This is a genomic window from Pseudomonas japonica (genome assembly GCF_900188455.1).
Taxonomy (GTDB): Bacteria; Pseudomonadota; Gammaproteobacteria; order Pseudomonadales; family Pseudomonadaceae; genus Aquipseudomonas; species Aquipseudomonas japonica.
This window is the reverse complement of sequence record NZ_FZOL01000003.1, coordinates 110289-162564: the sequence shown is the minus strand read 5'-3', so window position 1 is coordinate 162564 and position 52276 is coordinate 110289. Positions and strand designations below refer to the sequence as shown.

Below are 52276 nucleotides of genomic sequence, written 5' to 3'. Positions count from 1 at the left end.
TGCTCGTGCCCATGGACTCGTCCACTGGTCAGCCCAGGCGCGTATACCGGGGAAACAGGCGTCTACTGGTGGTTATGCCGTCAGATTCGACGAAGAAGACGCCCATCGAGGTGTGCCCCATGAGACGCATCCAGAAGATCACGCAGCAACGTCGACGGCAGTTGCACGTTCATATTGCACCCAGCGGATTGCAGGAGATGCCGCAGGGCGAGGGATCGAGCAGAACGCGGCCGGCGTCGGTGCGAGAAGTCAGCGAAGCCGCAGGAAGAAGACCTGCGTTTGAAGGTTCGACCTGGGACTGAGGCCTCCCTTCGATCAGGAAGCCTCACCCCGCTTCACTGATGCTTCTACTGGCGGCAACAGGAGCAAGTTGACCACTGAGTCGACAAAAGACTACGTACGTCATGGTTTTATGCAGAAAAATTTGTCTTCATTTCTCATGTCGCAAACATAGTAATCCACTTTCAATCGCGAGCCTTTCGTCTCCGTACCGGCAACGACCAAAGCGGTTCCGCCTGGCTTGATCACATTTGTAGTTCCCCAGCCCACGGATTTGTTTTCTTTGCATTTTTGTGGCGTTCGAATGTCGTAGAAGCAGTGAGTTACCGCCACGGGAATTGTGCATGTGCTTTTGATCTGCTTGACGTCGTGAGCAACACCGGTGCCCCAATTTTCGAAGCTTATACAACCAGGAGAAATCACAGGGGCTCTGGTATCAAATTTTACCCCTTGCTTCTTGGTCACCATCTGTTCGAGCAGCCCATCCCTGTACAGCTGACGTCCCTCGCGGCCTGCGACTTGTAGTTCGCCATAAACAAGTGCATTGCTATCATCCCCCTCAGGCCTGACCGGCTGATCTTTTATTTTCGAGGCACTTTCCGCTGCGATATTTTTCTTTGTCCCAGCGGACTGATTCAGCCAGCACGCAATGACTTTATCCAGCTCTTTCCATGAAAGTCTCTCGCCATCATCATAGCTCTGGTTGCCTGAGAAGACCGCAGTTGCAAGGTACCTCTCTCTGAATTTTTCAATATAATTCTTTATCTTGATCCAATCATGCTCTGTGATATTTTCCAAATCCTTCTCTGAAGCGGGCCCGGCATGAATTGACAAACTCGGAATCGGCACCCCCTCCAATGGCATCTGCCCTGCCTGCAGAGTAAAGGCATCTAAATTATAGATACTCCTGTTTTCCAGCCTGACGACATGACCAGACTCTGACCCATGGTAATAGGGATACTCGACAGGGCATCGCGCAAGAGCAGCACTGGAAAAACCCAACAAACAAGATGTGGCCAATATTAGCTTGTGCATACCTGCCCCAGAATAATGGCAATACGCCATTCTCTGATGATATACGAGTATGTGCTGCTAGTCATAGTGCGGCCGAGCACAGGGTGCTGACACTCATGAATATGGACGGTAGAGAAAACGTCGAAGTGGGCGCCAAAGGAGGCTGCATCGCATCTCGCAGATCAACCACGCGAGGTACTGACTCGAGCCACTGTCACGACCACTCCATGTTTGAGAAGTATGGCAGAGGGCCTTGCAAGCCCCAGAGTGCTCAATTGCAGCCAGATGCAAAAAGCCCAGCGTTGAACTGGGCTTCATCCCATGGCTATCCTAAGTAGCGGAAAATCCACCGCATTTCGCAGTTATCCCCATGGATACTTCCATTACTCGGGTCCTCCAACGAGACCTTGTTCCAGAAAGGGTTGGTATCGTCCCCTGATGGCCAGGAGTGGCGGCAAGAGTTGGAGCCGCCATACGGATTGTCCCAATCAACCCTGAACGATATTTTCAGGTCTTGGGGGCCGGCATTTTCAAAACTGCCACATATGCAATACTCAACCGATCCCTCGGTGCCAGTCGCTATGCCGCTTGATTCGCTACCCCAGGCAACTGTCTGTCCTGGTTCAATGACCTCTGGCGGTTGCATATCATCCATCCAAATCCCATGGCTTAACCCGCTCTTCGCCTTGATCAAATTGAATGGACTGCTATTGACAAACGTTACCTTCACAGACCTGGCAGCCCCGGACCTGAACCCGAGAATGTTTGCAAACTCCTGAGCAACACGAACTGCACCTGCAGCAACAGCACTGCTAACAGAGTTGAATGATTCCAACGCTGACGAAATCATTTTCTCTGATATTAGGTCGTGGGGTGGCTTCGCCTGGTGGCTACCCATCCCTCCGCCAAAAGCTTCGTCAATCCATACCATTACACGAGCAGCACGAACCTCTTCATCTGAATTCGACATAACGCCTCCCTTTCCTTAGCAGGCAAGTACCGAATGGTTTACAGCACAGGAAGACTAGCAGAGGTTTCCATCCTTCAATGCTGCTGTCCCATCCACTCTGGACGGAAAGCCAGTACATGGCCTGGGTCGGAGCGTAGTGGGGTTGCGCCTCCAATCAATCATTGAGGGCCAAAACATGGCGCGGGTAATTGACGAAACCTTGCAGTACTTGAAGAAAACACCGAAGACCGTCCTCGGCGGAGCCTTCCATGACGGCGCTTCAATCTTCCGATTACTTCATCCGTAACGATGTCCAGAGCCGCGAACAACGATGTGGTCCCGTGGCGCTTGTAGTCGTGGGTGCGAGTGACGGGTTTGCCGGGGGCAAGAGGTAGGCCTGGCTGGGTACGGTTCAGTGCCTGAATCCGGGTTGAGATAGAGACCAACAATATCGTGAACCTTGTCGACAAACAGAGGACCAGTCGAAAGCTTGAAGGTCTTCTCCAGATGAGGCTTGAGGCCGAAGACATGCCATATTCGCATGACGCTGACAGGAGAAATTCCAGTTGCCTGACTCATCGAGCGAGTGCTCCAGTGACTGGCATCTTCAGGTTTGGGTGCAGTATTGCAGGAGATGCCGCATGGCGAGGGATCAAGCAGAACGCGGCCGGCGCCGGCGCGAGAAATCAGCGAAGTCGCTTTCGCTCACACCCCGGAGTGCGTGGCGGCATCCTGCGGTCCGGTGGTTTCGCGGAAGAGCCAGTATCTATGTTCTGTCGCCAACCCGGCAGCGACCTGAAAACTCATAGATGTTCTCTCGCTAAAAAATTTCCGCTCAATAACGAAAAAGCTTTAGCGTTCTGGTACGATCCCCAGCGCTCAAGAACAGCACTTGAGTCAATTGAATCTGCGAATACCAATGACCTATTTATCCACGTCGACGCTACCTGCGCTCGATAAGCACCTGAGCCATCCGAAGTACCGCGCAGACATTGATGGGCTACGCGCATTGGCCGTCTTGTCCGTGGTCACCTTCCATGCCTTTCCCTCCTTGATTCAAGGCGGGTTTGTAGGCGTCGACGTATTCTTCGTTATTTCCGGTTATTTAATCTCCAGCATCATCTTCGGCAGTTTGGAAAAGAACCGCTTCAGTTTCCTGGAATTCTACGGCCGACGAGTCAATCGAATCTTCCCGGCACTCTTGCTCATGCTCAGTGCCACTTGGGCTTTCGGCTGGTTCAGCCTTATGGTCGACGAGTACTCGCAACTGGGCAAACACATAGCGGGGGGATCTGCATTCGTATCCAACTTCCTGCTGCTGGGTGAATCCGGCTATTTCGACAACAGTGCCGAGACAAAACCGCTCCTGCACCTGTGGTCACTCGGAATCGAAGAGCAGTTCTACCTTGTTTGGCCACTCCTCGTATGGGCTGCCTGGAAGAGCAGGGTCAACATATTGATCCTGATTGCTCTGATCGGCGGCATCTCCTTCACCCTCAATATCATTGGTGTGAAAACCAACCAGATCGCGACGTTCTATTCGCCGCAAACCCGATTTTGGGAACTGCTGATCGGTTCTCTGCTTGCCTATGCAACACTGAATCAGCAACGACTCTTTCCGCGCTGGCGAGAATCAAGCGGTCCTGCAGTTCGAAACTTATTGTCCGTGCTTGGAATGGCACTTGTCGCAACGGCCCTTGTTCGGACTACAAAAAACAATGAGTTTCCCGGTTGGTGGGCGATCCTTCCAACCGTTGGTGCAGCACTTGTTATCGCCGCCGGGCCATTTGCCTGGCTTAACAAGACAGTTCTGTCCAGTAGGATAATGGTCTTTTTCGGCCTTATCAGTTTCCCGCTTTACCTGTGGCATTGGCCACTCCTGACGTTCGCCAGGATGATGTACAGCGATACGCCGAGTGCATTTGTGAGAATCGCCGCGGTTCTCATCGGCGTGCTACTGGCGTGGCTGACTTACCGTTTCGTCGAAAGGCCAATACGCAGCAAGCTGAATATCCGCGCCTCTGTCGCTCTCCTGTCGTTTGCACTGGTGGGAGTAGGTATCTGCGGTTATGCGACATTCAGATCAGATGGAATTCCGTCTCGCTTCCCAGCGGAAATCCGGGCAATCGCAGATTTCAAGTACGAGTTTGTGACCGATGCCCGGTACCCTCAATGCTGGCTCAGCGCAACCGATCCGTATGATGGCTTCGCCGCTGAATGCCTATCTGGAAACAGCCCGGGTGAAGGCGTACTGCTGTGGGGTGATTCTCATGCTGCACGGCTGTATCCGGGGATCGCGGCCGAGATGGGGCGATCCGAGGCAATTCTTCAGACGACAAGAAGCTCATGCCCGCCGATCCTGGATTTTGGCGACAGCATTTGTCAGGAGAGCAACAGGTACATCCTCGCCAAGCTTCGCAGCGTGAAACCTCGCACCGTTGTCCTGTTCGGGGCGTGGGGCCGCTATGGGGCTGACTGGTCGGCCGGATCCGCCGATCAGGCCAGACTCATGCGTACCATCGATGAGGTATCAGCGGCTGGAATTACCAACATCGTGCTCCTTGGTCCTGCTCCAGTGTGGCTGGATTCGCTCCCCAAACATGTCTACCAGGCATGGAAAAGCGACTTTCCACAGCATCAGATACCGCGCAGGCTTGCCAGCAACCTGAACCCGGACATCCCGAAGATCGAAAGCGAATTCACGAATGCCTACTCAAACTCGAAAGCGGCGTTCGTTTCCCTTCTCGATATTCTCTGCAATACCGAGGGATGCCTTACCCACACCACTGACGATGCGACCACGTTGACTACCTGGGACTATGGCCACCTGACTACCGCTGGAGCCATCTTCGTCGCGGAACGACTCCATCAGGCAATTACGCCAGGCCGCACTGGTCACGCCGCAGACTAAGGGTTCAGGCCGACCAGCTGAGGAGCTTGACGTACGCAGGCTATCTGCCGCTCGTACTGGTTGGGCGGCAGATAGCCCAGGGTCGAGCGCAGTCGGTCCTGGTTGTAGAACGTCACGATGCGTCAGCTGTGATCCGCCTCGACAATGAAGTAAAGACAGTGGTGTGCAACCATCATTTCTTCTCCTGAGAAACAGTAGGCACAGCAATCTCATAGATGATGCAAGCGGTCCTGGCATCCATCAATGCGTCACGACGCTGATCAAATGATTTACGACCATCAGTCGCCACTGCAATTGCGCTCTCAACCTTCCGAATCATTTTATTTCGCGTCTCGGCGATGGTAGTTCCGCTGAGGCCGGATGTCTTGAGTGATTCTCCGGCGAAATTGGTAGCCCCTGCCCAGCCTCCAAGTCCGGCGATTGCAGCTGCGTTGCTAGTCGGACTTGCAGCAGCAAGTACAGGCACAAAAACGGAGCCCGCGACCAGCCCGCTCATAGACAACCAATACGCTTGCCTGGCTTGCGCTGCCGATTGCTTTTCAAACCCCGAAAGACGTGGAAGACAGAACTCCAGTACTTCATTGAGCTTGTCTTCAAGGAGCTTTCGATTGTCGTCAGCGAGCTTAGCGGGTGTGCCTCCGGTCTTGATTTCACTGAGGAAAAATGTATCCGATGAAGACCTATCTACGCGGTGCACCTGCTGATCACCTGAGCAGGCAACAAGACCTGAGATCAGCAGACTGCCGGTCACTGCCATGCCCAGCCTCTTCATGGGACCAGCCCGGAGCACCTGGAGCAGAGAATAACTTGAAATGAACATACTCAACATCCGTGTCATTTAGGTTGAGCAAATATATAGATATTCTGCCAAGTATTATCAAGCCGTATTCTTTGACGTCAATGTTTTATTGTTAGGCCTACCCCCTCACAACCCAAACCCGCTGACATGCAGAGCTATTGCCTCGAAGACTTCACAAACACAACCGCATCAGCAAACCGTTTCGCTCTTTCAAGACTAGTTGTTCTGATCGAACCGAGCTCTTGACCATCTTGGCCACGAATGATCACAGCATATCGGCTACTTCTGGTACGGCTTTTGAAAATGGGAATGGAGCCAATCGAGTTCAGATATATACGTCGAGCGGCGTCCCGAGTGACGGTTTTGCTGCTTCCTACAGCAAGTGCACCAGCGCCGATAGGAACAGCAGAACCGAATGCGGCTCCCTCAGAAATGATGCCATCGGACAAGATAATTACCTTATCTGTGACTAGAACAGACTGCGGCCTTGCCTTTTTACTGTAGTCCTCAAAAAAACCCTGCTCAATTACTTCAATCGCCTGAGCGCGGTCGTTGAAGCTCAAGCCACTCGGTTCGTAACCAACCTGCTGGCTTTTGCAGCCTACTGCAATCAGGCCCAGCACCACGACTACAAGCACCCTGAACATCCCAAGCATTTTTCGCATTTCCCTAGCCTGATAGCAAAAGGCATCAGGTTACTCATCTGAAAGACAGTTATCCATAACAGCCACCACCAGCGGCGTAGATATCCCCCATGGAAACCGACCAGCACACAGTGACGTCGACAAGGTTACCGAACAACGAATGGCTGACCTGCTCGACTGCACCAGGCGCACCCTGGAATGCCGACGCATTAGACCGACAAAGTGAAAGCGTGGTTGGCAGCGCATCCGCGCTACCAGGTGCATTTCACACCTACTTCGGCATCCTGGTTGAATCTGGTGGAGCGCTTCTTCTCGACACGGAGCGAGAAGTGGATCAAGCGTCAGGCACATACCAGCGTGAAGGATCTGGAGGAGTCTATTGAGTACTACCTGTCCACTCACATCGCCAACCCTCGCCCCTTTCACTGGAACCGAAAGGCCGATGACATCTTGGCGAGCGTCGGTCGTGCAGCTGAGGCGCTAGGCTGAAAAATATGAGTGTTACTTGCGAAACACCACACTAGCACCTAATAGTCGTCTTCCACCGTCCCCGCCCCGGCCAAGGAATCCGCATGCCTGCAAAACAGCGCCCGACCGACGTGCAGAGCGTTGGTGAAGACACCTACTCGTCATGAGCAAGGGGCATCATGAGCTGGAAACGTTCGTGGCTGTCGCAGTCCAGCGGTATCCAGGCTGGGCACTCCAACCGGGCAAAGGTGGGCTGTGGATCAACGAGCCAAGTGTTACAATCCGCCCCTTAAAATCGGCGCCCAAGGCGCTGAACATCCGTGAACGCCGGCAGTACGACACCCGCCACACCTACGCAACCATGTGCCTCATGGCTGGGATGAACCCCACGTTCATCGCGAATCAGCCTGGCCACAGCGTGGAGATGTTGCTCTCTACCTACGCGAAATGGATCAGCTCCTCCTCGGATTGGAGGGAGCTGGAGAAGCTGCCGCCCCGAGTCGAATTGGCCCAAAATTGGCCCAAAACGGACGAGAGGGCCTAAATACACCTCTGGAACCCCCGCAGGACAAGCACTTTGATTTCTACCGCTAACATCACCATGCGCTTTGTCATGGGGTTTAGCGGGTGGGGATGTGTTGATTTTGCTGGGCATAATCCCTTCTGACTACCCACTGATACGCACTACTTGGTTCGGGAAATGGTCCGGCCACTCCCTATGAAGACTCATGCCGATTATGCATAGGCGCCGCGCTATCTCCTTAATCGCCTCCCTCCCCCGGCGTTCTGCCGACCAGGATACCCCCCCCTCCACAACTACACCTCGTCGCTTGGAGCTGGCCGTCTTCTGTGCATAGAAATACTGTATACACATACAGATAATGAGCAGAACCATGAGCGACAACCGCGACATCGACACCACCGGCTTCGAACTCGGAATGCCAACACGCATTGAAATGCTCGAGCAGCAGAACCTGCTCATGCAGGCCGAATATGAGCAGACCGCTGATGCTCTCACCAAGGCGCGCGCAGACATCGAACGTCTTGTGCACATGCTGGACAACGCAGAGAGGCGGCGCGATGCAGCGATCAGAGCCAACGCCAAAGCCGAGAACCTTCTCATCGACTTCCGCGAGGAAAACGAGCGCCTTGAAAAGCGATTGCTGGAACAGAACGCAAGGGTCAGAAGCCTGGAAAGGCAGCTTGATGCCATGAGCAGGCGCTAAGCTGACAATTCTGTCGGAGGTATTTCACATGTGCGGAAGACTGGCGCAGTACCGTGGGATACACGACTTCGTCGCTGCACTCAGTATGCCCGGCGCCCTGCAGAATAACGTCGGCGACCAGCAACTGGAGGGCTACAACGTTGCACCGAGCACGCCGGTTGCACTGCTTCGTGTCGATGATGGCGGGCTACTGGTCGATATGGTGAAGTGGGGTTGGCGCCCGCACTGGGCAACTGATCGAGCCGCGCCAATTAATGCGCGCGTCGAGAAGGTGGCACACGGGGCATTCTTCCGCGCGATCTGGCCTCATCGAGCGATTGTTCCGGTCGATGGGTGGTATGAGTGGGTGGCCGATGGCGGACAGAAGAAGCAGCCCTACTACATCCGGCGCCGGGACGGCCAACCCTCACTGTGCGCCGCCATCGGCCAATACGCGGGCAGCGAGCACGACGGGTTCGTGATCATCACCGCCGATGCCAAAGGCGGCATGGTTGATGTGCACGACCGGCGCCCAGTTGTTCTCTCGTCCGGGCTGGCACGGCAGTGGCTTGATTCTGCTCTTCCAAAAGAACAGGCCGAGCAACTGGCGCTCAACCTCGGCGAAGGTCCCGATGCCTTCGAGTGGTATCGCGTCAGCACGGCTGTCGGAAACGTGCGCAATCAAGGCGCTGAGCTGATCTCCCCGCTACCCAGCGAGTCGTAGCTGGCTTCGCACGCAAGTCCCGCTATTCGGGCCGCGTCATACGCTTTCGCCAGCTCTCGATTTGTTGCGACAGACCGGTCGAGCAGGTCGGAGAGCACCATGGCGGCGCGGGTGGCTGATGCGCCTCGGGCGACAGCGGCGGTATCCGGGCCGGGGCAGCTGACGGAGGCGGCGAGCTGGGCGGCGTCGTGCTGCAGCCGCTGGCCAGCAGCGTCAGCTGCAGCAGCGCCAGCAGCAGCCACCTGTTGTTGTTCGTGTGCATGGGCTCTCGCCTCCTCCTGCGCCTTCGCGCGTCGTTGTTCTTCCTGCCTGGCGCTGCGTTCGCCAATCACCTCCGACAGTCGATCACCACTGTCTCGCTTGGCCGATGCCGCCAGGGCGTCGGCGCGCTCGACCCGGCGGCCGTGTTCGTAGACGCCCCAGTACGAGGCCAACACGGCTAGCAGCGTGACCGCAGCTGCAGCGGTTCGTCCGGTGATCATGCTGCCTCCAGGAACAACTCGCGCTCGGCAGCACGGCGCCGCACTAGGCCCGGCAGAACCTTGCCGGAGGCCTTGTTCCAGCGCGGGAACTGCTCGGCGGCACCGGTATAGTCACCATCGTTGAGCAGTCGACGGAGCGTCGAAGACTCCAGATTCGCGGAGCCCAGGTTGTAGGTAAAGCAGATCAGGGCGTCCCACTGGTTGCTGCTCAGCGGCACCGTGACCAGGCGCTGCACTTCCGGCTCGAAGCGCTGCACGTCGTTCAGCAGCATGCGCTCAGCCTGCTCTCTGGTGATCGACATGCCGGCCTTCACGCCACGGGTCGCCCCGTAGCCGATCGTCCAGACGCCAGCGGAATCTTGGTACGCCTGCAGGCGCAGGCCTTCGAACGACTTGATCAGGCTCAAGCCGCGTTGCGATGTACGCATCGGGTTTTCTCCAGGCAAAAAAATACCGCCAGGCGGCGGTCGGTGGGTTCGGTGCGGATCAGGTCGGAGGCACGGGCCAGTCGATCGTCGCGGGATAGCCAGGCTGTTCAGGCAAGCGGTTGAGTGCAACGCGGTAGCGTTTCCACTCTTTCAGCAGCGCGAGCTCGGCTTCGGTCGCTTCGTCGAGGTCGATAGCATCCTGCAGCGGCACGATCGCCGCGTCTGCAATCCCACGCCGCTGCGTGATCTCGGCGGCGGCAATGGAGAGCAACTGCTCGGCAGCGGCCTGGGTCTTCTGCTCGGCCGTGACGACTTGCGACCAGTCGATCACGCCCGCCACTGACGGCTGCGCGCCGCTGAGCTCAATTCCCGGCAGTCGCACCTGACCGTCCATGGGGTCGATGATGTCGGCCGGGAAGCGAGACGATCGATCGGCGTCAGCAGCGTGTGGCAGTCGGATCGTGACCACGATTTTTCCGCTCACCCGCTCGATCGGGTCGAGAACCTCAGTGCTTCCCACGGCGGCGGCCGGCAGCGTTGCGCCGTCAGGGAGCCGGGAGAAGTCGAATACGATGCCGTTGATTTCGAGTGTGTCGCCCGCTCGGACGACAGAAAGCGATGCGTCGGAGCGCACCGGAGAAAGCTTGATGATCATGCTGCCCACCTCCCGACCGCGACTGCGGAAATCTGTACTGGGGTCCCTGCGGCACGCGCAACAGCATCGAACCCACGCAACAAAACGGAGACCGTGCTCGGTACTGAAGCAAGCCCCGACCAGTTCGCTGCGCCAGCCCACGTAAACGCTCCGGGGGTCACCGTCGGGGGCACCGCAAACGACACTGGGTAGAACCACGCCCGAGTCCCCTGATACACGCCTGCCGTGTACTGCGAGTTGATCGCTTGATCTGTCACACTGATGTTCAGAAAACAGATCATCGAGCCGTCGGCGAATTTGACATAGTCGCCGTTCGCATTGCTGCCGCGCTCGAAGACTGCCCCTGCCGGGACCCCACTATTCATGCTCACAGTGCCGACGATGTCAGCCGTCGCGGCAGTCTTCAAGCCGAGTCCAGTGCGAGCTGAAGCCTGGCTCGTGCCACCGGTCCCGCCTTTGGCGATCGGCACAACGTTCTCTGTCGAAACGGAGCCGAGTCCGGCAAGGGTCGAGCCCCACTGATTTGCAATGTCGCTGAATTTGTCTGCGAGCGTCTTCGTATACCCTTGCACCGGCGCGATTGCATAGGAGCCGCCCGAAGTAGTGGCACCAAGATATGCGGGGAGAATCGAAAGCACTGTTGCGCTTGCAATGTTGGTTACTTCATACCAGCGCCCATCGGGACCAAGAAAGGCATCACCGACCCGCGCGTTTGCAGAAAAATTCGTATTGGCGCCCGTGATTGTCACAGACCCGTTTGTTGCTGAGACGCTATTTGCTCGATACCAAGCCATAGCATGGTCCTTTAGTTGAATGGGAATGGTAGATTATCGACTCTGATAACTAGAGCTTCTGGATACTTATCAGTCGGGATATTGAAGTAGCTATTAGACATGTAAGGTGCTTGCGTTCCCCAGAACATCGTTGTTCGCGCTGCGTCGCACGACATGAAATAAATTCCACCGCTGGCACCGTATGCGCCGTCCATATGCGCCTGCTGCATGGCTCCCGCCGGAAACACCCCGGGGCCAGGCACACTCATGGAGCCCATGAAGCCTTGTCCGAAACTTCTCGAAAATGTTGTTGAGGTTGCGAACTCGCCCATTCCGACAGGGATGAATACTCGCGAAACGCAATAGTAGAGGCCAGAATCAATGAAGCGTGTAGCTAACCTCGTAGCCCCTGCAAAAGGAACCACGTAGCTCGCATACCCACCGATGATGTTCGGCGGTGGCGGCGGCGGTGCAGCGACCCTCGCAACAATATTCAAAGGGCACTGCAGGGAGTTGAATGTAAGACTCCCCGACTCGCTGTAACACTTCAGTCCGGCACCGCTTAGAACATTTCGCATCGTATCGAAATAGAAGTACTTTGTTGATGGGCTTGCACCAATAAAATAGAAGGTCGTTATATCGCCTTCTTTTGATGAGCCGCAGGAAATGCCAGAACCTGAAATGAAGACAATCGGCGCAACCGCACCGGCAACGCTGAAACCGTGAATCGCATCTACTGTTGATGATTCTGCATAACTGCCTGGATCATTCGGCGGAAGTTGTGCTGAACGATAGCTGAGCCTCGGCCAACTTAATTGATAAATCAGGTAACCGCTTTTTAATAAGCCGTATGTGATTTTTTCCGTATCAAATAAGAGAGAGCCGTCTTCCTTATATACCTTGAGAGCAGCCGACATCAGTAGTATCCATAGTGGATTCGACAGTTGAGCGAGTAGAAGCCCCAGCCGCCGGCGTAGGAGTACTGCCAGGACAGGGTCGCAACTGAAGCTCCGACGGTGAGGGTCACCCCCGGGCGTTTGCCCAGGTACTTGTTTTGTGCCGATAGCTCGGTGATGGCGTAGAACAGCGTCTTGCCAGCCGGCGCCAGGGGGATCGAGAGCGACCCGTTGCCAGCTCCAGTGTCCACGTACCCGATCATTTGACTGACACTGCTGGTCATGTCCAGTAGCGTCAGGCCGTTCGGGTCGTAGACCTTGAGGCCTGTGCTCATACGCTGATTCCCAAGTCGATCGCCAGATTGCCATTCGCATGAAAGATGCGCAGACGCTGATTGTTGATCAGCAAGCGCCCCTGCCCTGCGATGGCACCATTGATTTCGAATGTCCCATCCTTCGAAAGAATCCAGCCAAGCTGGCCAGCGACGTAATTCGTCGAGCTGATGTAGCTGCCGATCTTGGCGTTTGTGATCGTGCCGTCGGCGATGAATGCCTGGTTCATGAACACTTGACCGCCTTGAACCGCGAAGGGAGAGGCAAGCACGCCATCAATGCCATTCACCACAGCGAACCGATCTGCCTGCACAAGGAACTGACTCTGCAATCCGGCAGGCCCGTTCTCGATGCCGAGGCCAATGCCGGCGGCAACGAACTGGCCCTGAGCATTGATCTGCATCTTGACCGCCCACATAGTGCTGGCTTTGTTATCAAGTGCGGCCACGGCCTGACTCGTAACCTGCACCGACGCATTGGTCTTCAGCACCTCACCGTTGGTTTTGTCCAATGCGGAGTTGAAGGACACTTCGAGCGTCTCTGAGCGTCGCGCCTGAACATCGATTGCCGATGCGCGAACCCTCGACTCGTCCGCAATCTTCGCAGTGTTTTCCCAGCCCTTCAGCGCCCCTGCCAGCTCTCCCTCACCATCGTCATCACGCTCGCCCTGCGGCACTGTGAACGACGCTTCCATGTGCCCGATACGTGTGCCGAGCGCCTGGTCAGCATCCGCACGAGTCGCGGCCTCGTCACTGATCGATGCCTCGCGCGCAGCACGCTCCCCGGCGACAGCATCAGCACGGTCGGCCCTCTCGCTGTCGAGTGCCAAATTCGTCGTGTCTACTCGGGAGTTGACGGTCTGCAATCGCGATGCAGTGGATGACTCGTTGTCAGTGACAGCCTTCTCAAGGGTTGCGATGCTTGACGTGTTGCTACCGACCTTCGTGCTCACGTCAATCAGGCGCCACGCTGCCGCCTGCTCGTTCGTGACGACAGTTTGTTCCAGTGCGCGTACACGCCCCGAGTTGTCAGCAACGCTCGCTTCGACGGTAGTAACCCGAAGAGCCATAGCATCGTTCTGTGTCGTGCGCGTGCGCGACTCTTGCGAGACCTTCGCCAGGGTATCCCAGCCGCGCCAGGCATCGCTCAGCGCCCCCTCACCATCGTCATCACGGTAGGCAGACTGCACCGCCTGCAGCATTTCCGCGGTCGCAGTAACGACGCCGTCGATACTCTCGATGTCCGTGGTGTTCTTTGCCACGGCCTGAGCCAGCCCGTTCGCCGTTTCTGCGATGCTGCCGATGTCGACCCAGTAACCAGGGTTGGGCGGCGCATTGCTGCCGTCAGCCGCTGCCGGTACATCCGTGATTGCCATGTACAAACGCCGGCCGCTGCGCACCGCATCGTTCATGACATAGGCGTCGGTGGCAACATACTCAAGCGGGTCGGTCAGTTCGGTGATCAAATCCTCCAGCTCTTGCTTCGCATCGTTGATCCGATCCGTGACAGACCCGGGGAAGTCGCCGGAGATTTTCTCGATCTCCGTGAGCAGCTCCTGACCCAATTCACTTTCGGTGATCTGGCCGCTGATCAACTCAAGAATCGGTCCGGCATTAGATCCGGACTGGCCGAGCACGCCGCTCTCCAGCGGGTACCACGGACCAATGTTGCCAGTCCTATCCACCAGGCGTGCCCAGAAGAAAAATGCCACTCCGGCGCCAAGGCCCTGCATCACATGCTCGGATTGCGGATAGGCCAGATCGGTGAGTTTCGTTGCCGACTCAAGGCTGTTGCTCTGGCTGTACCAGATTTCCGTCCGCTGGGTGTCTTCAGCACCAGGCGGAATACCCCACTTCAGTGAAATCCCGAAGATGAGCGGCGTGGCCGTCAGGGAAGTGACTGCCGGCGGAAGCCCCTCCTTACCCTTCAACTCCGTCAGCATTGAGCTGCGCCAGATCGAAGTGATGTCGAAAGCGCTCACGGCGCGCACGCGGACGAGGTAGGCGCCGGCGTATATCCCCGCGACATCGACGCTGGTACCGCCGGTGCGCTGCAGTCGAATCCAGTTGCCGCTGCCCTTGCGCCACTCGACGTCGTAGGCGACCGCTCCATCCACCGCGGGCCAGCTGACGGTCATCGTGCTGACCGCTATGCCCTGATCCACTGCGTAGTCCGAAGTCAGCGAGACGCTCGCGGGCGGCGGCACGGTAGTGATGGGAATGACACTAATCGGGCGCTCGTCGAGTTTGGCACCGGTGTCGATTGCCGCGAACTTGCTCGGGTTGAATTCCAATGCAGTGAACTCGAACTGGCCTTCGGTCGTGCGTGTGCGCTTCAGTACTCGGAACAGTTGAACCGCCAGGTCCTCGTAGTCGATTGCCCATTGCAACTGAGGCTCTGGCTGTAGTGCATAGGCGGTGGTCACAGTCACGGCCCTGCCTACCACCGATTCGACGGTGCGACCTTGGGCTGTGCCGTTCGGCAGGTTCACAATCAACCGGTCGCCGGCCTTGATCGGCGTATCGCGGTCGAGTGTGACCACGCGCCCCGCGGCAGCCGAGATCCGCCCGCCGTTCGGTCTGCCGGCAACGAGTTCGTCAGCGACCGGGATGACGTAGCCTGGCAAGACGTTGGCGCCCTCGAGGCCTGTCTTGAAGGTGACGGTGCGGTCTTGGTTGTTGCTGATCAGCGCCCACTTCCCGCGGCGCTGGGCCTCGCTCGCACGAGTGCACCCGATGGCCGAGATCTCGATCGGCCGGTCACGGTACCGGCGCTGCAGGACCAGGTCGGTGACAGGGATGACGTCGGTATCGTAGTTGTTCGCCGGGTTGTCGTAGCTGACCAAGGCGCGGCTGTAGTGCGTTGTGCGCTCGGCGCCGCCATAGACGAAGTCGCCGTCGATGACGTTCGCGCGAGTGAACACGTAGTCGATGTCCTGCGCGCGCGGCATGTCGGCCTGCATGAACAGTTGGCCCTGGGCCCAGTAGGTCATGCCGCGGTAGATGGCGGACAAGTCGCGCAGCAACGTCCAAGCCTCAGTCCGGCCCTGCAGGTTGATGTCGCACAGGTACCGCGGCTCCATCCCGCCGACGCCGTTGGGTACGAGTTGGTCGCAATACTGGGCGATGCGGTACATCTCCCACTTGTCGACCATCCACGGCTGGATACGCTTGCCCAGGCCGAATCGGTCCTCGACGCACAGGCCGTAGGTCGCCCACACAGGGTTGTTGGTCCAGGCCTGCTTGAAGGTGCCATCCCAGATCCCGGTGTAGGTCCTGGTCTCTGGATCGTAGTTCGCGGGCACTGGCCAGCGCCGCGCGCGACAGTCCACAGTAACCGCCGGAATGTTCTGGAACTGCTGTGCATCGAACTCGATGTAGAGCAACGCAGTGTTCGGGTAGCGGAGTTTCTGGTCGATGATCTCCGTGTAGCCGGCGACAGTCATCGTGTCGGCGATCGTGCCGCTGTTCGCGTTGGGCGTGAGCCGGCGGACGCGGAACATCCAGCCCGACGTCGCTGCCGGCAGATCCACGCGCACGGACCGCTGGTAGCCACTGGTGGTCTTACCGTCGACGGCGCCACGGTGAGCTTCGGCGTATGAGCCACCGTCGGTGGCCACATCGATCGCGTACTCGATGCGGTAGCCGTTGGTGTTGCCGCTGCTGTCCTGCTGGGCAAGGCGCGACCAAGAGAACCGCACGCGCACCGCGGACAGCTGGGTATTACTCAACGAGCGCACGAAGGGGTTGTCGCTGCGAAGCTCGACGTTTGTGGTCGTCTCGCTCTCGATCGCCGGGATGCCCTGGATGTAGTCCTGCTCAACCGAACCGCGGCGCCACTCCCACTTCACCCCGGGAAAATTGACGTTGCCGCTTGAGTCGACGATGGGAGTGTTGTCCAGGTAGATGTCCCGGTCGGTCGGGGTGCCTTCGAACTCACCCTCGCCGACCGCGATCAACATCTTGGCGATGTTCGTGGACTGAAGGCTATCCGGTGCTTCGACCGGGGATTTCGGCTTGCTCTCGCCACCCTTTGCGCCGGCAATTTCGAGTTGAAGTGCTGCGCCCATGCTTTTCTCCAGGCAACAAAAAACCCGCCGTGGCGGGTTCTTCTAAGGGTAATCAGTCCCTCCATTTGGAGGTCGACAACGGCAGATTCGCTTCAGCGCTGCGCTCCATCCCCGGAGCACACCGTGCTTTTCAATAGCCAGCAAAGCGTAGTTGGAGCAGGTGGGCTCATACCGGCAGGCGGATCGAAGGCTAAGGGGAGCAACCCGCTGGTAGAGGCGGATTAGCTCCAACGACACGGCCTTCATCATGCCGGTCGGCGGAACGAAATCACGTAGTAGTCTGACACTGTCGCCTTCTTGCCAAACATCGCGTCAAAGCAACCAGGCTGCACAGACACACCAATTGTGTCCACACGATAGAACTCCCAGCCGTCCTCGGCGTGAGAATTCACCACCTGCTGAAGATAGGCGGCGGCCTCATTCCCTTTATGATTCTTGGCCTGAACTTCAACGTTCGGCGGAACTTGGACCATTTTGTATACGTACACTGCAGCATCCTTTCGAGAGTGTGATAAGGCAAAATGCTATCAGCGTTCCGCGTGACTAAGCTAGCTAAACCTTGTCTTGGGCATAGATAGAGGCCGAGATAATCGCCCCACCCCAACGGCGCTTGCCGATGCAGATCGGGACAGGGTTGCCGCTTGCGGTTGTGTTCTTGGCGCTGCCGAAGGCGTAACTCGGCAGGTTCTCGGGGGCAGCGCTTTGTGAGAGGCCTTTGGCCTGAGGACTGAGCATTTGAATGACGCCGCCGGCGACCAGTGCAATACCTACCTGAAGCGTTGGGGCTCCATAGAAACTGGCTACGATCAACACAGCCCCTACGATGGTCTGCAAGATCCCGCCTCGCTTGCTGCCTGATAAAACTGGCACGATCCGAATTTCGCTGGTGCCACCGCGACCCAGGTCATCCAAGCCAACGTTTTTACGGTTGCGGAAGATCGCGAACCGCATTCCCAGATTGTCGAGCCGCCTCACCTCATCCTCAAATCCAGTGAGGGTAGCCCGGAGCGCCTTGAAGACCTCCCAGCTTTGCCCGCTATCGATCTGCCGACGATGAGTGCGGCCGAACTTCTGGGCCAACGACCCAGAGAGCTTGATCGTGGTCATCGGTGCGTAGTGCGCTGCGGTTGTCACTATGTTTCCTCCAGGCAATAAAAAACCGCCCGAAGGCGGTCGTTTAAAAAGTGGTCGGCAATATGCCGACGTCTCCGTCGGTGGGTGTATAGACTCTATATTTCTTGGTCTGCCCCGACTTGACCAATGCTTCCGCTTCAAGTCGTTGAGCGTTCAGCCCACAAAGTGCTTTCCCCTCCAGCGCAGCCCCAACCGTCCACTCCCCCGCGGGAACACTGAAAGAGGCTTTCTCTTTAGGGTCGAGCTTTGCAACTGGCTGGCCATTGAGAAACACCGTTGCGTAGCAGCCGCCACCGATGAAGCCGCTGTCCCTGGTGACGATGATTGTTCCGCCGCCCTGGACTGGCGCCTGATACCCGCTAACCCTATCTGCAGGTGCTGGAGTCGCTTCACTCACCGGAACAGGCGATGTTGCGCACCCCGCAAGCATCGCCAGCCCCAAAGCGCAAATCAAAACTCGCATGTGATCCCTCCTTGTAGAGAAGGGATCGTAGCATCCTTGAATCTTGAACGTGCCGCGGAGGTCACTGCTGAGCATTGTAAACCCAGCTATTGGACACCGGCGTTGGCTTCTGGAAGATTCTGTCCCAATCACCCGCCCAAGAAGACCTGGTGGATACCTCGGAGATTTTCCAGTCAGCCTTGGAATCACTCCTCTCAAGAACGTATTGGAACGCCTCTCCAGCCTCCTTGCGCTTTCTATCATCACCAGTCAGTTCCGCGCCTGCCTCGGGCGGAGTGGTATTCCGAATCTGCGCCATAACTACCGCTCGCGTGTCGGACTGCACATCGACCTTCGTGATCTGGCGATCAAACGCATCGGCTGTTTCAGAACAGCTTGGGTCACTGTAAATATCGGGAGTGGAGAGCTCAGACAGTTTGTCCAGGTACGGACCCTGCATGCTCACGTAGTTCTTGCAGGCCTCGACGAACATAGCAGCGCCAGCGTCCTTCAATCGCCACCATGACTTGACAGCCATGTCAGGGGATTTCTTATTTACCTCCATGCTCGCTATAGCGTTGATGGAGGTGGCCAGAGCAGCATTCTGCTCGCTTTTGTCCAGACATCCAGACAGAACCACCGCCGCTAGTGAAATCACCACATATTGCTTCATGCCACCCTCCTTGTTGATGGTGGCAATCTACCATAGCTAGGTAACGAGAGCGGTGAACCACATACACAACGCCGCATTCTATACGGTATAGAATGCGGAAATGCGTATACACACTAGGCTCTACCGCCGCTCCGAGGCCGTCGCCGATTGAGTGGCGCACCAAGGGTGCCGCACAGGTGGAGCCCATTCTATACGTATAGAATGGGGCTTCCGTGGATACAGCTTTAGCCCTGCCGAAGATGCAAAAAGCCCAGCGCGGGGCTGGGCCAATTACCAATAGGAACCCTCTATGCTTTTTTAAGCTTGGCGCAGAACTCAGCTCTCACACTACAGCTTTGACGGCCAATTTTTGCGGCCTCTCCGCTTCCAGTGTGGCAATAAAGCTTCATTTCATAGCCCCGCTGAAGAATCCTGCCGTCTTCAGCCTCCTCCAGAACCTTAAGTTCAGGTTTATAAACAGACCACCCCTTCTCCCCGCCCTCTGAACCGGATGCGATAACCATCAAGCCATTTGGCACATCAGCATCTGTCATAACAGCTCTGGCGCTGCCACCATTCCAGCGCCCACCATGCTGTACGTAGTTCTTGTCCAAAAGTACGCCTCTGGGGAATTTGACAAGAACCGGCTGCGCCTCAACTTTCGCCTCCGCAAAATCCGCGTCATCAGAAGCATACGCCACCCCGACAGACTGAAACCCCATAGGACATTCTGCGAACACTGTAGTAGATACAAGCCCGAAGCATGCTACTGACAGTATGCTCAACGTGTGCTTACGCATTCCATCCATTATCACTCTCCTCGTTAACCTGCCCACACAGGGAATAGGTACTCACAGATTAGCGGGAAAAATTGAGAATGCTTGGATCCCGCAGCAGTGTCGCCTAGGCCCACGAAATCTAAACGGATCCTGTCCACTTATCCATCCCGGATGGACAGCCAGTACCCTCCTTGATGATAGAGGGGATCTACCATGGCTCAATCACAGTTACGGCTGACGGCGCGCCTGTCCCTCACCCCTCTCCGGATGATCATCCGCATACGAGGCAATTTCGGTCAAACAACTCGCAAGCAATTTCATAGCGTGCTGAGAAAACGGATTTTTCCCATTGGTGCATCCGACTGAGGTATATAGCTGGGTGGCCTCAAGACTGAATAAACGCCCGATTTTGAGAACTTCGCCATGTTCAACGATGCTATAGCGCTCATTTCTAAACGGAACTCCATCAGAGCGAAACACCGGACTACCATTGAAGGAGTATGCCTTGACGTTTGCCCTGTTGAGGGAAACGTGGATTGCGATCCCGCCCCCCAAGGAATGGCCCACAACTGTTATTTCTCTTGGAGAATATAAGTCCCGCACCTGGTCAAAAACAGCCAGCGCATAACCATTCTGTCGCTGGAAAATAGGGTTATTTCCACTTTTAAAGTCGGCCAGGGAATCTGTACCGCGGAATGCGAGAATATAATTTTCCTGATCGTTTTCTTTATACAGAGATGCGAAGAAGCCCATTCTCTTCTCTTCGAAATCTCTCACCCAACGGTAGCGGCCTGAGACATCGAATTGATCTGCGTCTTTATAGACATTGTAAGCAAGCTGTGCTGGCCCCACAGAGTGGCTAGCCAAACTTCGGATTTGATCACTCCAACCTGATGAGTGATCACGGCCAGCCTGCTTCACTTGCGACGAGTTGGTACATCCCACAAGAGCGGCCAGGATGACCAATAGCACACTCGCGATCCCTTTTTTAAACATTGGCACGCCCTCCCTGAGCCATAGTGAATCTTGGATCAGGTATAGCAATATTTACCACCCTGTCCACCCATCCAGCGTGGATGGAAAGCCAGTACCAGTCGGATCGCCGCCGTAGTAGCGTTGTGCCAACACACCGCAAGGGATAGCGTTATGATTAGCTACGCAGTACCAGAAGGATCTCGCTTCGTTCAGATTCGATTCATGGCATCAGATGGCAGTGTCAGCGACTTGCCACCGGGGAGACCGGTAGTTCATGCCTCTCTGAGATACGATCCAGATCATGGGAATGGTGCGAGAACTATTTCTGGCTTCAAAACCCTGTACGCGCTGGTGGATACCGGGGCCGATCACAATTATGCAAGCCCTGAGCTGATAGCCGATATCGGCTGTCCTCAGATCGGTACCACCCGGGTACGCACCGCAAGTGGCTGGGTTGACTCTACCCAGCACTTAGCCCACATTTTTCTCCCTGAAGTTGGGCAGCAGTACGAGACTGATATTTTTTCATCGCCGCTGGTCGACGAGGGGGAGCTCGGACAGCATCTGATCATCGGTGTGCTCGTCATTCGAATGGGCAGATTGGTTATGGACTTCCAAAGCAACGTCTACCGACTTTATGTGAGTTGAATTCGCCCTTGCCCAGGACTCGTATACGACACAGCTATCCGAGTCGCTGGATATCCACCGCTTCGATGCCCATTCTTTATGACCTCGCGCGTCGGATTCACTACTGATTGAAAATTCACAATTTATTGCTTTCGATTTCATATCGCCTCTCGATGACGCAACACAAGGCGCGTCCGGTCGAGCCATGGGCCGCCGAACACGATGATTTCTGATGGCCTGCCGTACAGGTGGTGCAGCAGGAAGGGTCCAGGCCCGAAGACCTGCGGGTGCCGCTCTGGCAACTGCACGTCGGCACCCAGGTAGATGCCTGCGTGGTTCGGGTGCGCGGTACGCCCCACCGCCATCACCACCAAGTCCCCGCGCTGTGGCTGGCTGACCTGGTAGAAGCCGGCGGCCTCGTAGGTCTGCTCGTACAGGCTCGGGCCATCGGGCCTCTCCCACCAGCCGTCCTCCCGCACATACGTAGGGAAATCCAGCCCCCATTCCCGCCTGTACCAGTCGGCACACACCTGCCAGCAGTCCCAGGCACCGTGCACGAACGGTCGCCCCAGCAGCGGCGTGTCGCCGGTAGGGGTGATGGTCCGCAGGTCACCCTCGGGCCAGGACAAGATGTGCCACGGCAGGCCGGTGGCTTCGCACATAGCCAGGTCGCGCGGTGACGGCCGGCTGGTGGCGTCTGGATGCGAATGCACGATGCCGATCACCTTCCCCTGGTCTTCCGCCTCGGCGTACTGCTCCGGGGAGATACGGAATTCTTCGGTCGGCTCGCTGGCCACGTTCGCGCAGGGGAAGTAGACCTGCTTGCGGTCCACGGCCAGGAGCAGGCCGCAGGATTCCGCTGGGTAGCAATCCGAGGCGTGTTTCGCGATAGCTATCAGTATGTGCTTGCGCATAAAAAAACCCGCATCTCTGCGGGCTCCTTATTCAATTTGATCTCTTCCGCCTTGGCTCCGGCGGAGTATTCACGGCGTCACTATGCGACCATCCTTTTCTAATCCTTGCTCGGATCGTGACCTTCTGAATACCAGTGATTTCAGCCCATTCAGAAATGCAGCGTGTCTCACCATTGGCCGTCAACATATGGTTGTTACGTTTGTTTCTTTGCTGTTCAACGCTTGAGGCCCAACGACAGTTACCCGGCTCATAGTCACCGGTCACATGGATACGATCTAGGGTGGTGCCCTCAGGCCGCTCCCCCATGTCCGAAAAGAACGACGCGAAGTCTCTCCACCGCTCATGCACGGCAACTCCAGCCCCTCCATAGTCTTGGTAATTGGGTGCGCGCGGATTTGTGCATCTGGCCACCATGCTGTTCCATGAACGATAGGTTGGCGTTCCGTACATCCCATGCTTCACCTTGAGATCGAGATCCAAGCAACCGCAGGACTTGGTGCGGCCGTTACGCAGCGCTTGCGAACCGTAGGTTTTTTCGACTCCGCACTCGCACTTACACCACCATCTGGAGGAGGTACTTTTGAAGCCCGCCTCCCCCGAAAACTTGCCTAGAACAACGAGCCGACCAAAAATCTGGCCGGTTAGGTCAATCAGCTTGGCCATCTTCATACCCCTACAGTACGAACCCTAATCGGAAGGAGCGGCAGGTCGGTTAGGGTCCGACTTTTCGGGAGCTACCCTAGCCGCTTGGTAACTCTACTACGACCTGGCGATAAGGGAGACGGCTGGGAACCCACCGAAGCTATTTGGGTTTCCCTCACCAAACCGCACAACGCAGCCCGAGTCCAGACAGCCATTGCATTGATCTTTCGCAGGATCGTCGGTCGGGTTGCCGTCCATGTCGTAGTACGGTCCGGTGTAGCCGCAATTTGGCCCGCGATAGCCATTGGTCATGGCCCAGTGGCAGAGTTGGGTCATCTGCCGTCCGATCGTCTCGCCGCCGACGTCGCCGGGACTGGCTAGCTCCCAGGCCACATGCGTGCCGTTCTCGGAGACCTTCTGGTCGATGAACCAGACCTCGATGCTCTCCTCGTTCGGGTCGGCCTCTGGGTTACCACCGGGAAAATTGGCGGCATCGAGGTACCGCTTCAGCGTGTGGCGGAATGTCAGTTGGAACTCCAACAGATCATCGAACGCCAAGCACAGAGCAGTGATGCGGCCATTGACATTGCCCACCGACAGCGTGGGCCGCACTGCAGTGCCGTCGGAGTTCACGCTGATGCCATCGATCTGCATGGGCCAGGCGCTGTACTCCTCGCCCTGCCACCAGATCGACTTTGCCGGCAGTTGATCGGCGTCAGCGCCGGCCGCCGCCAGCTCTTCGGGCGTGTGCGGGATGGAGTGCCCGTGGAACCGCAGCACATCGGCACCGAAGTCCGAACCGTCGAGTTCGAACAGCAGCACCTCGCTACCTGGCTCCAAGAGCTGGATGTCTCGAATGAATGACATGGATGGTCCTTACGGGTGGTTCGCCCGCTGGAAGGTGGCGGTCACCTTGAACCGCCCTCCGCCCACTGGTGTGGGCTTGGGATCGGTGCAGGTGAACAGCCCCAGGTCGCCGAGCGGGGTTGTCCAGAGGAAGGCCTTGGCACCGGCGTGCCGGTCGAGAAAGTCTATGACCTGGCGCACCACAGCCTTTGTCCCGTTCACGGTGACCGGATAGCTGTCCTCCTTGTTGTTGGGGCCGTCGCCGACCACCTGCCGGTACCCGCCACCGAACCGCGATTCGAGCACCCGGTACTTGATATCCGGCGTCTCGCCTCTGGAGGTCGGCCAACGGAATGTCTCGATCGCCATCAGCCCCTCCGATTCACGTTGCGATAGCTGACACCGCCTGGGCGCCACGAGTCAGCCACAGCTCTTTCGGCCGCGGCTTGCATCTGCTTCTGCATGTTTTGCTGCAGGAGTGCTGGATTGAGCTCGCCGCCCTGCCCGCTGGTGTCCTGAGTGTTGACGCTGACCGATGCGCTCACCTGGATGGAAGTGCCGCTCGTGGACGCGCTCGAAATCTGCCGCGGTATCGGCAGTGACGTCACAAGACCACCGTCGGAATAACCACGGCTGTTCAATGTTTCGAGGTAGTCCAGCATGCCCGGCTGGCTCACAACTTCCCGGCGAAGCACGAACTCGCCGGCATGGACGATACCGGCCGGGTCATACTTGCCGCCCTCACCGGTGTAGCCGCCATCCGAAAACGTCGGGGTGTAAGTCATGCCGGATGAAGCGCTACCCAGCCCGTAGTCAAACCCGCCCGACCCAGCAGCACCGGCGGCCCCTGATGCGCCCGTCGAGGCTGCGGTGCCTCCTCCTCCGAACCAGGCGCCCAGCGCAGTGCCAGCGATACTGGACAGCAATCCCGAGGCCGCTTGCCTTGTCGCGATCCGCGCCATGTCAGCAATGATCGACTTGGTGAAATCGGCGAAGGAGAACTTGCCAGTCATGGCGAAGTTCACGACCGCATCCTCCATGCTGGAGAACGCATTGGTGAACAGGCTTTTGGTTTGCCCGGCCACATCCCGAGCCTGCTCCAGGTAATTCTGGAAAGCTGACGATGCACCCTTGCGCCAGTCGCCCTGGGCCTCCGAAATCTTGTCATAGTTGTCCACGACCGTATCTCGGTACTTATCCTCTGCCTTGCCCAAGATGACCAGGTCGCGCTCGTAATCGTTCTGGCTGTACTTATCCGGCGCGGTGCGGCGGCGATCGAGAAGCTTTGCTCGCTCGTCATTGAACCGGTCGGTGACGCCATCAAGATCGCGCTGCAAGCCTTGCTGACGATCTCCAAGGCCGATAGCGTTCGCAGTCCTCGTGCCCGAGGTCGAAAGCGCAGCACGCTGCCGCTCCAACTGATCCACGTAGTCCTGGGTAGCAGCGGTCTGCTTGGCCAGCCTGCCCTGTTCATTGGTCGCCAGCACGGAGAGTTCGGTATCGGAGTCCTTCTGTGCCTTGACCATGGCGGATCGTGCGTCGGCAATCTTCTGGTCGAGCTGAATGCGCTGCTGGGCGCTGGTGCTGCTCCGGCCCTTGGCTTCTTCCAGCGCCCTGATCTCGGCCTCGTAGGCGTTGGTGACCTCGGCCTTCTCCTGCTCGGCCATTGCGATACGCTGGGCGGCGTACGACTCCTGGGAGATCAAGCCTGCCTTCTGCGCCGCGTCCAGTTCCTTCTGGTGGTTCTTGTACTCGGCCAGGATCGCGTTCAGTGCGTTCTTCTGGTCGTTGAACCCGGAGAGGTTAACCGCAGAAGCTCGTCCAGCAGCAGGCTTGAACTTTGCCTTGGTCTGCGCCTCCAGAGCAGCTTCCTGCTCAGCAGTGATCGTATAGCCAGCGCGGCGCGCCTCGGCAACTTCGCGTTTATTGTCTTCGAGGGCCTTCTTCAGTATTTCAGACTTCGGAGCGGTGCTTTCGATCGCCTTCTGCAGAGCCTGATAGGCCTTCGTACCCCTCTCAACTGCACTCGCCTCGAACATGGCGGCTCGCGCCCTGGCTTGGTCATCAACCTCCTGCTGAAGAACCGCTGTCCACTCTTTGCCAATCTCTGCTCTGCTGCCCTGCGCAGCCTCAAAACCGGACAGCAGCCCGCCCCCCAGGCCGCCAGCACCAATGTTCGCTCGCTGCTCAAGCCGACGGAGCTTGTCCTCAAAGGCATCCTCTCGACCGATGTCGAGAAATGCATCCCAGGCCCCCTTAGCCGCACCCTTAGCAGAGTCCCAGGCGCGTTCTACATACCCCAAATTACGCTGTATCTCTTCGGCGCGCTTCGTCAGGGCATCTGCATATGCACCCTCGGCAATTTGCTGAGCCCCAAGGGTGTCTCCTTGCTCTTGAAGTGCATGAATCTGACTGAAAACGGCCGAGGTCAAAAAATGATATTTTTCGTTAAGGGCAACTACTGCCTTAACGGGATCATCTGCAAGTTTCGCAAATTCAGCCACAGTTTCTGACGCAGCCCTTCCTGTCGCCTTCTCGAACGAGAGGGCGGCAATCGCGATCTGCTCAAAGCTGGAGCTGACAATTTTTCCGGTTCCTGCGAGCTGAGCTAGAACAGCGGCAGCTGCTCCCGTGGTGCCCACGGTCGAGCCAACCTGTTTCGCCATTGTGGCCAGACCAGAGGTCGTGGCACCCGCCGCATTTCCTGTCGTCACCAGACTCTGACGAAACGCATCTTGCTCCTTACTTCCTTGATAGTACGCAAGACCCAGAGCGGCAAGTGCGGCTCCTGCGGCAGTCAGCGGGGTCACCAGCCCAGCCACATAGCCACCCAATGCTCGGGCGGCCGGCCCGATGCCACCAAGGGAATCTTTCAACTGACCGCCTTGTTGAATGGCCACCATCATCAGAGGCTGGCCGCCTGCGATGGATGTCACGATGTCTGTGAACTGCATCGGGACCATGCGCAGGGCTGCAGCGGTTTGCTTGGCCGTCATCCCAGTCCTGTTCAGCGCGGTATCGGCGCCACCCAGGGCTGTGCGAGCCTGGTCGATCTTCGCCTGGTACTCGCCGAACGTCTCCGCATCGAGCGCCCCGCTGGAGCGAAAGCCCTTCAGCTTCTGCTCCATTTGGTCCAGTCGGCTCATCGCAGCGACGGTTGGATCGATCTTGCCCAGTAACTCATCCAGCGCCTGACCTTCGTCCCTATGCGCGCCGGCCGTCTTCCTCGCGGCATCTGCCAGGCGGTCTTCTGTTGCAATGATGGCCTGCGCACGGCTGTTGATAGCGGCCTGACGGCTGGCGTTGTCTGAAAGGACAGCGTTCGCCTGAGCGGTCACCTCTGCCGTCTGGGCCGTTGCCCGGTTCAGCGTCTGGACATACTCGCTGGCTTCCATCGAAGCCCTTGCCACCGCCAGAATCCTGGCCTGTTGCTCGTCGGCGGACTCCGCAGCCCGCCGTCCGGCTTGGGCGCCAGCGTCAGTCGCAGAGGTGAGCACCTCCTGAACCTTTCCCGCCTGCGCAGCTTCGGTCCGGAAGGCCGTCATGTTGGCCGCGGCGCTGCTGAAGGCCGTGGAGGCGCTGGTGACCGCACGCCCCACGGTAGCCATCTGCTGCGCGAGCTCAGATTGCTTGGCGTTGAGCACCTGCAATTCCTGCACGATCTGCCGGGTGTCACCCTGCAGACTGCCCAATGCAGACTCCCAGGCCCTCCCCGTCTTGCCCGCTGACTCTTCGCTGCGCTTGCCAGCGTCAGTCAGTTGATCGAGGTTGTCCTTGGCCTCGACGGCGTCACCGGAATCGATCTGCAGGCCGAGAGAGGCAATGGTGGTCATGATCTACTCCAAGGATTCGGCCATGACGGCCAGGGCCTCGACCTCCATCACGCGGAGATCGGGGAAAATGTCAGTGAGGTCGCGGCGCTTGATGCCGAGCATTGCAGCTGTGGAGGGAATGGCGGTGTAGTCGAGGCCCGAAGGACCGCCGGGTCCCAGACGCCACTGGGTACCCATGGCATCGAACAGGCGGAAGGCGGGCCAGGCGTCAGGCCAGACCTCTACCTCTTCCTCCTCGATGTCGTCCGGGGTCAGGCCCAGAGCTGCCAGTTGCTCGGCGGACGGGCCTCGCTCGTAGCAGGCCCTGGCCGCCGTCCTCAGTTTCCCAGGCGGGCCGGGCTGTACGCTGACTGGAAGGCATCGATCACTGCCTTCGGAGCGCCGGTGCAGGTACTCACCAGGTCGACAATTGCTTCCTGGCTGAACTCGTCCTCCAGATCCCAGCCGGTGACAATTTCACCCAGCTGCTCGGCCTGCAGGGCGATTTCACCAGCGGTCACCTCCTCCCAGGTAGCACCGTCATTCTTGGCTGCCTCCGCCCAGGCATCGCGCGCCTTGTTCCAGCGGTCGAACATGCCGGCCAGGGTCACACGGTCCATGTAGCGGAACTGGAACTCCACGGGAGCCGGCTCGGCGCCGATGCGCGGCACCTGCACCAGAGTCGTGAAGGTGGGGTTCTGCGCGATCTTGATCTTCGCCATGAAGACTCCTTACGCACCGGCCATGTAGCGGACGGGGCGGCCCGACAGGGCGATGCTGATGGTTCGGGTCATGAGCTGGTTGCGCTCCATGGTCGGGGTGCTGGTGATACTCACATACCCCGGGTACAGGATCTGATCGCCGCCGGGCAGCTTGAGACGCACCACCGTCAGCTCTTTGCTGTCGCCGTAGCCCTCGACCAGAGCCACGTAGGCGGCGCTCGGCTGATCCTCGACCGTGATCGACAGGGTGATCGGGTTGCGGTTGGTGGGGAACTGACGGTCGTCATCGTCTTCCAGGTAGCCGACGGTCAGGTACTGCTGCTCGCCACCCGAGGATGCGAAGGAAGTGACCTTGGAGATCTGCGCCCAGGACGACACCGGCAGGACGGAACCCAGGCCGGCGCCGGGAGTGAACTTGTCGGTATTGGTGGTGTTGAGTCCACCCAAGGAAAAGGCGCCGGCAGCAACATTCGATGCGCGAACAGCACGGTCCGCGATCAGTGCCCAACCGGAGCTCACCAGCAGGATGTCACCGTTCTCGATTTCGTGGCCGGCAGCGGTGGCAACCGGTGGCGCGGCGTTGGTCAGTGCCGTGAAGGCGACAGCCGCGCTGAGCGCCGCGGCGATCTCCAGCACAGAGCCGTTCGGCAGCGGGAATTTTGCAGCCATGGAGTGATTCCTCATTGTTGCCCGCCGAGCGGCGGTTGGTTATGCCCCAGCGGGCGGTTGGTCCGCGATGCCGCGGTATGTGAAGCTGGCGGGGACCGTGTAGGTCGCCGACTCGGTGATGGTTGGCCCCTGCTCGAGTGGGTCCGTGACGATGCCGTCGAAGCCGTTGCGACTGAGGGGCGAGTCGACCCGGAACAGGTCCGAAAGGTCTTCGACCAGAGCTTCGGCAGCCGCCAGCGCCTGGCCTGCGGGACAGATGATGCTGACCTGGTACACGCCGGCGTACTCGTAGGCTTCGCCGCCCAGGTACCGGCAGGTGGTGCCCGCAGGGAGTTGGAAGGCCTGCAGGTAAGTTTCACCGGGCTGCGCTTCGAAACCCTGCTCGAAGTTCGCCACTCGGATCGGGCGTGCCGAGGCCCAGGCCATGAGCTTGATCTCGATGGCCTGTCGGGCTCGTGCTTGACTCATGTCCGATGAGTCCTGATGGCGTCTTCGACAATGCGCTGAAAGTCCGCGACGGTGACTCGCACCATGCCCGCCGGCGCTTGGGAACTATGGCCATACTCCAAAGGAATGGCGTATGGCAGGTTGTTGACGATGTAGGCGACCTCGCCGGCAGTGAGGTCGCCAGCCGCCACGATGATCCGGTCGAGTGTCTCGCCGGCGGTCTCGATGTCCTCGATCTCGCCAGCAGCCGGCACGCCGGTCGTGAGTTGCCAGTTGCTGCGGAAACGCCCGCCTACATAACCCTGGCCAACCTTGCGAACACCAAACCCGAAGTTTTCGCGCTGCTCGCGCTTGGTCAGCGGCTTGCGCAACCGCAAACCGCCCTTCAGGTTACCGCTCTTGGTGTAGTTGGCCTGGTTCGAAGTGATGCTGGCATTGATGGCCTCTGCCTTCGCGTTGTACGCAGCGATCTGCCCCGCTGCGCTGCCCTGGGCCTCGACGTTGACCTTCCAGATATCAGGGTTGCCGACCGGCGACATGGTCACCAGCTTGCGGCCCACCATGATGACGACCTCGCGAAAGGTCAGGTCCATCGTCTCCTTCGCCGCTTCTGCGAACTGCTCGATTGCAGCAGCAAAGCTGCCCTCCAGGCCGCCGTAGCGCCTGGTCATGTGTGAGCCGCGTGGCATGATCACTTCCTCAGTTGGATGGTCCAGGTGGCCTTGGCGGGGTCCTGGCCGACGTTGATGACCCGGTAGCCGCTGATCTGGTCGCCGATGGCTGGAACGGCAGGTGTTGCATTGGCGCCCTCCTCCATGAGTAGCTCGTTCTGCAACACCTTGAGGCGCACGTCAGAGGCAAGGATGCGAGTGCCGTCGACCTCCCTGCTCTTGTACTGCCCGAAGACACCGCGACCCAGGTAGTGAACGGTGGTCGATGTGCTGCCGCCCAGCTCAGGGTCGTAGGCGCCTTGCACGGATCGGCTACCCTCGACGCGCCTGAGTGCTTCGGCCAGGTCGGTGTCGAATGCGCGGGCCAGCTCAGCCTGCAGCTCGCTGCGAATACCCATATCACCCCCTCACGACCTTGACCTGGCCGGTACCGAGGTACGGCGCCAGCAAGGCCAAGGCGAACGACTCTCCAGCGCTGATAGCCCGGGAAGTGGCCGAGTAGGTCTTGCTGGTGGATACCCCGTCGGCACCGACCGACTTGCTCAGCACGCCCGTTTCCTTGGCCTGGTAGAGGTTGCCGGCAGCGGCCTCCTTGGCGACCTCGGCTCCTGCCTGTACGACATTGGCCGGCACCGAATCGAACTCCGGCAGCTTCAGGTTGGTGAGCCAGGTGTTGGCCATCAGCACCGAGCGGGACTTCTGATCCTGAGACGCCCAACCGCCCCCCAGCAGGTCATCCACCTGCTCGATGCTGATGTAGGCCGTCATTACTGCGCCTCGGCCAGCAACTTCTGCAGGCCTTCCAGCGTAGCGCCTGGCTCGAACTGGATACCCTTTTCAGTCAGCTTGGCCTGAACGTCGGCCACTGCGGCGGCCTGTTCCAGCAGGGCTTCCAACTGCGACTTCGAGGCCCCCGCCTTGTACTCGATGCCGAGGGCGTCCAGCTTGGCTTTGATGTCGGCCACGGAGCCTTCCTTGACTGCCGCCGCCTCGAAAAGGGTGTGAATGCTCTCGTCGTAGGCTCCCGCATCGATGACAACGAAGTCGCCCTGGTCTTTACCCCAAGGTTTCACCTTCAGCGTTTTGTCGCTCATGGCCTTGCTCCTTCTGCAATGACCGGCGCCGAAGCGCCGACCTGATGGTGGGGTCAGCCCAGCAGGCTGACGATGTGTTCGCTCTTGACCGCCTTGGTGCCCCAGGCCAGCGACACCTCGTACTGCATCTGCCGGTACTGCGCGTACATCGCCACCTCGAAGGTCAGGCCGCTGATCGGGTCAGTGACCAGCATGCGGTCGATCGCCGAGTCACCCTGCGGCGGAAGAGCCGGTGCACGGGTAGCCAGCGCGATGGCCGAACGGGCGAACGCGGCGCTGCGCGTACTGGCGGACACAACGGTGACCGCGGTCGCCGCGGCCGGGATGGCCTTGCGCAGGCCTGGCGCGGCCAGGGTGATGGTGCCGCCGTTGGAAACATCGGTATCACCAGCAGCAACGACGTATTTGTTGCTGTCGCCAGCGAAAGTGATGATGTCGCCCGCCAGAACGCCACCGGTACCAGCCGATGCCAGAACGATGGCGGTAGCGCCAACGGCATAGCCTGCGGTGTTGGTGGTCGCGGCGGCAGCACTGCCGATGATCGGGGTTTTGATCTGGGCCGACTCGCGAATCGCGAAGCCATGGACATCCAGCAGCACGCCGCGGCGCAGCAGGCTGTCGTCGTTGGCTTCGTTCGCCTTCGACAACTGGGTCAGGGTTCGCATGTTTGCGCCGGCGGAGGTGTCGATCACCATCTGTAGGTCGCCGAGGGGCGCTCCGTTGTCAGAGAGGATGCGACGCAGTTGGGCGCTATCGGCCAGGTTGCTGGCAAACGGCGTGGTTCCGGGGGTGCCGTAAGCGCGAGAGGCGTTGATGGCCACTGCGGCCAGGTCGGCCTCGACCTCGTTGACCAGGGTGCGCATGCCCTGGGCCATCTGATCCCGCAGGATGACGTTGAACGAGGCGCCGTTATTATCCAGGCCCAGCTTCTCTTCGCCGTTCCAACGGATGGGAACACGGCGAGCCTTGTTGATGGTCAACGACACGCCGCCGACTTGCTGGTCGCCATCGTTGGGCGAAGTGACACCCGGAGTGATATCGGTCGCGACCGCACCGTTGGTAACCGGCGAAGTGACGGTCTGACCGACAGCGGCACGCGCGAAGGTCATGTCCGAAGACACGGCCGGGATGAAGCCCACCAGTTCGCGCGAGACGACGTCGAGGGCGTTGTAGATGGTTGGCACCAGGCCAGTCAGGGTGTTGCTCATGTGCATCTCCTAGGGATCGGCGTTTGGGTGTTGTGAATGCGGGTCATCCGACCCAAGCGCCGCCCCCTGTCCAGGGGTGCGGCAGAGATTGTTGTCCGGCCGTCACTCGGTGACGGTGCCGCCCGTGCTTACGAAGGAGGACTTCTCGGCCGGGCTCAGCTGGTCGAATTGCTGGCGGGTTACCGACTTCTTGCCACCGCTGCCACCGCCACCGCCGTTCGGGGCGCCGCCACCGTTGGCTCCCGAGCTCTTCAGGATGTAGTCCTTATGGGGATAGCGCTCGACGAGGGTTTCCAGCGCCTCGTCGAAGTCTGCGAGCTCACCGGCGCGAACCCTGGAGAAGATCTTGTTGCCGTCGTCGCCGTAGGCCACGACCTTGCCTTCCTCGACCTTGAAGGCCTTACCGAAGTGGGATTCGACCATGTCGGCGGGGATGGCGAACTTCTCGCTGATCAGCTTCGAGCCCTTGAACGAGCCGCCGATCAGCAGGTTGTGGATGGTCTGGTCGCGCTGGGCCAGGCCTTGCTGAGCCTTGGCGAGCTCTTCGGTGTGCGTCTTGCTGGCAGCAGCCACCTGGTCCTGAGCGGCCTTCTGAGCGGCGAGCTTGATCTCTTCGACCTTGCCGGCGGCGATGAGCTTGCCTTCGTCGATGTTCTTGATGGTCTCCAGCGCCTTACGGGCCGCTTCACCATCCTCGATCCCATCGAACAGCTTCAGCTTGCCCTCGGCAGCTTCGGCACGCTCGCGGTGGGACTTGGCCTCGCCGTTCAGGCGGGAGATGGTCCCGGCGGTTCCGGCCGCATCGAAAGGCAACTCTTTGCCGTCGTCGTAGATGTAGACAGGCTTGCCGTCTTGAAGCACTGCATGGCCTTGGTCGTCGAGTTTCAGTTTCATATCGGTCTCCGGGCATCCGCCCATGGCAGGCCATCCGGCCCTGTTGCGCCCCGCTCATCCGAACCGCGGGCATAAAAAAGCCCCGCACGTGGCGAGGCGTCGAGATTCCGCGCCACAAAAGCGCGGCGGTCTGTTTCGTGGCGCGGCTACTTCAGTCGCTCACGCAGTTGGTCGAGTGTCAGGAACTTGCCCTTGTCGTTGTAGAACGCACTCAGCTTGAGCCCGCCCTCGCGCATCAGACGAGCACGTTCCGGGCCGAGTATTTCGTCCTGCCGCGCTGCCGACTGTTTGCCGAGCCACTCGGCATAAGTCATCGACTCCGGCACTTGGCCGTCCATGCTTGCCCGCGTGGCGCCGTCACTGAAGCCGAGCGCCTTGGCACTCTTGAGCACCGGCACCTTGCTGGAGCGGCAACAGAAGTGAATCCGCCCCGGGCCGGCCAGCCATGGGACCTGGTGACCGATGGGTTTGTAGGTGCCGAGCGTGTACGGCAGACGATCCCGGATCCGGCATGTCGGGGATGTGTGGTTGTCCAGGGTACTGAGCCACTCGACATGACTGATGATGTCGCTGTTCGCTTCGTAGGCCGCGTCGCTGGCCGTTTCGGCGGTATGGGATATCGCAGATCGCACCACCGCTTCAACGTCGCGTCGAGACTTCTGGAGTGCGCCGTCGGCGTAACGCTCTGCTCGGCTGCCCATGACAGTCTTCACGATCTCGGCGGTGGTGCGTCCCTCGACCACCCCGGAACGGACGGCATCACGAACCGCAGCAGCACGGCTGGACTCAAGACCTGCCATCCACTCACTGAGCAATCGCCCCTGGAACGGTCTGGCCTGGGTGATGGCCTTCACTGCGCTGAACGCTGGGGAGACCACGGGGTATGCCTCCTGCACCAGCGCCGGCAGCACAGCACGTAGCGCCCCCTGCTGAAACGCCAGCTCGTAACTGATCAACCCATCGGTTACCTGGTCCATGGCCAGGCGGATCTCGACGAAGGTCTGCCGGTTGATCCGGAGCGCCGCTGAGAGCGCGATATCGACTGCTGCAGCCGACAAGTCAGTGCCCAGGTTGTCGATGGCCTCAATCAGAGCCGCGCGGAGATCGGCATCGGCGCTGTTCAAAATCTTGATGATCGCCACGACCTGGCTATTACTCAGCCTGGACACGTCGACCTCGTGACCGATCAGCTCGTTCAGCAGCTTCTCGTTGGCCGTCTTCATCACAGCACACCGAGGGCTGGGCCCTGAGCCTCAATCTTCGCCTTCTCATCCTCCCAGTCGTATTCGTCGCTGATCACGCCGCGGCGCTGCATCTCGGTGAACAGCGTTTCTTTGGAGATCATCCCGGCATTGGCCGTGGAGACCAGAGTCGGCAGCGAGACCTCTGGCATGTAGTCGACATCGAAGTTGCCGCGCATCTCAACCGAGCCGCCTTCGCCTAGAGAGCGGTAGTCGGCCATGAACTGCAGCAACTGGGCCAAGCAGTCGGCGAAGTGGTGAGCCGTGCGGGCCAGCGGCGATAGCTCTTGCGCAGCCTCTTCCTCTGCCTGGGTCGCAGTCTTGGTCGCGGACTTGTCAGGTGTGAGCAGCTTGGCACCCGCCATCCGCATCTCGTCGATGAGGTCCTTCAGCGCTGAGCGCCCCGCCTCAACGGCTTGGCCGGTATGCTCGACGTACTTGAGGTCGCCGTTGGCGGGCAGGTCAGTCAGCGAGCCGGTGCCCACCTTGAACTCAGGCGGCACCGGCACGCCCTGATCGGTGAACTGCATCTGCACGCCCACGCGCACCAGGATCGGAACGCGGATTACGTGGAGGATGTTGTCCTGGTCGCTCTGGCTCTGCCAGTGCTTGACGTTCAGATGAGCCAACTCCAGCAGCGGAGGCTTCGCGGTCATGAATCCGGTGCGACCGGTGTAGAACGTGACCCACGGGATCCGCTTCAGGCTGGTGACACCCTCGTCGTGGAGGGTGAACTCGCCGCCTTTGTCTTCCCGGCGGTAAATACGCCAAGCCCCAGGCTCCATCACGCGGATTTGCTCGACGCACTTCGCGCCGAACTCGCCATCCTCCTCCTCGACCACCTCTCGGTAGCGCATCATTGTGAGGACACCGTCCTTGGACCGCCAGCCCAAGACCTGCTCAGGCTTCACCAGGACCACATAGGGGCGGACCCCGGCAGCCTTCTCGTCGGCCTTGGTTTTCAGGTCATCAGCTCGCTGGTGATCAACGAAGGCATGGCACAGGCCGTGACTCATCCCCTCGCTGAAGAACGTCACGGACCAGGAGTTCAGATCATTGCCGGCGCAATCGATGTCCTTGGTCATCGTCACGATGTCTTCGGGCACATCGTCGCCGACCTGCAACGGCTCTGCGAACACCCGGGAGGTCATGTTGCCTACCGTTTCCGAGTACGCCGGCAGCAGCGTGGAAAGCCGCAGGCGCTCCTTGTAGGACTGGTCGTCCTCAGCGGGGTACTGCGGCAGCAGGCTTTTGCCTGCCGCCCGCATTGCCATGGTGCCGCCCATGAGCGGCGAGATCACCTCCCAGTAGGCGCGCATCGCGTCGACCGCGGGCAATGTGGTGCTCGGGTTGCTGCTCATGGTCACATTCTCAGGGATTGGCTCGTGGTCACTGCCACGTTGATCGGGAAGCGCTTGGCGATGAAATAGCCGGCGGCGTCGTTCATGTGGTCATGGCCCTTCTTCGGGTCCTTGTCCGGGTCGCCATGCTTGTCGTAAGTCTGCCGCTCGAGACAGAGCGTCAGCTGTGGGCACTGGTCGATGTTGACCTTCAGCCGGCGCTCGCCGTAGGTATTCAGCAGTACCGCATTGAGCGAGTTCACACGATCTTTCACGCTGGGGTTCGTGGAATCGACCACCACTGTAAATCCGGCCTTCATCAGCAGCGATAGGTCCGACTCGCTCGCGTTCTTGCTGCTGGTGTTCTGACCACTGGCGTCCGGGTAGACGGCGATGCTGTGACCTGGGAAGCGGGCCCTGATCTTCTCGATCATCTCGGGCGTGTCACGCACCGAGTGGAATTCATCCAGTGCCAGCGGCAAACCGTCCCGAACCACATAGACGACTGCCGCCATCTTCATGACGTTGAAGTCCATGCCGATGTGTAGGGTTTCGCCTGGCTTGATGCGCTCGCTGGTGCGGCTCTCGGTGCGACTGAACGTGTAGTACACGACGCCGGCATAGTTCTCGAAGCTGGCTTCGTACTCCTGCCGGAAGGTGCGCGGATCCATCTTGCGGCGCGCCGCGTCCAGCTCTTCGGCCGGGACGTTGCCGCCCTGGAGCGAGGTGTACAGCCAGCTCTTGTGATCCGGCTCTCCGTCAGTCTGCCCGTCGCGGTACGTGTCGTAGCAGTGGTTGAAGCCCTTCGGGGTGCCAATACGCAAAGCGTGACCGCCCTTGCACTTGCCGATGCCTGGCACGACGTACTCACACGTCGACAACATCGGACGCAGGACTTCCTCCCAGGCCGCCCACTTGCAGTCGGCCCATTCATCCACCAGGACAAAGAACAGACCGGATCCGCGCAAGTCGTCGTAGTTCTCCAAGCCCACGCAGCGTATCAGGTGACCGCTCTTGAGCGTGATCAGCATGTCCGACTCGTTCGGCTTGCATTCCCGCCACTCACGAGGAATGGCCTGTTTCAGTCGCCGCCAGAACACCCGGCGGGCTTGTTTCTGCGTCGGGGCTGCATACCAGATCTCGTCCTCGACACTGACGCCCCACTCCGCCGCCAGCCTTGCAGCACGGCGCATTTCAGCCTTGCCGAGGAATGTCTTGCCGAACCGTCGCCCGCAGACCGCATCGCGGAAGCGCGCCACGGGCTGAAAGCCCCAGCAGTAGATGTTCGCCTGCTTCGGCGTCAGCTTGACCGGAGCCTCATAGGTACGGGGTAGTCGGGACATTCTCATCTGGCTCCAGCGTGTACTCAGCAACGGCGTGCTGCTGATCCGCCTGGGAGCCCAGGGGTTTGTCGGGTTCGATCTTGCGGTTGACGTACATGTCGCCGCACTCCTTGGCGGCCTGTTCCAGAAGTTGGGCGCTCAAGGCCATGTTCTTTATGGCCTCGGCCTTCTCAGCCATGCGCCCCAGTGCACGCAATCTAAATGCACGGTTAGCGATCGGGATGTCTGCGGTCTCTTCCCGGAAGCGCTTACGGGTGTCTTCGAACAGGGTTACCCAGCGTTTGGCCAGGTCTCGCCCGGCGCGCTTGGTAGGGTCGTGCGCCTCACACTTCTGCCGGGTTACCTCAATGCCGAATTCTTCTCGGACAGCTGCCGCTACTTGCGAGGGGGTATCGAAGCAGGCCAGGGCCTGAACGATGAAGGCTTTCACCTCGTTGCTCAGGGCCGCCATAGGTTTCCATCCGTCTTGGGTCTGTCAGGGGTCAGGCAGACTTGAGCAGACAGGTTCCGCAGGCCCTCGATATGTTGATCTTGGCCACTTCAGGCGGCCGGCTTGCAGCGTCAGATGTGCGCCCAGGACTTCCTGTTCACGACATCGAGCGCAGTTCGCTTATGTACCCCGTATCGGTCAGCCAGGCATTCAACGCTGGCTGATCCAGAGGCATGCAGGCTACGCATTTCGAGCACTTCGACTTCGCGCAGCTTTGCCTGTCCGTTCGACTCACCCTTCGCACACTGCAATCCAGCGGCGTATGCATGCTGCTGGTTCGCAGATGAGGTGATCCATTCCAGGTTGGTAACGGACGCATTGCCTTTGTTGCCGTCGATGTGATTGACCTCAGCGCCTGGGAATGGCGGCTCGCCAAGGAAAGCAATTGCCACAAGCCGATGAACCAGTTCTGTGCTCTTACCTCCCAGGAAGCAGAGATCAACGCTCAAGTAAGGCCTGGACTTGCTTCTGCCCGGGGTCTTGAGGATTGACCCGGCCTTGGCACAGGTACGCGAGGTCAATCTTTTCACCCGGCCAAGGTTGCTGATGGCGTAGTCGGGGTAATCCGCGATCGTTTTCCATTGTTCAAGCATTACGCAGACCTCAACAGGCATGTGCCACATGCATTGGCGATAGACGCTCGGCTGATGGATGGCGGGGATTTGGCAGCCTCAACCATGCGAGCCAGGTCGCCCTCGGGATGCCCCACGCCATAGCGCTGGACAATCGCAACGAACTCGCTGACGTCATGGCCGCGCATCTCAAGCTTGGGCATGCCGTCCTGGGTGAACTTGGGCGCGCCGTACTGATCGGTCGCCTGGGCTATGTGGTAGAGCTCGTGCTCGACCAGGGCGCAGAACTCTGCATCAGTGCATTCTGCGCAGTAGTCAGCGGCCAGCGTGATCAGGTAATCCGGCTCCTCGCCGAACCACTCCCGCATCTGTTGCTCTTGGCGAGCTTTCTGCCAGCCTCCAGCGCGGAACATGACCTGCTCAGCCTGGCCCAAAACAACCCGGCCCTGCTTGGCGAATCCTGAGGATGCCCAGAGCACGCCTATGCTGGCGTCGATCAGGTGCGCATGGTCTTGGTTGTGAATGCTGCCGGTGTCAGCGAGGATCTCGGCTTGGAGCCAGTCCCATACCTCGGGAGCCGGAGTCAGGCGAATACCAAAGTCGGATAACTCGGACACCTCAAGTAGTGGCACCGGGGGAAGTGGTCTGTTCACACGCTCCCCCCTGGATTCGCTGCATTGCTGACACTGAAAACGATGACGCCGGTCTATTGAGGCACCCTCTAGCGTCGGGCACACTTCTGCGGACTCATTGCACGAAAAGGAATTTATGATGCCGTTCTCACCGGATGAAAGAACCGCTTTGCTCGCTCTCAAAGGCATAGGCCCAACCGTCATTACTAGGCTAGAGCAGATGGGAATCGAATCGCTGGCTGAGCTAGGTAAATCGGATGTCAGCGACATTTTGGGTCAAGCATCAGCCGCACTAGGTTCAACCTGCTGGAAGAACAGCCCTCAAGCCCGAGCAGCAATTACAGCAGCTGTCGATCTTGCAAAAGGCTCAACTAAAAGCACCCCGGCCCGGTAGGCTCGCTCGATCGCCTCCCAGTCGGGTTGCTTAGTTGTCATGAGGTCCGTCCAGTCTTGCAATAGTGGCCGATTACCGGCAACAGTACGCCGCTGCGCCAGCGCTCAGCTGGAATTGCCATAGGAAAAAATATGATCAAGCCGAAACCAGACTTCGAGTACATGAGCGAGCTGCTCCACGAGCTCTTCAACAGAGACAGCCTTCAGTCCGCATTTAATGTGATTACCGACCAAGAAATCACGGGCTGGGAAATCTGGTTTCAAATCGAATTTGCCAGGTTCTTGGCGGAGCACAGCTCCGAACCTGAGTGGCATCGCGAGCAATCGCTTGAGTTCGATTACCGCATGGAAAAGCAGCGCTACTTTTTCAAGCCTGACTTCATCATTCGAAAAAAGCACTGGGTGCTTGATCGATACGTTGCCTTGGAAATCAAGCAGCACCTTCAGCAGGGCAATTGCATATCGAATATGGTTGCGGATCTAGCGAAGGTTGCCAAAGTCAGGAAGTCTGAACTGGATCTTCGCTCGTTTTGGGCGCTCGGAATTTTCCAAACTGACGACAGTACAGACGCGGCCGAGCTCATCGAATCGAAACTGACGAACTCAGGGCAGTTTTACTACGAATCACGCACCAAAGTCGCTGCAATTCCTGGCACCGCGTTTAGCTATGCGTTGTTCTGAATGCTACTGCGCCGAGGCAACCCTCAGCGTTCTGATCTTTCCGCCAGTGCTGGTATCGCGCTTTGCAGCCATCTCGACGGCCTTCTCGGCGGATGCGCCCATATCCATCGCAGCGAATGCGTAAGGCGTGCCGCTGCCAATGGCGTATGGACGGTCGAGCATGATTGGCGACTTCCATAGGCCGGTGTTGTCATCCACCGCAACCATCATGAGCTGCTCGCCATCCAAGACCATGGCTGTTACGTCGATGCTTCCCTCTGGCGTGCCGCCGAAGTAAGCGTCGACCAGCCTGGCGAAGTCCGGAACCGCGCCGGAGCAGATGAACTTCACCCCATCACGCTCCAGGCACTTCTCGTAGTCGTCGTAGGTGATCACGTCGCCCCGGGTGATTTGGGAGTCGTAGGCGATGATGCCGTCCTTGTAGGCGATAGTGGTCATGACGGAACTCAGCTGATCTGGTGAGCGCGCCACGACATGGCGCATCGGGAAAATGTGGCGCGCTTACGGCGAAACCCTGTTCAGGGCCTCATCAGCCCTATCTGCCGCTTGGGTTGCTGTGGTCGCCGCATCAGATGCAGTTGCTGCGGCGTTCTCCGTGCGGCGGGTCAGCTCTTCGAGCCGTCGGTCACGCTCTTCCATGGCGACGTCATAGGCCTTGCGGATCTCATCAACCTGGTGGGCCTGAGTGCTGGCCATGGACCAATAGGCCGACTGCCAGCCGAGGACCGCTCCGCCGGCGATGAGCAGGCCGGCGATCATCCAGACCTCCACCCGACGCCACCAGCGGCGGGCGATGAACTCAATTGCGCATCTGTCCATCAGGACGCACCTCCCAGCTTTCCGCGCAGGCGGGCGATCTCCTCGCTCTGGGCGGTGACGCGATCTGTAAGCTGGCCGACTTGGCTGGTCAGGGCCTCGATCTTGCCTTCGAGCCGGCCGACGGTTGCGGCCAGGTCATTGCGCTCTTTCGCGAACTGATCGGCGCGGGCCTCAGCCAGCTTGCGGGCCTCGCGCTCGGAGTCGAGCAGTTCATTCAGACGGCGGACTGTGCCGATGTCGGCGGTATCCATGGCTCGGTCCGCTGCATCCTTCGACAGGAACTTGCGGAGCCATAGGAAGCCGCCCAGCAGGACGGTGCCCGTACCACCCAGCCAGGTGGCTGTGCCTGGGCCGAGGTCGGTCGGATCCATCCAAAACTCCAAAATGAAAAGCCCCAGCGGCTGCCGAGGCTTGGGATAGATTGAGTCTACGACCCTTTCAGATCGCTATCGCGGCACTTTTCTCCAGTCGCCACAATGACTGCGCCCCACGGTTCCATAGGGTCTTCAACGGTAGCTATGAACAAATACCGCAACTGGCGAGCACTCAGCAGCACGGGTTACCAACGGTTGCGGGCGGGCAAGTAAAAGGACGCAACCACACCAATCGCAGAGCCTGCGAGAACGCCCCAGAAATCAGCCTCTAACAATGAGGCGGCAGGTAGCATTTTTCGGGCCTCCAAGAGGCTTTGAAAGTCACTAGAGTCAGCCCCAAAAGCCGCGTTCCACCCGTGAGGAACAAACATCAAGAAAGCCATCAACACAGGTGTGGCGACGTAATGCCAAGTCGAACCGTACCGTGAATTACGCCCCAGATAGAAGACTATGCACACCAGCACAACCGACAGAACTCCAGTTGTTAGGGACTGCCACAGGAGTTGAACCGAGCCAGCTAATTCGGAAAACATTACTTCTTACCTCGTCAAATTATTGGACGGAAAGAAGAACAATAAATTGACACCGGCAGCGATAGCAATAAGCCACAAATAAAAAAGCCCGACACATTGGCCGGGCTTTGTTGCCAATCCTAAACGCGCAGGAATGACAGGATGGGTATAATTTCGCTCAGTCGCTCACTGATGTCAACAGGCAATCACGCCGCGTGGTTCAGCATCAGTCCTTCCGCCTCCAGAATGCGCTGAGCCTCCGCCAGGGCTTCGGCCACCAGTTCGTTCAGTCTTTCGTTGATATCCGCCCGCCAGCGGCGCCGGGTCGACTCAGGTGCCGCGTCGAGATCCCAGGTGTTCATGTCGTAGAAACTATCGGGCAGGATAATCACATCCTCCTCCACGGCCTCGACCCGCTTCTTGTCGGCAACCCCAGCAGCGACAGCAGCCCTGATAAGGGCCTCTCGGCGCCATGCTGGAGTATCCAGCGGAATATCCACCGACACCGCCTTAGCTCCCTTTCGACCAGCGCCTGGAAGCTTCGGAATAGCCCAGGCGGTGACCGCCTTGAATACGAACAGTGGCTTGGCGGGACTAGGGATCAGCGGCCTCACCGCGGCGATCGCCTTGACCTTCATCGCCTTACTGGTGCTGTACTTGGCCACAAGCGCATCCCAGTGCCGGGGGATCAGCAGGTGATGAAGCCTGGCGGCCACCCAGTAGTCCACCTGTGTCCTATCCAGCTCTCCACCGACTGACGACAGGGAGACCAGACACCCGCCCTCCTCTTCGTTCGGGTTATAGAGTTTCTGCCAGGCCTGGCCTTTTGCGGCCCCTTTCTCTCCCGCCGCCAGGGCGGCAACCACTGCTCCAGATACGCTGGTGTAGATCATGCTGCTTCCCCTTTCAATTCCTTGATCTTGGCTTTGTACTCGGCCTTCAGGGCCTTCAAATCTTCGATTGTGTAGCGGCGGGCCTCATGAGGCCCTTCAAGAAACGCGATTGCCTCGGCGCCGATCCGGCGTACCAGGTTGATCCGGTAATTCACGATGTCGCCGGACTTGTGGTTGTTGCAGGGCGCGCACTGCTTGTGGACGTTGAGCGGCTCGAAGCGGAGCTCCGGGTTCGCGCCTACGGTGCGGTAGTGTCCGGCGTGGTACTGGCCCTGGTGGTGACGGCCGCAGCTGATGCATGGCAAGTCCGCATCACGCAGGCGAACCCACTGGTTGAACACCGTCTGGACTTCACGCACGTAGTCGGCGCGGCTCTTGAGTTTCTGCTTGCGGACCTGGACAGCGCGGCGCTCTCGCTGGGCGATCGCCTTACGCGCCTTCTCCTGGTTCGCCGGCGCATGATCCAGGGCGCACTTGGGGCTGCAGACCACCTGCGTGCTGTTGAAGCTCGGCGTGAACTTCTCGCCGCAGGACTTGCACGTTTTCCGCTTCACTTCCTTGAGAGGCGTCCTCACGCGGCAGCCTCCCCCAGCAGATCCCCGAAGAACACGCCCTTGGCCGTGAACTCGACGGCGATGCGGTCGGTGTACATGCAGCCCTGCTCCCGGGTGAGCAGCCGGGTCACCGGGAAACCGTCAGGGCCGAACATGGCACAAGCCCCCATCCAGCGGAGCTTGATCTCGTAGGGCAGGTGCAGCAGCGCCAGGTTGTAGCCTTCACGAAACTCGGCGCTGGCCGAGCGCATGATCGGGACGCCGTGGTGTAGCTTGCAGTACCGGCGGACATCCTCGACGTCGCCCATTTCGGTCGATTTGGCGATCCGCTCGTACATCGAAAACCACAATGCATTCTGATCCAGGGTGCGGTCCTTCCCCGGGCGCATGCTGACTACCACGAACTTCTTCTCGCGGAAGAGCTGCGTGAGCAGCGTGACGGCCTCCGTCAGCTTGGCCTGGCTGTTGACGCTGATCCTCTCAGCCATCACCTGCCCTCCCTTACCCAACGTCGGATGCGAAGCTCACACCCGCTGATGAGTGTGACGCCATTCGCACAGCCGTAATGGGTAGCCCGACGCTTGCAGCCGCAATGGCAGTGGCGCCGAGCCTTGGCTGGCTTCGGTTCCATGTAGCGGATGTGCTGGATACCGTTCCCCCATTGCCCCCAACCATCCACGCCGCCACGCATTGCAGCGGAGCGCGCCTGTGGCGAGAGTGAGTTGAGATCAACCATGAGCCACCTCCTGCAGATGCTGTTCCGCGACACGCACCTGGGCGCTCAGTTGGCGAATCTCTTCCAGCAGTCCGAGAGCAACCTCCTCGACCGTGATGTCACCCAGGAACTCGTCCAGTGCGTCGGTGTGGCGCTGCTGATCACTGTCACCGGTGCGCCAGGCGGCCACGACCGACCACAGCAGGGGCTGAAGCCTGCCCTTGTCGAGGGTCATCACGGTCTTCATGCGACCTCCGCCGGCTGGCCACTACGAGCGGCGAGCACCTGGCAGCGTGAGACGAAGGCGTCGACCACGAATCCGCCGAGGTCAACTGCAAGCGGGTCACCTTCGCCCTTACCCCGGGCGACGTAGAACATGCGATCTTCGCGCCCCCGCACCGGGTCGAAGACGAAATAGCCGTCATCCGTCACCTCAATCAGGATCTGGTGATTCCCAGCCTGGATGTTCAGAGACGGCGCAGTGCACAGGTACACGCCCTCATCAGCCAGTGGTGGGCAGTCGACGCTGTAGAACGCTGTGTAACCGACGCCCAGGAAATCCAACATGTTGCGCAACGTGATGTCGCCATCCCGGTACGCCTGGTGGAATTCTTTGATCAGATCGGCCGTCGGCCGCTCGACGATCATCGCCATGCAGGTGGATACACAGCTCGTTGGGCAAGGCTGCATTTGCAAAGTGATCAGTGGCTTCATTGAGCGCTCCCGAGATAGTTGGCGATCGCAGCTCGTGCTTCACGCTTGCGCAGATAGATCCCGACGCGGTGGCGCTGGGCCTCCTTGCGACGGGCGTGCTCCTTCTGGATCTTGCTTGCCGACAGAATCGAACGGACCTGGTCCAGCTTTGCGCGGAGTTCAGGCGATACTTGCGGGCGTACCTCGCCGGTGAGCAGGCCGGCAATGGCCTGCCCTTCGCTGGTGATCGGCTCCAATCGGAGGTCGGCCAGGTACTGGGCTCCGGTTTCGTGGCTGATCAGCTGCGAGCGGACTGCGCCCTCAATCGCGGTGACTCGCCGAAGGGGGTCGCAGCCCAGAGAGACCTCCCACTCCACCGGCTTGGCCTCGGATCGTGCGAAGGTGACCAAGCGCTCGTAGGAGCTCATGAACGCCATGCGTGCTCCAACCTTGTCGCCGGCCCGAAGGATCGGGTTCGAAGCGGCCATGGCCTGACGGATCTCCGGAGTGAGAACCACAGTTTCGAACTCGTCGCTCGCGGAGAGCGCGATGGACCAGGCCTCGTCCTTCCCAGGGCGGCCGTCAGCCGCCTGGATGCGCTGCAGGATCGCCCCCATGGTCAGCCGGGCAGTCAGTTCCCGGCGGCAGGACTTGAGCGCTGCGGCGACGACATCCGGCGCGAAGTCCGCCAGGTCATCGGCCATGACTTCGGCTGCCGTCGGAGTGACGGCTTGTCCCAAAGCCTCGGCGGTTGCGCAGATGGCCAGAGCCAGGCGGGCGATCTGGTCGGGCGCCATGCGGTTAGAGGAATTCATTCGACTGACCTCCGGCGCGATCCATGATCCGCTGCGCAGCCTCCAGGCCGGCGTTCAGGTTCGCTTGCGTCTGCTCCAACTGGCGAGCGGTCGTCGAGTTCATCTGGCGGTTGGTCCTCCACTGGGTGTGGTAGGCCTCGCACTTGAACAACAGGTCGCCCAGGTTGTGGCAGCCATTGATGAGCTTCGAGTCGTTGATCCCGACGAAGAACGCGGCGACGTGGTGGGCGAAGTCGGCGCCGAGGCGGTCAACGAGCTGGCCCATCTGCCCGGCGACCCGAGCGTTCCACACCGGCCAGGCGTCGTAGCGCTTGCGGTAGGCCATCGCGTAGTTCGCCCAGGACTTGTAGGTCTTGCAGGTGGGGTCTTTCGGGCCCGGCATGTCGGCAGGGATTTCGCACCGCGGCGTCTCGACCGAAACGACCGCCAGCACGGCAGGTTGCTGCGGCGCAGCCGGAGCGTCCTGCAAAGAACCTGCTGTAGTCTCTGCCGTAATCTCTGCAGTAGTCTCTGTTGTATTCTCTGTAAGGTTTGCAGGATTTCCGCGAGCTTGCTGGCGGGTTTTCCGCGGGCTTGCCTGCTGCTTTCCTGCACTCTTGTTTGCAGGATTCCTGCAAACTGGCTTGCGGGATTTCCGCTTGCTGGATTGCGGGATTTCCACATTCAAGTTTGCTGCGATGGAGCCCAGATTCACGCGGAAATAGAGCCTGCACGGCACGCCCTTTTTCATCTCCTCCAAGACGCCGCATTTGACGAGTTTCTTGCGCGCGCTCTCCTGCTCGGAACGGGTCATTCCGGTCTCCACTTCCCAGTCCTCCATGGTCTTGTAGAACCAGCCATCAGCGTCGTCGGTACGGTTCGACCAGTAGATCGCCTGGGACAGCATCAGGGCCCCGGTGATGCCTACGCCGAGCGATACAAACGAGCGCTGGAATGCAATGGGACGATCCAGCAGTTCCTCGAGCGTCATACGGTCACCCGCAGATGCTGACGAAGGCTGGCCATCCTGTTGGTGCGAAGGGTGTGCTGCATGTCAGCCCTTCCCGGCTGGCGGCGCCAACACACGAAGGGACGAGTAAAAAACGGGTGCACGGGTATGCATGATTTCCCCCGTAACGCTGATGTGAAGAGCCGCCTCCATGGGCGGCTTCGAGTGCCCGCTACTCGGGCTTATCAGGGCCTGCTCAGGCCCGGCGATGGAAAGGTGCAACAGAGCCACGGGGATTCCGCGGTTTTGTTCGGCTAGCCAGCTCACGACGGATCAAATCTGCAGCGAGTGCGGAAGGCGTCATCCCCCGACGCTCCGCCTCGCGCACCAGCTGCTCCATCAGTTCCTGGTCCAGGCCGACCTGTTCAGTAGGCATGGGCCCTCCTCCGGGCCTTCAGGCCACGCTCTTATCGTCGGTATTCTCCGAAGCCAACGCGGCCAGCTGCGCCTCGAGCAGCTCGCGGCAAAGCACTGCACGCTGGGTTCGATGAAACGCAGCCAGCGCCTGGATCAGGTTGAACGTGTCCTCGTCGACCCGGACCTTGATTTCCCGGTCGTGCAGGTGCTTGGGGTTGGCGTACATGCTGGGATGGCTCCTTCCAGAGAAAAGAATTACGCAGCGCCCTTGAGCGCTTTTCGTGCGAATGGGATGAGATCGGGGCGCAGGCCGGCGATGGTGATTTCGCCACCAGAGGCGTCCTGCAGTCGTTCAGCAAGTTCGGCAGAAGCCTTCCGGTGACCACCTGCGAGCTGCCATAGGTGGCCAACGGTTGTGTTCGCAGCACCAGCTACCTGCTGACGCCGCTCGTTCGTGGCCCCGCCCAACCAATCACGGAGGTGATCATTCATGAGGGTTCTCCTTACACATAAAGCGAAATTTAGCTTACGGCTAATACTCAAGCAAGGGAAAATTTAGCTTTGCGCACATTTAGCAGCCAGCTAAACACTGGCATTCTTCGCCGCATGGATATCTACGAGATTCGCAAGCACAACCTGGTAAAGCTGATTGGCAGCCAGAGAAAAGGGGCCTGTGCCGAGCGCTGGGAGATGTCGGCTGCGCACTTGAGCCAGATCCTTTCCGACAAGACGGCCAAGAACCTGGGCGATGATGTTGCTAGGCGCATAGAGGGGCTCGAGGGTTTGCCGCGCGGCTGGTTCGACTCAATGCCGGATGAGGCGCCAGAGGTTGACTCTGCCCCGGCCTCAGCATCTGACCTGGTGAAGCAGATGCTTGCGAAGAGTGGCAAAGGGATTTCTGAAGAAACGCGCCAGCGACTGCTCGCCGCGGCAGAAGAACCCAAGTCGAACGTCATCACCGCCGACTTTTCACGTCCAGGCGTGGTCGGGGATGAGGTGTGGATTGCCCACTACGACGTTCGAGCCGCGATGGGTGGCGGGCAGATCCCCCACGACTATCCCGAGATGCTCCAGGACATTCGGGTCAGCCCTACGCATTTGCGCGAGATGGGTGTGAAGTTCAAAGAGCACTTCCACCTGAAAATGATCACCGGATGGGGTCAGTCGATGGCTCCGACCATCAAGGACCGTGATCCTTTGCTCGTCGACATCACGATCCGTGAATTCACTGGGGATGGCATCTACCTCTTCTCCCACGACGAAATGCTGTACGTGAAGCGCCTGCAGAAGAAAGGCCGGGATCGCTTCAAGATGATCTCGGACAACAAGCATCACGACCCCGAGGAGATTCGCGTGGACGATACCCACATTCTCGCTCGAGTGCTTTACGTGTGGAATGGCCAGCCGGTGTAACCATGACCCTAACCAAGCCCAACCAAGACCTCCGCCGCGACCTCGAAGGACTGGTCTCCGACCTCAAGTGGTCAGCCGTCGAGCTGATGCGGATTGCGGTTAGCCTGAGCGAGGCGGGAAATTCGACCGACGCCCAGGCAGTGATCAGGATCTGCCAGGTGATGCAGGCTGGGGAGGATCGGCTGGTGGGTATGGGGATGAGGTGAAAGCAGGAAAGATTGCACGACAGAAGGCCAATTAGCGCCGCTCCATCGGCCACGCCATCTGACATGGCGTCGACCAATAACTACAACACCCTAGTGGCAGGGAGCAGGGGATGGCGAAAGCCGGAAAAATTCCATACGTCGATGCTATGTCGGCGATTTCTCTGGAAAAAGCATGGGCTGGAGCTACCACCATTTTATGGGTTGGCACGGGCGGCAACGGGTTCCCTATTGCCCATAAATGCCGCGTGCCAGTTTCCTGTAAAGGTGTAGTGCAAGAGGGGCTTTTCATTGACTTGTTCCACAAGTTCAGCGATTTGCCTGGAGTTCCTGACAAAGTCAGCATGACCCTGGTGTCCGGAGGGGCAAGGGTTCTTGCCCTGGATGAAAACGGGCCCACCACGCATGTGAATGCTGTTGGCCGGGGCATGCCGCATTTCCAGAAGCTGGCAGACCACCCGCACCTTCATACCCCTGTTCCTGAAAGCTCGTCTGGCTATGCAGAGCCCATCGATCGGGTTCACATTGAGGCTCTGTGGCGCATCTTCCTAGAGCGTGCCAACATTGAGGGCGCACCACCCTTCAATCTCCCTAATCGAGGACCGCAAGAAAACAGCGGGCAAATGGATCTCCTATGAATTGCGCAGACATCAGCAGGCAGCTTGGCTTTCAATGCCGCCATATCAGCGATGGCCTGACATACATTCAGTCCCCTCTGACCCTGGCATTTGATGGCGCGGCAATTGGTGCGTTTGTTCAAGATATCGGTCGCGGCCTGGTCCGGATCACTGATAACTCTGACATCCTCTTCACGGCCATGACGCACGGCATAGCGCCGGACCAGAGGCGCTCCAGAAAATTCGGTGAGATTGCCAAGCTAAGTGGAATGTCCTTTTCCGAGAATGGGGAGCTGCATACCGTTTGCTCCCAGGATGAAGCGGGCTTCCAGATCGCCAGATTTATCGAGGCGGCATCCCGGATCGGAGATGCGTGTGACGATATGCTGGTTATCCATGTCCCAAAATTTCAACGCAAGGTAGGGTCGATCCTGGCAAGAAGGTATAAGGAGAGCCTGCGACGAGATTTCGTGCTCAGCGGGGCCAGCGGTCACCAACTGACCTTCCCCTTCGTTATCAACATCGGCAGGCCGGATCAGATGGTAATTCAGACCATCGCGGCTGGATCCTCCGGGAAACCGAACTGGGCAAGCATCTATGGGGCTGTCGGGAAAATGGGGGACCTAAAAAACTCCCGCGACAGAACTAAGCGCACGATCATTCTGGAGCGAGGCGAGGAGCAGTCCACTCAGCAAGCTATGGTTGCTCTGGCCGAGTCGGCTTCCATTGTTGTCTACGACGGAAACAATCAGCACCTATACGACGCACTTCAAGCGGCGTGAGGCCTGCCACGCAAATACGCTGAAACGTCATAGCCCGCCTCGGCGGGCTTTTTCATACCTTCACGCTTTTTCACGCCCTACCCTGCACAGTCAAGGCTCATCCGAATTCCCTTTAGCCCGCGTAGCAGTACGGGCTTTTCTTTGGGTGCGTGATGGCGGATGGCGGATGGCGGATGGCGGATGGCGGATGGCCAGAGTGGTAGGATGGCGGCTCAATTCACAGGGACGTCTTCTATGAAATCTGCCGTCATCTTTGCACTCGTTATTTCTTCAAGCTCGGCCTTCGCCGCGAAGCCAACGGCCAAGGTCTGGACCCAAGAGCCCTCGAGCTTCCTTGGCCTGACCTTCGAAAGCAGCAGCATCATGGCTCTACCTCAGTGCGCGCCGGGCGTGATTGGCTTCCAGCAAGCACAGCTTTGCCGAGAAAAGCCCTACGGCAATCTCTACATGATTGAGGGAAAGCCTTCGATTGGCCTTCGGTATAACTATCACCTTTCTGCCGGGCTGAGCGGCCCCCAGGTGGAGTATTTCCTGCTCACAGGTAACACCGAAGATTTTGAAAAGGCCGCCGAGCTTTTTACTGAGAAGTACGGCAAGCCCACATCGCGCACCGCACCTGCGGTGAAAACGAAGGCTGGGGCATCTTTTGTGAACGATACCCTGGTATGGGATGGAGCTCGCGTCAGCATCACGCTTCAGCGATTTTCGACCGACATAAATACTTTCAGCGCGACGGTACTCAACAAGCCGGCAGCAGAAGCGGCTTCTCGCGCCGCGGCTGAAAAAACCAAGAACAATGCGTCCAAGCTTTAACGGCTCCTCCGAGAAATCCTAGCCCGCCTTGCGCGGGCATTTGATCCCATCAGAAGGGCGCATTGTCGTTATTCGGATTGTCGTCCCCCTCATCCTCTCCCCGACTTACTGCTTGATCACAATCTTCTGCCCTCTCCCACTGCAGGATCACCGATCCGTCATCGCAGAACGTCATATCCAGGCCGTCCGTTTCGGATAGCAGTTCCATGATCGCCTCCCAGTCCTGGTCGCTGTCCGTGTCCAGGCGGTGAATCAGCACCCTCCTCCCCAACTGCGCTATCGGCGAGTTAATCATCGCCGATACACGCAGGCCTAACCGTTCGATCCCTGACAGCTCCTCGCGCACCGGGAGCGAAATTTCCTGAAGTACTGCTGCCATGCTCCTACCCCCCCACTACTGTATATTCGCACAGGTATTGGCGAATCATAGCTGACTGCTAAATCGAACGTAAAGGGGCCAGCGTGGATGTGGCAGCGGGCAGCACTTTGTCGCTCAGCGAAAATAATTTAGCTTTGAGCTATTGACGATATTTTAGCTTGGGGCTAAATTTCACTTCGCCGAGGCACTACACAGCCCCTCGGGAGGCCCTCACCGGCCGCCGCTCTTTAACAGCCAGCGCCATGCCCGACTACCCGGACCAACCGGTTAGGTCACTCCCGGCTCCATCGGTGGGAGGTCAGTAAACCGATGAACAAAACCGCACTTGCCTCTACCGGCGACCAGCGACCCGACAGGCCCGAAAGCCTGCCAACGCGCAGACCACTGCGACGGCGGACGAGGTGTTGACCGAACTGAGCGAATGACCTGGTAAGCAGGTGCGGACGATTTCACTTGGTGCCCTTCTCCCGAGGGGTATCAGGGAAATCAAACGGAGGGATTCACGATGTTCAACATGGCAACCATGGCGGCTGATGAATGCCGCGCAGACGCTGAAGAGCGCACCTACTACCGCTGGATCGACAAGGCGTCCGCGCTGCTTGGCAATCAGGTAGGCCTGGGCTCGCGAGAAGAAAGCGACCTGCATGACCTCTACGCCGACGGCTGCACGCCGGCCGAGGCTGTTACTGAGCTGCTGGCCCAGCAGGCTCTGGAGGCAGCATGAACAGGGTCATTCGCATCACCCTGCGCGGCGAGCTGCAGGTGTTCACCGACAGCGACTTGGCTGCCTGCATCCGCGAGGCGAACCGGCTCAACACGGAGCGCGGCTACCGCAATGGCGTGTGCGTGGTCGAGCTGGAAGACGGTCAGCGCATGACCGCATCTGACTGCAAGGAGGCGGCATGAACCTGCGGGACCAGGGCTTCAAGTTCTGCATCAGCCCCGACAAGCAGCAAGGCAGGTGGCTACACCCGACCGTGCTCAAGGTTCTGCATCCCGACTGGACCGACGTCACGGAGTGGTCCACGAACCAACTGGTGGCTTTCCTGAATCCGACACCCCAGCAGCAAGAGTTGTTCACGGCATGAAGCTCTACTGCGAGGGTCACAGTGTGAGCAAGGGATGGGCCATCTCAAAGACATGGAGTGACACCGAATGCAGTTCACTGCCCTGCGCCCAGGAAAATGAGATACGCCCAGTTCGTTTTGTGAAGTCGCGAGGGAGAGCTCTCAAATTGGTCGAGCGCTGGAACCGCAGATTCGCCTCTCACTGATTTCACCGGCTGGCCTTCGAGGTTGAGGACCAGACGGGAAATCAACCGAGGAATGCAGCATGCAGATCAATCAGCAGAAAACGGTTCAGGTCGACGTGACAGAGCTTCGCCTTCACATCAAGGTGCGCGACAGATTTGCAGCAGGACTGCAGGACGCACAGGGCGAAGAAGTGGGCAGCTACGAGGGCTACGTTCCCGGTTTCTTCCCGGGCGAGCACTACGGCGA

68 protein-coding genes and 4 pseudogenes (1 of these 72 running past the window's edge) are annotated in these 52276 nt (G+C 59.0%); 18 read left to right on the top strand and 54 right to left on the bottom strand.

The genetic code is table 11. The features are described 5' to 3' along the window. Nucleotides 1-119 precede the first annotated feature (119 nt). Nucleotides 120-302: a hypothetical protein gene (locus tag CHB99_RS29430; RefSeq protein ID WP_141137252.1), complete on the top strand. Its 183-nt coding sequence runs from the start codon at nt 120-122 to the stop codon at nt 300-302. Nucleotides 303-402: 100 nt separating this feature from the next. Here CHB99_RS29430 and CHB99_RS05565 read toward each other — a convergent pair whose 3' ends face one another. From CHB99_RS05565 to CHB99_RS05560, 3 genes and pseudogenes are all read right to left on the bottom strand, one after another. Further along, entirely contained in the window at nt 403-1314 is a 912-nt protein-coding gene (locus CHB99_RS05565) for a hypothetical protein (protein WP_141137251.1), read from the bottom strand. A gap of 304 nt (nt 1315-1618) precedes the next feature. Beyond that, nucleotides 1619-2263: a hypothetical protein gene (locus CHB99_RS29425; RefSeq protein ID WP_141137250.1), complete on the bottom strand. Its 645-nt coding sequence runs from the start codon at nt 2261-2263 to the stop codon at nt 1619-1621. 248 nt (nt 2264-2511) lie between these two features. Further along, a pseudogene (locus CHB99_RS05560) lies at nt 2512-2857 on the bottom strand (transposase); the annotation flags it as partial. A 277-nt stretch (nt 2858-3134) separates the two neighbouring features. Here CHB99_RS05560 and CHB99_RS05555 point away from each other — a divergent pair. Then, nucleotides 3135-5153 carry an acyltransferase family protein gene (locus CHB99_RS05555; protein ID WP_141137249.1) on the top strand — a complete coding sequence of 673 codons (2019 nt, stop codon included), beginning with the start codon at nt 3135-3137 and terminating at the stop codon, nt 5151-5153. Nucleotides 5154-5325: 172 nt separating this feature from the next. Here the strand turns inward: CHB99_RS05555 and CHB99_RS05550 are convergent, their stop codons facing one another. Together CHB99_RS05550 and CHB99_RS05545 are read right to left on the bottom strand one after the other, a co-directional pair. Continuing rightward, complete coding sequence (locus tag CHB99_RS05550) at nt 5326-5910, bottom strand: hypothetical protein (RefSeq protein ID WP_141137248.1); 585 nt, start codon at nt 5908-5910, stop codon at nt 5326-5328. 197 nt (nt 5911-6107) lie between these two features. Then, nucleotides 6108-6608, bottom strand: a complete 501-nt coding sequence (locus CHB99_RS05545) for a hypothetical protein (protein WP_052419437.1) — start codon at nt 6606-6608, stop codon at nt 6108-6110. Between the two features lie 204 nt (nt 6609-6812). Between CHB99_RS05545 and CHB99_RS05540 the strand changes: the two are divergent. The 4 genes and pseudogenes from CHB99_RS05540 to CHB99_RS05525 all read left to right on the top strand — a co-directional run. Then, nucleotides 6813-7085: pseudogene (locus CHB99_RS05540) on the top strand (IS630 family transposase); the annotation flags it as partial. Nucleotides 7086-7248: 163 nt separating this feature from the next. Further along, complete coding sequence (locus CHB99_RS30415) at nt 7249-7608, top strand: site-specific integrase (RefSeq protein ID WP_042125197.1); 360 nt, start codon at nt 7249-7251, stop codon at nt 7606-7608. Nucleotides 7609-7957: 349 nt separating this feature from the next. Next, entirely contained in the window at nt 7958-8290 is a 333-nt protein-coding gene (locus tag CHB99_RS05530) for a hypothetical protein (RefSeq protein ID WP_042125088.1), read from the top strand. A gap of 28 nt (nt 8291-8318) precedes the next feature. Further along, the gene (locus CHB99_RS05525) at nt 8319-8993 is read left to right on the top strand and encodes an SOS response-associated peptidase (protein WP_042125086.1); all 675 of its coding nucleotides are present in this window, start codon (nt 8319-8321) and stop codon (nt 8991-8993) included. Here CHB99_RS05525 and CHB99_RS05520 read toward each other — a convergent pair. From CHB99_RS05520 to CHB99_RS05460, 14 genes are all read right to left on the bottom strand, one after another. Then, nucleotides 8951-9475: a DUF2514 domain-containing protein gene (locus tag CHB99_RS05520; protein ID WP_042125084.1), complete on the bottom strand. Its 525-nt coding sequence runs from the start codon at nt 9473-9475 to the stop codon at nt 8951-8953. The genes CHB99_RS05525 and CHB99_RS05520 overlap by 43 nt on opposite strands. Then, nucleotides 9472-9903: a lysozyme gene (locus CHB99_RS05515; RefSeq protein WP_042125083.1), complete on the bottom strand. Its 432-nt coding sequence runs from the start codon at nt 9901-9903 to the stop codon at nt 9472-9474. Before CHB99_RS05515 ends, CHB99_RS05520 begins: the two co-directional genes overlap by 4 nt. Nucleotides 9904-9961: 58 nt before the next feature. After that, complete coding sequence (locus tag CHB99_RS30320; protein ID WP_281177147.1) at nt 9962-10558, bottom strand: tail fiber assembly protein; 597 nt, start codon at nt 10556-10558, stop codon at nt 9962-9964. Next, nucleotides 10555-11352: a hypothetical protein gene (locus CHB99_RS05505; protein ID WP_042125081.1), complete on the bottom strand. Its 798-nt coding sequence runs from the start codon at nt 11350-11352 to the stop codon at nt 10555-10557. The genes CHB99_RS30320 and CHB99_RS05505 overlap by 4 nt, the downstream gene beginning before the upstream one ends. A gap of 11 nt (nt 11353-11363) precedes the next feature. Beyond that, the gene (locus CHB99_RS29420) at nt 11364-12248 is read right to left on the bottom strand and encodes a hypothetical protein (protein WP_141137247.1); all 885 of its coding nucleotides are present in this window, start codon (nt 12246-12248) and stop codon (nt 11364-11366) included. After that, nucleotides 12248-12562, bottom strand: a complete 315-nt coding sequence (locus tag CHB99_RS05500) for a hypothetical protein (protein ID WP_042125079.1) — start codon at nt 12560-12562, stop codon at nt 12248-12250. The genes CHB99_RS29420 and CHB99_RS05500 overlap by 1 nt, the downstream gene beginning before the upstream one ends. Then, nucleotides 12559-16629 (bottom strand): TipJ family phage tail tip protein, encoded by a 4071-nt coding sequence (locus tag CHB99_RS05495; RefSeq protein ID WP_042125077.1) that lies wholly within the window; start codon nt 16627-16629, stop codon nt 12559-12561. Before CHB99_RS05495 ends, CHB99_RS05500 begins: the two co-directional genes overlap by 4 nt. Nucleotides 16630-16671: 42 nt before the next feature. After that, entirely contained in the window at nt 16672-16875 is a 204-nt protein-coding gene (yidD, locus tag CHB99_RS05490; protein WP_084702733.1) for a membrane protein insertion efficiency factor YidD, read from the bottom strand. After that, entirely contained in the window at nt 16875-17117 is a 243-nt protein-coding gene (locus tag CHB99_RS05485; protein WP_042125075.1) for a DUF4177 domain-containing protein, read from the bottom strand. The genes yidD and CHB99_RS05485 overlap by 1 nt, the downstream gene beginning before the upstream one ends. A gap of 64 nt (nt 17118-17181) precedes the next feature. Beyond that, nucleotides 17182-17736: a tail assembly protein gene (locus tag CHB99_RS05480; protein ID WP_042125074.1), complete on the bottom strand. Its 555-nt coding sequence runs from the start codon at nt 17734-17736 to the stop codon at nt 17182-17184. 70 nt (nt 17737-17806) lie between these two features. Further along, nucleotides 17807-18226 carry a hypothetical protein gene (locus CHB99_RS05475; protein ID WP_042125072.1) on the bottom strand — a complete coding sequence of 140 codons (420 nt, stop codon included), beginning with the start codon at nt 18224-18226 and terminating at the stop codon, nt 17807-17809. A gap of 61 nt (nt 18227-18287) precedes the next feature. Continuing rightward, complete coding sequence (locus CHB99_RS05470; protein WP_042125069.1) at nt 18288-18878, bottom strand: hypothetical protein; 591 nt, start codon at nt 18876-18878, stop codon at nt 18288-18290. Between the two features lie 287 nt (nt 18879-19165). After that, nucleotides 19166-19666, bottom strand: a complete 501-nt coding sequence (locus tag CHB99_RS05465) for a hypothetical protein (protein WP_141137246.1) — start codon at nt 19664-19666, stop codon at nt 19166-19168. 198 nt (nt 19667-19864) lie between these two features. Further along, nucleotides 19865-20680, bottom strand: a complete 816-nt coding sequence (locus CHB99_RS05460) for a Tle-like phospholipase domain-containing protein (RefSeq protein WP_141137245.1) — start codon at nt 20678-20680, stop codon at nt 19865-19867. A gap of 102 nt (nt 20681-20782) precedes the next feature. Between CHB99_RS05460 and CHB99_RS05455 the strand changes: the two genes are divergently transcribed. Further along, on the top strand, nt 20783-21259 hold the full coding sequence (locus tag CHB99_RS05455; protein ID WP_141137244.1) for a hypothetical protein: 477 nt from the start codon (nt 20783-20785) through the stop codon (nt 21257-21259). A gap of 137 nt (nt 21260-21396) precedes the next feature. On the opposite strand, the gene CHB99_RS05450 is transcribed toward CHB99_RS05455, so the two are convergent. The 22 genes and pseudogenes from CHB99_RS05450 to CHB99_RS05355 form a co-directional block, all read right to left on the bottom strand. Then, nucleotides 21397-22152, bottom strand: a complete 756-nt coding sequence (locus CHB99_RS05450) for a C40 family peptidase (protein WP_042125064.1) — start codon at nt 22150-22152, stop codon at nt 21397-21399. Nucleotides 22153-22183: 31 nt separating this feature from the next. Beyond that, entirely contained in the window at nt 22184-22816 is a 633-nt protein-coding gene (locus tag CHB99_RS29415) for a hypothetical protein (protein ID WP_042125191.1), read from the bottom strand. 96 nt (nt 22817-22912) lie between these two features. Further along, entirely contained in the window at nt 22913-23662 is a 750-nt protein-coding gene (locus CHB99_RS05445; RefSeq protein ID WP_042125063.1) for a phage minor tail protein L, read from the bottom strand. Nucleotides 23663-23671: 9 nt separating this feature from the next. Continuing rightward, nucleotides 23672-24010 carry a phage tail protein gene (locus tag CHB99_RS05440; RefSeq protein ID WP_042125062.1) on the bottom strand — a complete coding sequence of 113 codons (339 nt, stop codon included), beginning with the start codon at nt 24008-24010 and terminating at the stop codon, nt 23672-23674. Further along, a complete protein-coding gene (locus CHB99_RS05435) occupies nt 24010-27474 on the bottom strand; it encodes a phage tail tape measure protein (protein WP_042125060.1) in 3465 nt (1154 codons plus the stop codon). The genes CHB99_RS05440 and CHB99_RS05435 overlap by 1 nt, the downstream gene beginning before the upstream one ends. 3 nt (nt 27475-27477) lie before the next feature. After that, the gene (locus tag CHB99_RS05430) at nt 27478-27729 is read right to left on the bottom strand and encodes a DUF1799 domain-containing protein (protein WP_042125189.1); all 252 of its coding nucleotides are present in this window, start codon (nt 27727-27729) and stop codon (nt 27478-27480) included. A 62-nt stretch (nt 27730-27791) separates the two neighbouring features. Continuing rightward, on the bottom strand, nt 27792-28175 hold the full coding sequence (locus CHB99_RS05425; protein WP_042125058.1) for a phage tail assembly chaperone: 384 nt from the start codon (nt 28173-28175) through the stop codon (nt 27792-27794). A gap of 9 nt (nt 28176-28184) precedes the next feature. Further along, the gene (locus CHB99_RS05420) at nt 28185-28844 is read right to left on the bottom strand and encodes a phage tail protein (RefSeq protein WP_042125056.1); all 660 of its coding nucleotides are present in this window, start codon (nt 28842-28844) and stop codon (nt 28185-28187) included. Nucleotides 28845-28883: 39 nt separating this feature from the next. Beyond that, entirely contained in the window at nt 28884-29312 is a 429-nt protein-coding gene (locus tag CHB99_RS05415; RefSeq protein ID WP_042125054.1) for a phage tail terminator-like protein, read from the bottom strand. Continuing rightward, nucleotides 29309-29962 carry a hypothetical protein gene (locus CHB99_RS05410; protein ID WP_245655607.1) on the bottom strand — a complete coding sequence of 218 codons (654 nt, stop codon included), beginning with the start codon at nt 29960-29962 and terminating at the stop codon, nt 29309-29311. Before CHB99_RS05410 ends, CHB99_RS05415 begins: the two co-directional genes overlap by 4 nt. Nucleotides 29963-29982: 20 nt before the next feature. Next, nucleotides 29983-30360 (bottom strand): hypothetical protein, encoded by a 378-nt coding sequence (locus tag CHB99_RS05405; RefSeq protein WP_042125049.1) that lies wholly within the window; start codon nt 30358-30360, stop codon nt 29983-29985. 1 nt (nt 30361) lies between these two features. Beyond that, the gene (locus tag CHB99_RS05400; RefSeq protein WP_042125047.1) at nt 30362-30730 is read right to left on the bottom strand and encodes a hypothetical protein; all 369 of its coding nucleotides are present in this window, start codon (nt 30728-30730) and stop codon (nt 30362-30364) included. Further along, a complete protein-coding gene (locus CHB99_RS05395) occupies nt 30730-31056 on the bottom strand; it encodes a hypothetical protein (RefSeq protein ID WP_042125045.1) in 327 nt (108 codons plus the stop codon). Before CHB99_RS05395 ends, CHB99_RS05400 begins: the two co-directional genes overlap by 1 nt. 53 nt (nt 31057-31109) lie before the next feature. Continuing rightward, nucleotides 31110-32264 carry a major capsid protein gene (locus CHB99_RS05390; RefSeq protein WP_042125043.1) on the bottom strand — a complete coding sequence of 385 codons (1155 nt, stop codon included), beginning with the start codon at nt 32262-32264 and terminating at the stop codon, nt 31110-31112. Nucleotides 32265-32366: 102 nt separating this feature from the next. Then, nucleotides 32367-33158: a DUF6651 domain-containing protein gene (locus tag CHB99_RS05385; RefSeq protein WP_042125041.1), complete on the bottom strand. Its 792-nt coding sequence runs from the start codon at nt 33156-33158 to the stop codon at nt 32367-32369. Nucleotides 33159-33304: 146 nt separating this feature from the next. After that, nucleotides 33305-34381 (bottom strand): hypothetical protein, encoded by a 1077-nt coding sequence (locus CHB99_RS05380; RefSeq protein ID WP_042125039.1) that lies wholly within the window; start codon nt 34379-34381, stop codon nt 33305-33307. Continuing rightward, nucleotides 34381-35760, bottom strand: a complete 1380-nt coding sequence (locus tag CHB99_RS05375) for a DUF4055 domain-containing protein (RefSeq protein WP_042125037.1) — start codon at nt 35758-35760, stop codon at nt 34381-34383. Before CHB99_RS05375 ends, CHB99_RS05380 begins: the two co-directional genes overlap by 1 nt. Nucleotides 35761-35762: 2 nt before the next feature. Beyond that, nucleotides 35763-37082, bottom strand: coding sequence for a phage terminase large subunit family protein (locus CHB99_RS05370; RefSeq protein WP_042125035.1), 1320 nt, complete (start codon nt 37080-37082; stop codon nt 35763-35765). Further along, nucleotides 37057-37533, bottom strand: a complete 477-nt coding sequence (locus CHB99_RS05365; protein WP_042125032.1) for a DUF2280 domain-containing protein — start codon at nt 37531-37533, stop codon at nt 37057-37059. Before CHB99_RS05365 ends, CHB99_RS05370 begins: the two co-directional genes overlap by 26 nt. 31 nt (nt 37534-37564) lie before the next feature. Beyond that, nucleotides 37565-37645, bottom strand: a pseudogene (locus tag CHB99_RS30510) (putative metallopeptidase); the annotation flags it as partial. Beyond that, complete coding sequence (locus CHB99_RS05360; protein ID WP_042125030.1) at nt 37644-38165, bottom strand: NUMOD4 motif-containing HNH endonuclease; 522 nt, start codon at nt 38163-38165, stop codon at nt 37644-37646. The gene CHB99_RS05360 and the pseudogene CHB99_RS30510, both read right to left, overlap by 2 nt. After that, nucleotides 38165-38797, bottom strand: a complete 633-nt coding sequence (locus CHB99_RS05355; RefSeq protein ID WP_042125027.1) for a putative metallopeptidase — start codon at nt 38795-38797, stop codon at nt 38165-38167. Before CHB99_RS05355 ends, CHB99_RS05360 begins: the two co-directional genes overlap by 1 nt. Before the next feature lie 118 nt (nt 38798-38915). On the opposite strand from CHB99_RS05355, the gene CHB99_RS30050 reads away from it, so the two are divergent. Both CHB99_RS30050 and CHB99_RS05345 read left to right on the top strand, forming a co-directional pair. Beyond that, on the top strand, nt 38916-39170 hold the full coding sequence (locus tag CHB99_RS30050) for a Pathogenicity locus (RefSeq protein WP_084702722.1): 255 nt from the start codon (nt 38916-38918) through the stop codon (nt 39168-39170). Between the two features lie 131 nt (nt 39171-39301). Further along, nucleotides 39302-39850: a hypothetical protein gene (locus CHB99_RS05345; RefSeq protein ID WP_042125025.1), complete on the top strand. Its 549-nt coding sequence runs from the start codon at nt 39302-39304 to the stop codon at nt 39848-39850. Nucleotides 39851-39853: 3 nt separating this feature from the next. Here CHB99_RS05345 and CHB99_RS05340 read toward each other — a convergent pair whose 3' ends face one another. The 12 genes from CHB99_RS05340 to CHB99_RS05275 form a co-directional block, all read right to left on the bottom strand. After that, nucleotides 39854-40288 (bottom strand): proteasome subunit beta, encoded by a 435-nt coding sequence (locus CHB99_RS05340; RefSeq protein WP_042125023.1) that lies wholly within the window; start codon nt 40286-40288, stop codon nt 39854-39856. Nucleotides 40289-40351: 63 nt separating this feature from the next. Continuing rightward, nucleotides 40352-40669 carry a YfgM family protein gene (locus CHB99_RS05335; protein ID WP_042125021.1) on the bottom strand — a complete coding sequence of 106 codons (318 nt, stop codon included), beginning with the start codon at nt 40667-40669 and terminating at the stop codon, nt 40352-40354. Next, the gene (locus CHB99_RS05330; protein ID WP_042125019.1) at nt 40669-41040 is read right to left on the bottom strand and encodes a DUF3450 domain-containing protein; all 372 of its coding nucleotides are present in this window, start codon (nt 41038-41040) and stop codon (nt 40669-40671) included. The genes CHB99_RS05335 and CHB99_RS05330 overlap by 1 nt, the downstream gene beginning before the upstream one ends. 721 nt (nt 41041-41761) lie before the next feature. Next, nucleotides 41762-42448, bottom strand: a complete 687-nt coding sequence (locus tag CHB99_RS05325) for a phage-like protein (RefSeq protein WP_042125016.1) — start codon at nt 42446-42448, stop codon at nt 41762-41764. Then, nucleotides 42445-43023, bottom strand: a complete 579-nt coding sequence (locus CHB99_RS05320) for a recombination protein NinG (RefSeq protein ID WP_052419436.1) — start codon at nt 43021-43023, stop codon at nt 42445-42447. The genes CHB99_RS05325 and CHB99_RS05320 overlap by 4 nt, the downstream gene beginning before the upstream one ends. After that, nucleotides 43020-43490, bottom strand: coding sequence for a hypothetical protein (locus CHB99_RS05315; protein ID WP_042125013.1), 471 nt, complete (start codon nt 43488-43490; stop codon nt 43020-43022). The genes CHB99_RS05320 and CHB99_RS05315 overlap by 4 nt, the downstream gene beginning before the upstream one ends. Before the next feature lie 240 nt (nt 43491-43730). Further along, nucleotides 43731-43964 (bottom strand): hypothetical protein, encoded by a 234-nt coding sequence (locus CHB99_RS05305; protein WP_170946358.1) that lies wholly within the window; start codon nt 43962-43964, stop codon nt 43731-43733. Continuing rightward, entirely contained in the window at nt 43961-44431 is a 471-nt protein-coding gene (locus CHB99_RS05300; RefSeq protein ID WP_042125011.1) for a hypothetical protein, read from the bottom strand. The genes CHB99_RS05305 and CHB99_RS05300 overlap by 4 nt, the downstream gene beginning before the upstream one ends. Beyond that, entirely contained in the window at nt 44428-45225 is a 798-nt protein-coding gene (locus tag CHB99_RS05295; RefSeq protein WP_042125009.1) for a hypothetical protein, read from the bottom strand. Before CHB99_RS05295 ends, CHB99_RS05300 begins: the two co-directional genes overlap by 4 nt. Continuing rightward, nucleotides 45212-46195, bottom strand: coding sequence for a hypothetical protein (locus CHB99_RS05290; RefSeq protein WP_042125007.1), 984 nt, complete (start codon nt 46193-46195; stop codon nt 45212-45214). The genes CHB99_RS05295 and CHB99_RS05290 overlap by 14 nt, the downstream gene beginning before the upstream one ends. Nucleotides 46196-46607: 412 nt before the next feature. Next, nucleotides 46608-46796, bottom strand: coding sequence for a hypothetical protein (locus CHB99_RS05280; RefSeq protein ID WP_042125003.1), 189 nt, complete (start codon nt 46794-46796; stop codon nt 46608-46610). 29 nt (nt 46797-46825) lie between these two features. Further along, the gene (locus CHB99_RS05275) at nt 46826-47062 is read right to left on the bottom strand and encodes a helix-turn-helix domain-containing protein (protein ID WP_042125001.1); all 237 of its coding nucleotides are present in this window, start codon (nt 47060-47062) and stop codon (nt 46826-46828) included. A gap of 114 nt (nt 47063-47176) precedes the next feature. Between CHB99_RS05275 and CHB99_RS05270 the strand changes: the two genes are divergently transcribed. From CHB99_RS05270 to CHB99_RS05250, 5 genes and pseudogenes are all read left to right on the top strand, one after another. Continuing rightward, nucleotides 47177-47983: a S24 family peptidase gene (locus tag CHB99_RS05270; RefSeq protein ID WP_042125183.1), complete on the top strand. Its 807-nt coding sequence runs from the start codon at nt 47177-47179 to the stop codon at nt 47981-47983. A 2-nt stretch (nt 47984-47985) separates the two neighbouring features. Next, nucleotides 47986-48224, top strand: a pseudogene (locus tag CHB99_RS05265) (hypothetical protein). Nucleotides 48225-48299: 75 nt separating this feature from the next. After that, nucleotides 48300-48824, top strand: coding sequence for a hypothetical protein (locus tag CHB99_RS29410; protein ID WP_141137243.1), 525 nt, complete (start codon nt 48300-48302; stop codon nt 48822-48824). Continuing rightward, entirely contained in the window at nt 48821-49585 is a 765-nt protein-coding gene (locus tag CHB99_RS05255; RefSeq protein ID WP_042124997.1) for a DUF1828 domain-containing protein, read from the top strand. The genes CHB99_RS29410 and CHB99_RS05255 overlap by 4 nt, the downstream gene beginning before the upstream one ends. A 234-nt stretch (nt 49586-49819) precedes the next feature. Beyond that, nucleotides 49820-50398, top strand: coding sequence for a hypothetical protein (locus CHB99_RS05250; protein WP_042125182.1), 579 nt, complete (start codon nt 49820-49822; stop codon nt 50396-50398). A gap of 49 nt (nt 50399-50447) precedes the next feature. On the opposite strand, the gene CHB99_RS05245 is transcribed toward CHB99_RS05250, so the two are convergent. Further along, complete coding sequence (locus tag CHB99_RS05245; protein ID WP_042124995.1) at nt 50448-50777, bottom strand: DUF1654 domain-containing protein; 330 nt, start codon at nt 50775-50777, stop codon at nt 50448-50450. A 505-nt stretch (nt 50778-51282) separates the two neighbouring features. On the opposite strand from CHB99_RS05245, the gene CHB99_RS05240 reads away from it, so the two are divergent. The 4 genes from CHB99_RS05240 to CHB99_RS05225 all read left to right on the top strand — a co-directional run. Next, nucleotides 51283-51501, top strand: a complete 219-nt coding sequence (locus tag CHB99_RS05240; protein WP_042124993.1) for a hypothetical protein — start codon at nt 51283-51285, stop codon at nt 51499-51501. Then, on the top strand, nt 51498-51683 hold the full coding sequence (locus CHB99_RS05235) for a hypothetical protein (protein ID WP_042124991.1): 186 nt from the start codon (nt 51498-51500) through the stop codon (nt 51681-51683). The genes CHB99_RS05240 and CHB99_RS05235 overlap by 4 nt, the downstream gene beginning before the upstream one ends. After that, complete coding sequence (locus CHB99_RS05230; RefSeq protein WP_042124989.1) at nt 51680-51865, top strand: hypothetical protein; 186 nt, start codon at nt 51680-51682, stop codon at nt 51863-51865. The genes CHB99_RS05235 and CHB99_RS05230 overlap by 4 nt, the downstream gene beginning before the upstream one ends. 244 nt (nt 51866-52109) lie before the next feature. Then, nucleotides 52110-52276 carry the 5' portion of a hypothetical protein gene (locus CHB99_RS05225; protein WP_042124987.1) on the top strand. It continues 106 nt past the right edge of the window, so the window shows 167 of its 273 coding nt (coding positions 1-167); it begins with the start codon at nt 52110-52112; its stop codon lies beyond the right edge, outside the window.

What these genes read in the sequence shown, in the direction of transcription:
- CHB99_RS05550 (WP_141137248.1), bottom strand. Translation starts at nt 5,910, where the DNA reads ATGGCAGTGACCGGCAGTCTGCTGATCTCAGGTCTTGTTGCCTGCTCA.
- CHB99_RS05385 (WP_042125041.1), bottom strand. Translation starts at nt 33,158, where the DNA reads ATGAAACTGAAACTCGACGACCAAGGCCATGCAGTGCTTCAAGACGGC.
- CHB99_RS05545 (WP_052419437.1), bottom strand. Translation starts at nt 6,608, where the DNA reads ATGCTTGGGATGTTCAGGGTGCTTGTAGTCGTGGTGCTGGGCCTGATT.
- CHB99_RS05525 (WP_042125086.1), top strand. Translation starts at nt 8,319, where the DNA reads ATGTGCGGAAGACTGGCGCAGTACCGTGGGATACACGACTTCGTCGCT.
- CHB99_RS05410 (WP_245655607.1), bottom strand. Translation starts at nt 29,962, where the DNA reads ATGACCAGGCGCTACGGCGGCCTGGAGGGCAGCTTTGCTGCTGCAATC.
- CHB99_RS05390 (WP_042125043.1), bottom strand. Translation starts at nt 32,264, where the DNA reads ATGAGCAACACCCTGACTGGCCTGGTGCCAACCATCTACAACGCCCTC.
- CHB99_RS05365 (WP_042125032.1), bottom strand. Translation starts at nt 37,533, where the DNA reads ATGGCGGCCCTGAGCAACGAGGTGAAAGCCTTCATCGTTCAGGCCCTG.
- CHB99_RS05530 (WP_042125088.1), top strand. Translation starts at nt 7,958, where the DNA reads ATGAGCGACAACCGCGACATCGACACCACCGGCTTCGAACTCGGAATG.
- CHB99_RS05345 (WP_042125025.1), top strand. Translation starts at nt 39,302, where the DNA reads ATGATCAAGCCGAAACCAGACTTCGAGTACATGAGCGAGCTGCTCCAC.
- CHB99_RS05240 (WP_042124993.1), top strand. Translation starts at nt 51,283, where the DNA reads ATGTTCAACATGGCAACCATGGCGGCTGATGAATGCCGCGCAGACGCT.
- CHB99_RS05380 (WP_042125039.1), bottom strand. Translation starts at nt 34,381, where the DNA reads ATGAAGACGGCCAACGAGAAGCTGCTGAACGAGCTGATCGGTCACGAG.
- CHB99_RS29430 (WP_141137252.1), top strand. Translation starts at nt 120, where the DNA reads ATGAGACGCATCCAGAAGATCACGCAGCAACGTCGACGGCAGTTGCAC.
- yidD (WP_084702733.1), bottom strand. Translation starts at nt 16,875, where the DNA reads ATGAAGGCCGTGTCGTTGGAGCTAATCCGCCTCTACCAGCGGGTTGCT.
- CHB99_RS05450 (WP_042125064.1), bottom strand. Translation starts at nt 22,152, where the DNA reads ATGCGCAAGCACATACTGATAGCTATCGCGAAACACGCCTCGGATTGC.
- CHB99_RS05465 (WP_141137246.1), bottom strand. Translation starts at nt 19,666, where the DNA reads ATGGATGGAATGCGTAAGCACACGTTGAGCATACTGTCAGTAGCATGC.
- CHB99_RS05375 (WP_042125037.1), bottom strand. Translation starts at nt 35,760, where the DNA reads ATGAGCAGCAACCCGAGCACCACATTGCCCGCGGTCGACGCGATGCGC.
- CHB99_RS29420 (WP_141137247.1), bottom strand. Translation starts at nt 12,248, where the DNA reads ATGTCGGCTGCTCTCAAGGTATATAAGGAAGACGGCTCTCTCTTATTT.
- CHB99_RS05480 (WP_042125074.1), bottom strand. Translation starts at nt 17,736, where the DNA reads ATGACCACGATCAAGCTCTCTGGGTCGTTGGCCCAGAAGTTCGGCCGC.
- CHB99_RS05565 (WP_141137251.1), bottom strand. Translation starts at nt 1,314, where the DNA reads ATGCACAAGCTAATATTGGCCACATCTTGTTTGTTGGGTTTTTCCAGT.
- CHB99_RS05360 (WP_042125030.1), bottom strand. Translation starts at nt 38,165, where the DNA reads ATGCTTGAACAATGGAAAACGATCGCGGATTACCCCGACTACGCCATC.
- CHB99_RS05230 (WP_042124989.1), top strand. Translation starts at nt 51,680, where the DNA reads ATGAACCTGCGGGACCAGGGCTTCAAGTTCTGCATCAGCCCCGACAAG.
- CHB99_RS05425 (WP_042125058.1), bottom strand. Translation starts at nt 28,175, where the DNA reads ATGGCGAAGATCAAGATCGCGCAGAACCCCACCTTCACGACTCTGGTG.
- CHB99_RS05325 (WP_042125016.1), bottom strand. Translation starts at nt 42,448, where the DNA reads ATGATCTACACCAGCGTATCTGGAGCAGTGGTTGCCGCCCTGGCGGCG.
- CHB99_RS05330 (WP_042125019.1), bottom strand. Translation starts at nt 41,040, where the DNA reads ATGGATCCGACCGACCTCGGCCCAGGCACAGCCACCTGGCTGGGTGGT.
- CHB99_RS05435 (WP_042125060.1), bottom strand. Translation starts at nt 27,474, where the DNA reads ATGACCACCATTGCCTCTCTCGGCCTGCAGATCGATTCCGGTGACGCC.
- CHB99_RS05445 (WP_042125063.1), bottom strand. Translation starts at nt 23,662, where the DNA reads ATGTCATTCATTCGAGACATCCAGCTCTTGGAGCCAGGTAGCGAGGTG.
- CHB99_RS05275 (WP_042125001.1), bottom strand. Translation starts at nt 47,062, where the DNA reads ATGAATGATCACCTCCGTGATTGGTTGGGCGGGGCCACGAACGAGCGG.
- CHB99_RS05295 (WP_042125009.1), bottom strand. Translation starts at nt 45,225, where the DNA reads ATGAATTCCTCTAACCGCATGGCGCCCGACCAGATCGCCCGCCTGGCT.
- CHB99_RS05305 (WP_170946358.1), bottom strand. Translation starts at nt 43,964, where the DNA reads ATGAAGACCGTGATGACCCTCGACAAGGGCAGGCTTCAGCCCCTGCTG.
- CHB99_RS05245 (WP_042124995.1), bottom strand. Translation starts at nt 50,777, where the DNA reads ATGGCAGCAGTACTTCAGGAAATTTCGCTCCCGGTGCGCGAGGAGCTG.
- CHB99_RS05340 (WP_042125023.1), bottom strand. Translation starts at nt 40,288, where the DNA reads ATGACCACTATCGCCTACAAGGACGGCATCATCGCCTACGACTCCCAA.
- CHB99_RS05335 (WP_042125021.1), bottom strand. Translation starts at nt 40,669, where the DNA reads ATGGACAGATGCGCAATTGAGTTCATCGCCCGCCGCTGGTGGCGTCGG.
- CHB99_RS05300 (WP_042125011.1), bottom strand. Translation starts at nt 44,431, where the DNA reads ATGAAGCCACTGATCACTTTGCAAATGCAGCCTTGCCCAACGAGCTGT.
- CHB99_RS05455 (WP_141137244.1), top strand. Translation starts at nt 20,783, where the DNA reads ATGATTAGCTACGCAGTACCAGAAGGATCTCGCTTCGTTCAGATTCGA.
- CHB99_RS05255 (WP_042124997.1), top strand. Translation starts at nt 48,821, where the DNA reads ATGAATTGCGCAGACATCAGCAGGCAGCTTGGCTTTCAATGCCGCCAT.
- CHB99_RS29425 (WP_141137250.1), bottom strand. Translation starts at nt 2,263, where the DNA reads ATGTCGAATTCAGATGAAGAGGTTCGTGCTGCTCGTGTAATGGTATGG.
- CHB99_RS30050 (WP_084702722.1), top strand. Translation starts at nt 38,916, where the DNA reads ATGCCGTTCTCACCGGATGAAAGAACCGCTTTGCTCGCTCTCAAAGGC.
- CHB99_RS05250 (WP_042125182.1), top strand. Translation starts at nt 49,820, where the DNA reads ATGAAATCTGCCGTCATCTTTGCACTCGTTATTTCTTCAAGCTCGGCC.
- CHB99_RS29410 (WP_141137243.1), top strand. Translation starts at nt 48,300, where the DNA reads ATGGCGAAAGCCGGAAAAATTCCATACGTCGATGCTATGTCGGCGATT.
- CHB99_RS30320 (WP_281177147.1), bottom strand. Translation starts at nt 10,558, where the DNA reads ATGATCATCAAGCTTTCTCCGGTGCGCTCCGACGCATCGCTTTCTGTC.
- CHB99_RS05315 (WP_042125013.1), bottom strand. Translation starts at nt 43,490, where the DNA reads ATGGCTGAGAGGATCAGCGTCAACAGCCAGGCCAAGCTGACGGAGGCC.
- CHB99_RS29415 (WP_042125191.1), bottom strand. Translation starts at nt 22,816, where the DNA reads ATGGCCAAGCTGATTGACCTAACCGGCCAGATTTTTGGTCGGCTCGTT.
- CHB99_RS05440 (WP_042125062.1), bottom strand. Translation starts at nt 24,010, where the DNA reads ATGGCGATCGAGACATTCCGTTGGCCGACCTCCAGAGGCGAGACGCCG.
- CHB99_RS05475 (WP_042125072.1), bottom strand. Translation starts at nt 18,226, where the DNA reads ATGCGAGTTTTGATTTGCGCTTTGGGGCTGGCGATGCTTGCGGGGTGC.
- CHB99_RS05280 (WP_042125003.1), bottom strand. Translation starts at nt 46,796, where the DNA reads ATGTACGCCAACCCCAAGCACCTGCACGACCGGGAAATCAAGGTCCGG.
- CHB99_RS05370 (WP_042125035.1), bottom strand. Translation starts at nt 37,082, where the DNA reads ATGTCCCGACTACCCCGTACCTATGAGGCTCCGGTCAAGCTGACGCCG.
- CHB99_RS05270 (WP_042125183.1), top strand. Translation starts at nt 47,177, where the DNA reads ATGGATATCTACGAGATTCGCAAGCACAACCTGGTAAAGCTGATTGGC.
- CHB99_RS05415 (WP_042125054.1), bottom strand. Translation starts at nt 29,312, where the DNA reads ATGAGTCAAGCACGAGCCCGACAGGCCATCGAGATCAAGCTCATGGCC.
- CHB99_RS05505 (WP_042125081.1), bottom strand. Translation starts at nt 11,352, where the DNA reads ATGGCTTGGTATCGAGCAAATAGCGTCTCAGCAACAAACGGGTCTGTG.
- CHB99_RS05500 (WP_042125079.1), bottom strand. Translation starts at nt 12,562, where the DNA reads ATGAGCACAGGCCTCAAGGTCTACGACCCGAACGGCCTGACGCTACTG.
- CHB99_RS05400 (WP_042125047.1), bottom strand. Translation starts at nt 30,730, where the DNA reads ATGACGGCCTACATCAGCATCGAGCAGGTGGATGACCTGCTGGGGGGC.
- CHB99_RS05470 (WP_042125069.1), bottom strand. Translation starts at nt 18,878, where the DNA reads ATGAAGCAATATGTGGTGATTTCACTAGCGGCGGTGGTTCTGTCTGGA.
- CHB99_RS05235 (WP_042124991.1), top strand. Translation starts at nt 51,498, where the DNA reads ATGAACAGGGTCATTCGCATCACCCTGCGCGGCGAGCTGCAGGTGTTC.
- CHB99_RS05520 (WP_042125084.1), bottom strand. Translation starts at nt 9,475, where the DNA reads ATGATCACCGGACGAACCGCTGCAGCTGCGGTCACGCTGCTAGCCGTG.
- CHB99_RS05395 (WP_042125045.1), bottom strand. Translation starts at nt 31,056, where the DNA reads ATGAGCGACAAAACGCTGAAGGTGAAACCTTGGGGTAAAGACCAGGGC.
- CHB99_RS05515 (WP_042125083.1), bottom strand. Translation starts at nt 9,903, where the DNA reads ATGCGTACATCGCAACGCGGCTTGAGCCTGATCAAGTCGTTCGAAGGC.
- CHB99_RS05420 (WP_042125056.1), bottom strand. Translation starts at nt 28,844, where the DNA reads ATGGCTGCAAAATTCCCGCTGCCGAACGGCTCTGTGCTGGAGATCGCC.
- CHB99_RS05405 (WP_042125049.1), bottom strand. Translation starts at nt 30,360, where the DNA reads ATGGGTATTCGCAGCGAGCTGCAGGCTGAGCTGGCCCGCGCATTCGAC.
- CHB99_RS05495 (WP_042125077.1), bottom strand. Translation starts at nt 16,629, where the DNA reads ATGGGCGCAGCACTTCAACTCGAAATTGCCGGCGCAAAGGGTGGCGAG.
- CHB99_RS05290 (WP_042125007.1), bottom strand. Translation starts at nt 46,195, where the DNA reads ATGACGCTCGAGGAACTGCTGGATCGTCCCATTGCATTCCAGCGCTCG.